The sequence below is a fragment of the Spirosoma profusum genome (genome assembly GCF_014699005.1).
GTDB lineage: Bacteria > Bacteroidota > Bacteroidia > Cytophagales > Spirosomataceae > Spirosoma > Spirosoma profusum.
The window spans coordinates 1-57,671 of the sequence record NZ_JACWZY010000036.1 but is presented as its reverse complement, the minus strand read 5'-3'; the positions used below and the strand labels follow the sequence as shown (position 1 = coordinate 57,671).

At 47.1% G+C, this 57,671-nt stretch carries 46 protein-coding genes and 1 tRNA gene (1 of these 47 running past the window's edge); 24 read left to right on the top strand and 23 right to left on the bottom strand.

The annotated features are described in order from the left end of the window. On the top strand, positions 1–290 hold the final stretch of the coding sequence (hslU, locus tag IC229_RS29320) for an ATP-dependent protease ATPase subunit HslU (RefSeq protein ID WP_190891618.1). The gene continues 1,099 nt to the left of window position 1, outside the view; 290 of the gene's 1,389 nt are visible here — the last part of the coding sequence; its start codon lies off the left edge, out of view; it ends in the stop codon at positions 288–290. A 44-nt stretch (positions 291–334) separates the two neighbouring features. On the opposite strand, the gene IC229_RS29315 is transcribed toward hslU, so the two are convergent. Further along, a complete protein-coding gene (locus tag IC229_RS29315) occupies positions 335–736 on the bottom strand; it encodes a hypothetical protein (RefSeq protein WP_190891616.1) in 402 nt (133 codons plus the stop codon). Beyond that, entirely contained in the window at positions 736–1,992 is a 1,257-nt protein-coding gene (locus tag IC229_RS29310; protein WP_190891614.1) for an MFS transporter, read from the bottom strand. The genes IC229_RS29315 and IC229_RS29310 overlap by 1 nt, the downstream gene beginning before the upstream one ends. A gap of 255 nt (positions 1,993–2,247) precedes the next feature. Here IC229_RS29310 and mltG point away from each other — a divergent pair, with 255 nt between their 5' ends. From mltG to IC229_RS29280, 6 genes are all read left to right on the top strand, one after another. Continuing rightward, positions 2,248–3,285, top strand: a complete 1,038-nt coding sequence (gene mltG, locus IC229_RS29305; RefSeq protein ID WP_190891612.1) for an endolytic transglycosylase MltG — start codon at positions 2,248–2,250, stop codon at positions 3,283–3,285. A 105-nt stretch (positions 3,286–3,390) separates the two neighbouring features. Continuing rightward, positions 3,391–3,798, top strand: a complete 408-nt coding sequence (locus tag IC229_RS29300) for an acyl-CoA thioesterase (protein ID WP_190891611.1) — start codon at positions 3,391–3,393, stop codon at positions 3,796–3,798. Between the two features lie 93 nt (positions 3,799–3,891). Next, positions 3,892–4,845: a YihY/virulence factor BrkB family protein gene (locus IC229_RS29295; RefSeq protein WP_190891637.1), complete on the top strand. Its 954-nt coding sequence runs from the start codon at positions 3,892–3,894 to the stop codon at positions 4,843–4,845. A 261-nt stretch (positions 4,846–5,106) separates the two neighbouring features. Beyond that, positions 5,107–6,126, top strand: coding sequence for a glycosyltransferase (locus IC229_RS29290; RefSeq protein WP_190891609.1), 1,020 nt, complete (start codon positions 5,107–5,109; stop codon positions 6,124–6,126). 76 nt (positions 6,127–6,202) lie between these two features. Further along, the gene (locus IC229_RS29285) at positions 6,203–6,823 is read left to right on the top strand and encodes an L-threonylcarbamoyladenylate synthase (protein ID WP_190891607.1); all 621 of its coding nucleotides are present in this window, start codon (positions 6,203–6,205) and stop codon (positions 6,821–6,823) included. A 117-nt stretch (positions 6,824–6,940) separates the two neighbouring features. Continuing rightward, entirely contained in the window at positions 6,941–7,957 is a 1,017-nt protein-coding gene (locus tag IC229_RS29280; protein ID WP_190891605.1) for a hypothetical protein, read from the top strand. 79 nt (positions 7,958–8,036) lie between these two features. On the opposite strand, the gene tig is transcribed toward IC229_RS29280, so the two are convergent. Both tig and IC229_RS29270 read right to left on the bottom strand, forming a co-directional pair. After that, positions 8,037–9,398 carry a trigger factor gene (gene tig, locus IC229_RS29275; RefSeq protein ID WP_190891603.1) on the bottom strand — a complete coding sequence of 454 codons (1,362 nt, stop codon included), beginning with the start codon at positions 9,396–9,398 and terminating at the stop codon, positions 8,037–8,039. Positions 9,399–9,506: 108 nt separating this feature from the next. After that, positions 9,507–9,588 (bottom strand) — tRNA-Leu (locus IC229_RS29270). Positions 9,589–9,834: 246 nt separating this feature from the next. On the opposite strand from IC229_RS29270, the gene IC229_RS29265 reads away from it, so the two are divergent. The 5 genes from IC229_RS29265 to IC229_RS29245 all read left to right on the top strand — a co-directional run bounded on the left by IC229_RS29265 (position 9,835) and on the right by IC229_RS29245 (position 17,211). Beyond that, on the top strand, positions 9,835–12,105 hold the full coding sequence (locus IC229_RS29265; RefSeq protein WP_190891601.1) for a RelA/SpoT family protein: 2,271 nt from the start codon (positions 9,835–9,837) through the stop codon (positions 12,103–12,105). 120 nt (positions 12,106–12,225) lie between these two features. Next, positions 12,226–12,732, top strand: coding sequence for a Fur family transcriptional regulator (locus IC229_RS29260; RefSeq protein WP_190891599.1), 507 nt, complete (start codon positions 12,226–12,228; stop codon positions 12,730–12,732). Positions 12,733–12,986: 254 nt separating this feature from the next. Continuing rightward, positions 12,987–14,273 carry an adenylosuccinate synthase gene (locus IC229_RS29255; protein ID WP_190891597.1) on the top strand — a complete coding sequence of 429 codons (1,287 nt, stop codon included), beginning with the start codon at positions 12,987–12,989 and terminating at the stop codon, positions 14,271–14,273. A 183-nt stretch (positions 14,274–14,456) separates the two neighbouring features. Further along, positions 14,457–16,214, top strand: a complete 1,758-nt coding sequence (locus tag IC229_RS29250) for a GMC oxidoreductase (RefSeq protein ID WP_190891595.1) — start codon at positions 14,457–14,459, stop codon at positions 16,212–16,214. Between the two features lie 79 nt (positions 16,215–16,293). Then, positions 16,294–17,211 carry a PhzF family phenazine biosynthesis protein gene (locus IC229_RS29245; RefSeq protein ID WP_190891593.1) on the top strand — a complete coding sequence of 306 codons (918 nt, stop codon included), beginning with the start codon at positions 16,294–16,296 and terminating at the stop codon, positions 17,209–17,211. Positions 17,212–17,286: 75 nt separating this feature from the next. Here the strand turns inward: IC229_RS29245 and IC229_RS29240 are convergent, their stop codons facing one another. Continuing rightward, the gene (locus IC229_RS29240; RefSeq protein ID WP_190891591.1) at positions 17,287–17,979 is read right to left on the bottom strand and encodes a LytR/AlgR family response regulator transcription factor; all 693 of its coding nucleotides are present in this window, start codon (positions 17,977–17,979) and stop codon (positions 17,287–17,289) included. Beyond that, positions 17,972–18,877 (bottom strand): sensor histidine kinase, encoded by a 906-nt coding sequence (locus IC229_RS35480; RefSeq protein ID WP_317171659.1) that lies wholly within the window; start codon positions 18,875–18,877, stop codon positions 17,972–17,974. Before IC229_RS35480 ends, IC229_RS29240 begins: the two co-directional genes overlap by 8 nt. A 408-nt stretch (positions 18,878–19,285) precedes the next feature. On the opposite strand from IC229_RS35480, the gene IC229_RS29230 reads away from it, so the two are divergent. Then, positions 19,286–20,638: a phosphatase PAP2 family protein gene (locus IC229_RS29230; RefSeq protein WP_190891587.1), complete on the top strand. Its 1,353-nt coding sequence runs from the start codon at positions 19,286–19,288 to the stop codon at positions 20,636–20,638. Between the two features lie 75 nt (positions 20,639–20,713). Here IC229_RS29230 and IC229_RS29225 read toward each other — a convergent pair whose 3' ends face one another. Further along, a complete protein-coding gene (locus IC229_RS29225) occupies positions 20,714–23,242 on the bottom strand; it encodes an ATP-dependent Clp protease ATP-binding subunit (protein ID WP_190891585.1) in 2,529 nt (842 codons plus the stop codon). Between the two features lie 63 nt (positions 23,243–23,305). Next, positions 23,306–23,968, bottom strand: coding sequence for a WbqC family protein (locus tag IC229_RS29220; protein WP_190891583.1), 663 nt, complete (start codon positions 23,966–23,968; stop codon positions 23,306–23,308). A 125-nt stretch (positions 23,969–24,093) separates the two neighbouring features. On the opposite strand from IC229_RS29220, the gene IC229_RS29215 reads away from it, so the two are divergent. Then, a complete protein-coding gene (locus IC229_RS29215) occupies positions 24,094–24,966 on the top strand; it encodes a lysophospholipid acyltransferase family protein (protein WP_190891581.1) in 873 nt (290 codons plus the stop codon). Between the two features lie 72 nt (positions 24,967–25,038). Here the strand turns inward: IC229_RS29215 and IC229_RS29210 are convergent, their stop codons facing one another. Further along, positions 25,039–25,422: a hypothetical protein gene (locus IC229_RS29210; RefSeq protein ID WP_190891580.1), complete on the bottom strand. Its 384-nt coding sequence runs from the start codon at positions 25,420–25,422 to the stop codon at positions 25,039–25,041. Positions 25,423–25,693: 271 nt separating this feature from the next. Between IC229_RS29210 and ispG the strand changes: the two genes are divergently transcribed. The 4 genes from ispG to IC229_RS29190 all read left to right on the top strand — a co-directional run bounded on the left by ispG (position 25,694) and on the right by IC229_RS29190 (position 29,002). Further along, complete coding sequence (gene ispG, locus IC229_RS29205) at positions 25,694–27,715, top strand: (E)-4-hydroxy-3-methylbut-2-enyl-diphosphate synthase (RefSeq protein ID WP_190891636.1); 2,022 nt, start codon at positions 25,694–25,696, stop codon at positions 27,713–27,715. Positions 27,716–27,839: 124 nt separating this feature from the next. Continuing rightward, complete coding sequence (locus tag IC229_RS29200) at positions 27,840–28,028, top strand: DUF6728 family protein (protein ID WP_190891578.1); 189 nt, start codon at positions 27,840–27,842, stop codon at positions 28,026–28,028. Further along, positions 28,025–28,375 (top strand): MmcQ/YjbR family DNA-binding protein, encoded by a 351-nt coding sequence (locus IC229_RS29195; RefSeq protein ID WP_190891577.1) that lies wholly within the window; start codon positions 28,025–28,027, stop codon positions 28,373–28,375. The genes IC229_RS29200 and IC229_RS29195 overlap by 4 nt, the downstream gene beginning before the upstream one ends. A gap of 69 nt (positions 28,376–28,444) precedes the next feature. Then, positions 28,445–29,002, top strand: coding sequence for a tetratricopeptide repeat protein (locus IC229_RS29190; protein ID WP_190891575.1), 558 nt, complete (start codon positions 28,445–28,447; stop codon positions 29,000–29,002). Between the two features lie 6 nt (positions 29,003–29,008). Here the strand turns inward: IC229_RS29190 and IC229_RS29185 are convergent, their stop codons facing one another. The 5 genes from IC229_RS29185 to IC229_RS29165 all read right to left on the bottom strand — a co-directional run bounded on the left by IC229_RS29185 (position 29,009) and on the right by IC229_RS29165 (position 34,318). Beyond that, positions 29,009–29,260, bottom strand: coding sequence for a Uma2 family endonuclease (locus tag IC229_RS29185; protein ID WP_317171661.1), 252 nt, complete (start codon positions 29,258–29,260; stop codon positions 29,009–29,011). A gap of 87 nt (positions 29,261–29,347) precedes the next feature. After that, a complete protein-coding gene (locus IC229_RS29180; protein ID WP_190891572.1) occupies positions 29,348–31,477 on the bottom strand; it encodes a ComEC/Rec2 family competence protein in 2,130 nt (709 codons plus the stop codon). Then, entirely contained in the window at positions 31,474–31,926 is a 453-nt protein-coding gene (locus IC229_RS29175; protein WP_190891570.1) for a GNAT family N-acetyltransferase, read from the bottom strand. The genes IC229_RS29180 and IC229_RS29175 overlap by 4 nt, the downstream gene beginning before the upstream one ends. Before the next feature lie 90 nt (positions 31,927–32,016). Further along, positions 32,017–33,381 carry a M43 family zinc metalloprotease gene (locus tag IC229_RS29170; protein ID WP_223834255.1) on the bottom strand — a complete coding sequence of 455 codons (1,365 nt, stop codon included), beginning with the start codon at positions 33,379–33,381 and terminating at the stop codon, positions 32,017–32,019. Next, a complete protein-coding gene (locus tag IC229_RS29165) occupies positions 33,356–34,318 on the bottom strand; it encodes a PhoH family protein (protein ID WP_190891634.1) in 963 nt (320 codons plus the stop codon). The genes IC229_RS29170 and IC229_RS29165 overlap by 26 nt, the downstream gene beginning before the upstream one ends. A gap of 361 nt (positions 34,319–34,679) precedes the next feature. Here IC229_RS29165 and dnaB point away from each other — a divergent pair, with 361 nt between their 5' ends. Next, entirely contained in the window at positions 34,680–36,278 is a 1,599-nt protein-coding gene (dnaB, locus tag IC229_RS29160) for a replicative DNA helicase (RefSeq protein ID WP_190891568.1), read from the top strand. Between the two features lie 93 nt (positions 36,279–36,371). Then, positions 36,372–36,947: a DUF2911 domain-containing protein gene (locus IC229_RS29155; RefSeq protein ID WP_190891567.1), complete on the top strand. Its 576-nt coding sequence runs from the start codon at positions 36,372–36,374 to the stop codon at positions 36,945–36,947. Between the two features lie 72 nt (positions 36,948–37,019). On the opposite strand, the gene IC229_RS29150 is transcribed toward IC229_RS29155, so the two are convergent. From IC229_RS29150 to IC229_RS29110, 9 genes are all read right to left on the bottom strand, one after another. Further along, positions 37,020–37,820, bottom strand: coding sequence for an LOG family protein (locus tag IC229_RS29150; protein ID WP_190891565.1), 801 nt, complete (start codon positions 37,818–37,820; stop codon positions 37,020–37,022). A gap of 231 nt (positions 37,821–38,051) precedes the next feature. Then, positions 38,052–39,263 carry a pyridoxal phosphate-dependent aminotransferase gene (locus IC229_RS29145; protein ID WP_190891633.1) on the bottom strand — a complete coding sequence of 404 codons (1,212 nt, stop codon included), beginning with the start codon at positions 39,261–39,263 and terminating at the stop codon, positions 38,052–38,054. Between the two features lie 89 nt (positions 39,264–39,352). Beyond that, positions 39,353–42,754 (bottom strand): VCBS repeat-containing protein, encoded by a 3,402-nt coding sequence (locus tag IC229_RS29140; protein ID WP_190891564.1) that lies wholly within the window; start codon positions 42,752–42,754, stop codon positions 39,353–39,355. Positions 42,755–42,776: 22 nt separating this feature from the next. After that, the gene (locus IC229_RS29135; protein WP_190891562.1) at positions 42,777–43,487 is read right to left on the bottom strand and encodes a hypothetical protein; all 711 of its coding nucleotides are present in this window, start codon (positions 43,485–43,487) and stop codon (positions 42,777–42,779) included. A 78-nt stretch (positions 43,488–43,565) separates the two neighbouring features. After that, positions 43,566–45,425 carry a RagB/SusD family nutrient uptake outer membrane protein gene (locus IC229_RS29130; protein WP_190891560.1) on the bottom strand — a complete coding sequence of 620 codons (1,860 nt, stop codon included), beginning with the start codon at positions 45,423–45,425 and terminating at the stop codon, positions 43,566–43,568. 13 nt (positions 45,426–45,438) lie between these two features. Further along, complete coding sequence (locus IC229_RS29125; RefSeq protein ID WP_190891558.1) at positions 45,439–48,666, bottom strand: SusC/RagA family TonB-linked outer membrane protein; 3,228 nt, start codon at positions 48,664–48,666, stop codon at positions 45,439–45,441. Positions 48,667–49,104: 438 nt separating this feature from the next. Next, the gene (gene recG / locus IC229_RS29120; protein ID WP_190891557.1) at positions 49,105–51,213 is read right to left on the bottom strand and encodes an ATP-dependent DNA helicase RecG; all 2,109 of its coding nucleotides are present in this window, start codon (positions 51,211–51,213) and stop codon (positions 49,105–49,107) included. Between the two features lie 87 nt (positions 51,214–51,300). Then, the gene (locus tag IC229_RS29115; RefSeq protein ID WP_190891555.1) at positions 51,301–52,725 is read right to left on the bottom strand and encodes a DUF5723 family protein; all 1,425 of its coding nucleotides are present in this window, start codon (positions 52,723–52,725) and stop codon (positions 51,301–51,303) included. A gap of 324 nt (positions 52,726–53,049) precedes the next feature. Continuing rightward, positions 53,050–56,220, bottom strand: coding sequence for an efflux RND transporter permease subunit (locus IC229_RS29110; RefSeq protein ID WP_223834254.1), 3,171 nt, complete (start codon positions 56,218–56,220; stop codon positions 53,050–53,052). 124 nt (positions 56,221–56,344) lie between these two features. On the opposite strand from IC229_RS29110, the gene IC229_RS36195 reads away from it, so the two are divergent. The 4 genes from IC229_RS36195 to IC229_RS29090 form a co-directional block, all read left to right on the top strand. Beyond that, the gene (locus tag IC229_RS36195) at positions 56,345–56,587 is read left to right on the top strand and encodes a helix-turn-helix transcriptional regulator (protein ID WP_190891553.1); all 243 of its coding nucleotides are present in this window, start codon (positions 56,345–56,347) and stop codon (positions 56,585–56,587) included. A 71-nt stretch (positions 56,588–56,658) separates the two neighbouring features. Further along, entirely contained in the window at positions 56,659–56,985 is a 327-nt protein-coding gene (locus tag IC229_RS36190) for a DUF4221 family protein (RefSeq protein ID WP_190891552.1), read from the top strand. Positions 56,986–57,058: 73 nt separating this feature from the next. Continuing rightward, positions 57,059–57,469, top strand: coding sequence for a hypothetical protein (locus IC229_RS29095; protein ID WP_190891550.1), 411 nt, complete (start codon positions 57,059–57,061; stop codon positions 57,467–57,469). A 32-nt stretch (positions 57,470–57,501) separates the two neighbouring features. Beyond that, a partial coding sequence (locus IC229_RS29090) for a helix-turn-helix domain-containing protein (protein ID WP_223834257.1) occupies positions 57,502–57,671 on the top strand: 170 nt, incomplete at its 3' end.

Sequence of the window (57,671 nt, the reverse complement as noted above, 5' to 3'; positions counted from 1 at the left end):
CTTTAACCAAACAATACGTTGCCATGCTTGCCGCCGAGAGCGTAGAGCTAACTTTTCAGGATGAAGCGCTACGTGAACTGGCCCGTATTGCGTTCGAGGTCAACAGCGAAGTTGAAAACATTGGCGCCCGTCGGCTGCAAACGGTGTTAAGTCACCTCCTGAATGACTTCATGTTCGACATCCCCGACGTAATAGGGGCTAACGCAAAAGTCGTTGTAACGCGCGAAATGGTCAGCGAAAAGCTAAACGGGCTGGTGAAAAACCGCGATTTGAGCCAATACATTTTATGAAGTATGAGATATGATGTATTTGGTGGTATTAAATACATCATATCTCATACTTCATACGTCAGTTTCACCGTTTGCTCAATTGCCCGATCTACGTCGCTACGTTTGCGATCGGGAGGGTCGAAGCGGTTGAAGGGACGTAGTTCAAGGACGAACGTTTCTTCAACCGTTTTTTCGTCTATAGGTGTCAGAAGTTTATACCCGGTGAGTTTGACCGGAATCAGGCCATGTTTCGATTTGAAACGTAGCAGTATGGAAGCCAGCAACTTTTCTACAGCAATAATAGACGTATCGGGGGCCGGAACGAACCGCACTTCGGCGTGGTTACGGTCAACTATCGTTTGTTCTTCCAGTGCGAAATGGCCTTCACAACTCGAGAATGTTCGCACCAGTCCTGTTTGGTTCAGGGCATCAACCAGCGGGCGAATTTTTGGTTCTACGTTCTCCATTAAGGTTCACCGTCAACCAACGCCATCTCATCCGCATCGTTCACTTTATGACGTATCAGTTCTGGCTTTTTCCGCCAGAACCACACCAGATAGCCCACTGCCAATAGTGCCAGTACGCCCCCTACACCAAACGAAGCCTCGATGCCAGCCTCGCCAACGTGATTCAGCAGCCACCCCGCTCCTACTGCACCCAACCCAATGCCGGCTTCGAGTGCAATGTACATGGTTGCCATAGCTCGTCCACGCGTATGCTCATCGCTCAAATCGGCAGTCCAGGCCTGCACCGTCGGCGAGTTCATTCCCCACGACATACCGTAGAAAATAGCGGCTGTCCAGAACAGGACCAACGTATCGGCAACAACCAGCAAGGCCATCGACAAAGCCAGCACTGCCGTCGAAATCGCCAATACAGGTACTCGTCCGTATCGGTCCGATGACTTACTGAAAATCAGTCGAACGACCAGTGAAGCAATCGTGTAGACCGTAAAAAACAAGCCTTTGTTCGTAATGCCTAACGTAGCACTCAGGTCCGAAATAACTGTCAACACCACACCCGACGAGAACGATTGCAGCAGCAGAACAATAAAGGGAGGTATCGCCTGCTTATCGAAGATTTCTTGTTTTTTCAGACGTAGCAACCCAAAGCGAAAAGGTTGAGTATTCACCAATGTTTCCGGCATACGTAGCAGAATACCTATAGAGAGCAGTGCAAAAGCCGATGATACCCAGAACATTACGTTCATCGAAAAGTCAGTAGCTAACCAACTTCCGATGGCCGGTCCCAACGACATACCCATCGCTGTAAACAAACCCAGCATACCCATCGCTTCGCCCCGGCGGTTGGCTGGTACTACGTCCGCTACATAGGCAGCCGTAGCCGTGGGTTTGGTCCCCGTTGAAAAACCGTGAATGAGACGTAGCGTCAAAAATCCCCAGACAGTTATCAGGTATGGATACAGAAATCCGCAGACAAAGCACACTAATGAACCAAAAGCCATGACTGGAACCCGGCCTACGGTATCCGTAATTTTGCCGCTGAATGGCCGCGAAACACCCGCTGTGAACGTAAAGAGCGCAATAATCAACCCGACATATTCCCGCCCACCCAACCTGGTCAGGTAATTTGGCAGTTCAGGAATCATCATCGAAAAACTGGCCGAGAACAGGAAGTTACTAACAGACAACAGCCAGAACGAGAGCGTATACAGGGAAGGACCGGGAGAAACCGAGCGCGAAAAAGGCGAGCGAACTATCAAAACGAGTTGATTTGGTTCACCCAAATTTACAACTCTTTCCGCAAATACCAGCCGATAACGTAACAGTTCTTCGTTTCACGTTTTTGCAGCAGCCAATGAAGCACCGCCCGGTAATGTGGATGAAACTTGAAACCAAAAACTAGCACCTACTTCAACGCATATGCGTAAATTTGCGAACTGAATTACGAATCAGCTTTCAGTCATTCCTAATTCATCATTCATAATCGCACCGGCGACCCGGTCACTATTTAAAGCATGTCTCGTAACGTCAAAATCGGCCTGTTCCTGACCGTTTCCATTCTGCTCAGTACGTTCTCCTTTTATTTCTGGCAGGTTTTCAAAAGTCCGAATCTTCTTGTACAAGATAACGACAAAACGTTTGCCCTCCTGATTCCGCGCGGTGCTACGTTCGAATCGGTGATGGATACGCTCAAACTGCATAAAGTCATCAACGATGAAACCTCGTTCCGGTTTCTGGCTAAGATGATGAAATACAGCGAGAAAGTTAAAGAAGGACGTTACGAAATTAAACCAAAAATGGGCAACCGCGAAGCCCTGGTGAAACTACGTAGCGGTAATCAGGATGCCATGCCCGTTACGTTCAATAACATCCGGATGAAAAGCGACCTGATTCAACGGCTCGGCAACAAGTTTGAATTTGGACCGGATGCCCTTGGCAAACTTCTTAACGACCCTGCTACGTGCGAGAAATTTGGTTTCGATACCACCACCATCGTCTGTCTGTTCCTTCCTAATACGTATCAAATTTTCTGGACCATCAAGCCCGAAGCGTTTCTGGACCGAATGGGTACGGAATACAAAAAATTCTGGACGCCTGAGCGACAGGCTAAAGCGAAAGAAAAAGGACTGACGCAAACCCAAACGCAGGTACTGGCTTCGATTGTAGCGTCAGAAACCAACAAACGTGACGAGCAGCCCCGTGTGGCCGGCGTTTATCTGAACCGGCTGAAACGAGGTATCAAGCTGGAAGCCGACCCGACTGTTATTTTCGCCCTACGTGATTTTGGGATACGTCGGCTGCTGAATCGTCAACTCACCATCGATTCGCCTTACAACACGTATCGTTACACCGGATTGCCTCCCGGTCCCATAAACCTGCCTGCGCCAGCCACGATTGACAACGTTCTGAATGCCGAACAGCATGATTATCTGTACTTTGTGGTCGATGCTCGTTTTAACGGCTATCATACGTTTTCGAAAACCCTAGCCGAACATCTGGCAAACGCCCGCTTGTATCAACAGGCACTCACTCGTATGAAGATTATGAAATAGAAGGCCCCGACAGGCTCTGGCTGTCGGTCGTAACTACAAAGTTAGTCGCTGGCGCGACTCTAACAGCCGGAGCCTGTCAGAGCCAAATGCCGACTACCCATTCCTATGATTAATCACGACGTTACCAACATTCGCGTACGCTATTACGATACTGACCAGATGGGCATTGTGTATTACGGCAACTACGCCCGTTACTATGAAATTGGCCGGGTCGAAACGCTACGTTTTCTGGGACTTACCTATAAAGAAGTTGAAGAAGGTGGTATTTCGATGCCGGTTTATGATCTTAATTCACGATTCATACGGGCTGCTAAATACGACGATCTCCTGACCATTCGGGTAACGATTCCGCAAATGCCTAAAACCCGGTTGATGTTTAGTTACGAGATTTTCAACCAGAATGGTCAGTTACTCAATACCGGCCAGACAACACTCGTCTTTGTACGTTCCGATACGGGCCGCCCCTGCTCGGCACCTGCTGAATTAGTGGAAGCAACCAAACCTTTCTTTTGAGTGGTAAGTTACTACGTAGTCAAGAGTAGATAGTCATTAGTCGTCAGAACGTAGTTACTCTTAATGACTGTTGCCTATCGACTAATCACCACTATGTTCGACAAGCTATTGGGTTTTAAGTCGTTGCGAAATCTACGCATCTGGCTACACGACCACCATCCGTTTAATTCGAAAACAACCTGGTATGCCTTTCTGAAGCGAATGGGCAACCAGATTGTAGACAATAATACCAGCGAACGAGCTGCTTCGGTAGCGTATAGTCTGATTTTGGCGGTTTTCCCGACGGTGATCTTTTTCTTCACGCTTATCCCTTACATTCCAATTCAAAACCTCGAAGATCAGATTATGGTCTTTCTGAAGGAATTGCTCCCCGGTGATACGTTCAGTTCAGCCGATACAACCATCCGGGATATCATCAGCCGACCACGTAGCGGAGTGCTGTCGCTGGGTTTTTTTCTGGCTTTGTATTCGGCTACCAGTGGCGTAGTTGCTTTGATGCAGGCGTTCAACTCGTCATACCATTCAGCCGAACGGCGCGGTTTTTTCAAGATTCGCGCGATTGCCATCGGGTTGACGTTTACGCTGGCATTTGCATTGATCCTGGCCGTTGTCGTGCTCATTATTGGCGGCATTGTCAGCGACTACCTGCTTCACTTCGGCATTCTAAACAATGTTGTTTTTGTCAACCTGTTAGCGATAGGCCGCTATCTGGTTGTTTTTGCAGTTTTTCTGGCGACAGTTTCCATGATTTACCGGTTTGGTCCAAACGTAAACATGAAGTGGAGTCACATCTTACCTGGTTCGGTTGCGGCCTCCATTTTAATCGTGCTGACGACGTTCGGCTTTTCGTATTACGTCTCTAATTTTGGTTCATACAACAAATTGTATGGATCAATTGGTACGTTGATTGCCCTAATGATCTGGATAAATCTGATCTCAATACTGCTGATTTTAGGGTTCGAAATGAACGTAGCGCTTTATGATTTAGAAGCTGACAAGCCTACTAATAAATCCTCCAAAACAACAAACGCCACCCTCAAAGCGTGAGATGGCGTTTGCAAACCTAACCCATAAATGTAATAGCACACATCAGCGACGTGTCAGTTTGGCACAGTCGAAATGCGTTCTTCCAATCGTTCGCCAAAAACGTGCCAATTTTTTCATACCTCCTCTCAATTGCGGTTCTACTACCCTAATTGTAGACAAAAGCAGAAATAAAGTTTGAACCTTAGTTGCCTTAGGTGTCAAAGAAACACCAATAAAACTAACCTATTGGTATAAAATGATTTGGCATCGAACTTGCTTGCTATGCCTCTGGTCACCGATTCTATTTCTTCTTTGGTATCCCATCCAACTGACGCTGTTACCTGGGTAACAGTCATTTGCACATGTTTCAACCATGAAGCCTATGTTGAAAAGGCGCTGCAATCAGTCGTTGATCAAACTTATCCCTACGTTGAGTTAATCATCATCGACAATGACAGCAGCGATCATTCTGTTGACCAGATTATTAATTTCATAACTCGTCATCCGACCGCACGATTTATTCAGAATCCTCAAAATTTGGGTTTAAACCGCGCCTTTAACTTGGGGCTGTCATTGGCTAAGGGTCGTTACGTTGTTGACTTATCGGCGGATGACGTACTACTTCCGACGCGTCTGGAAAAACAGGTGGCCCAATTTGAAATGCTTTCTGATACGTATGCTGTTGTCTTTTCCAACGCTACGTATATTGATTCGTTAGGCAGTGCTATTGGTTTACACTATCCTATTAATGCACATGGGCAGGCGCGAGCCCGGATACCTTCGGGGAATGTTTTCAAAAATATCCTGGAGACGTATTTCATCTGCACACCTACTATGCTCATGCGTCGGGACGTACTGAATCAGTTGGGCGGTTACGATGAATCACTCGCTTATGAAGACTTCGATTTCTGGGTACGTTCCGCCCGGACGTATCAATATGCCTACCTCGATGAGGTGTTGACGCTCAAGCGACGCTTACCGACCTCTTTATCGGCGCAGGTAAGTTATACCGATAACAAATTGCTGGAATCGACGTTGGTAGTTTGCCAGAAAGCTTACGGGCTTTGCCAAACGCCCGATGAATTTGCCGCCCTGACCAGTCGCCTAAGCCAGTTTATTCGAAAAGCATTTTATACAGAACAGTTCGAGTTAGTTGAGCGATTTGGAGAACTCCTTCAACGTATCGAACGGCCTGATCTGTTAACTTATCTCGTTCTGTTGTTAGGTCAGTTACGTGTTCCTGTCAATTCACTTTACCGGTTTTTTCTAAGGCAAAGGAGAAGCCCTGCCTCAACCTTTTGAAAATAAATCGGGTTTAGTTGATAGTAAATTAATAGCGGGTTTCTTCACCACAACGGACCGTCTGCGTTTCAATTCTATGGGAGCCGAATTCATAAAATTATATCCGAAAAATCCTGATCTACGCCGGATTGAGTACGTAGTAAGTGCCCTACGCGATGGCGCGGTAGTCATTTATCCTACCGATACCATTTACGGGATGGGTTGCGATATCCATAATGCCCGATCTGTTGAACGAGTGGCACGTATTAAAGGCATTAAACCGACGAAAAACGATTTCTCGTTTATCTGCTACGACCTGAGTCACATTGCCGACTATGCACGGGTTAGTAATCAGGCGTTTAAGCTCATGAAAAGTTTGCTTCCAGGGCCTTATACGTTTATCCTTCAGGCTACTAACAGCGTACCGAAACTCCTGAATACCAATAAAAAAACGGTTGGTATCCGGGTACCCGACAACGATATTCCCCGGCAACTGGTGCACGAGCTTGGCCACCCGATTATCACTACGTCGATTCGCGATGAAGATGAAATCATCGAATACTCAACTGATCCGGAATTAATTTTCGAAAAGTTTCAACACCAGGTCGACATTGTAATTGATGGAGGCTACGGTGGCAACGTTCCTTCGACCATTATCGACGCTACGGACGATACGTTCACCGTTGTTCGGCAGGGTTTAGGGGAATTTGTACTTTGAAATGTTATGATAACCATTTATACTTGCATTGTTGGGTTAACACTCCTGGCGGAGGTTGGCCCTTTTTTTGTAGTCTTTTATTTGTAGTCTTTTTAGTCAAATCTATTCTATCATAGTATGCGCTTTACCCTGGCCGCATTATCTCTGCTGGCTCTTTGTCACGTAACAAGTTGCTCCTCTCAGTCGAAAGACGATTCTTCTAAGACCAGCAAGCCCACCACCGAAGCTTCTGCTAAATCCAGTTCAGCTACCGACTCCACCGAAACAGCCTCAGCTACACCCGTTGGCTCGACACGTAGTGTCAGCACCGGCGATTCAACGCTTGATTCTCTGACCTATGCACCTGAAGGGGCTATCCTTCCAGGCAAGCGAATTTTTGCTTATTACGGCAATCCTCATTCGAAAAAAATGGGCGCTTTGGGCGAATATCCGAAAGAAGAAATGCTTCAGCGACTGGATAAGGAAATCAGCAACTGGCAGAAAGCAGACCCAGCTACACCTATTCAGCCCGCGCTTCACCTGGTTGCTATTTCGGCACAAGGGGCACCGGGTAAAGATGGTGGTTATCGACTTCGGATGTCGGACAAAACCATCAAGAAAGTCATCAAATGGGGTAATGAACACAAAGCTATTGTGTTTCTCGACATTCAGCGGGGCCACGCCGACCTTGGCGGAGAGATGAAATACCTGGAAAAATACCTGAAATTACCGTTCGTTCATCTGGGAATTGACCCCGAATTTTCGATGGTAACGGGTCACAAACCGGGTACTAAAATTGGCTCTTACGATGCCGCCGATGTGAACCAGGCTGTTCAGTTCCTAAGCAAAGTTGTGAAAGAGAATAATGTACCGCCTAAAGTGCTGGTCGTACACCGATTCACGCAGGGCATGATTAAAAATTATAAAAATATTAAGCTCAACCCGAACGTACAGATCGTGATGGACATGGACGGATGGGGCCCTCCGGTACTCAAAAAAGATTCGTACCACGATTATATCCAGAAAGAACCGGTTCAGTATACGGGCTTTAAGCTGTTCTACAAAAACGATTTCCGCAAACCCGGATCACGTATTATGACACCTGAAGAAGTACTCGCGCTGACGCCAAAGCCGATGTATATTCAGTATCAGTAATTCGATACGTTTATAAAGCAGAAGGGCAGCTAACGTAATGTTAACTGCCCTTCTGCTTTATAAACGTATCGGTCAATTCTTACCGGTTCTCAACCAGCGCTTTAAACTCATCGACCGTTACGTCCTGCGAAACTGTTGTCAGCTGCGTTTTAGCGTATTCGATGATTTTATCGTCATAAACCTGGTTGAACGTACTAGTGTAGTTCTGACCGTTATTTTTCTCATCCATCAGGTAGTTACGAGCAATCCGGTCGATGGTTTTGTTCATTTCCTCATCGTCGGTATTGGCAAAACCAAACTGATCGCGTACCATCGCCCGCGTTACGTTCAAGACTTCCTCAAACTCAACCTTTATGTCTGCTTTATCGGCAATCTTGTTTTTGATGAGTTGCAGTTTCACCGACTTCGCGAAGTCATCATACTGTTCATCAACCTGCTCAGGAGTGAATTTACCTTCGTTTACTTCCAGCAACCAGTTTTTCAAAAACTCGTCTGGAAGCAGAATAGGTGTATTTTCGAGCAGCGTTTTCTCAATATCTAAACGTAGCAGTTGAGCCGACTCACGAGCGTAGTTACTCTGAATAACTTCGACCACTTTCGCCCGGAACTGTTCTTCATCTTCAACCGCACCAACACCCAGCACTTTGTCGAAAAACTCCTGATTCAGTTCAGCGGGTTCATGGCGGGTAATATCGTCGATGGAAAAGGTGAATTCACCAGTCAGGTCAGCGGCTTCTTCGGCTTTAACGCCAGTAGCATTGGCGCGTGCTTTCTCATCAGGGAAAGCTTGCTCCAGTACGAACGTAACGGCATCTCCTTTTTTCTTACCAACAAACTGACCTTTGGACTCTTCCGCCATTTTGTTCATCGGCAGGGCAGTTTTGGCTGAGAAACCCGTTTCTCCTTCCGCTACGTTCACTTGGTTCAGTTCCCCATAAATGGTATCGCCTTCGCCAACTTCTTCGCCGTGCGCATGCGTATGGAAACGCTGCTGTAGATCAGCAATTGTCGAATTCACTTCGGCATCACCCGCCTGAATAGCATATTGCGTAACGCTCGGCAGATCGCTGAAATCAATATCGAATTCCGACGCCAGTCCTAAGGTATAACTGAAGGCAAAATCAGTCTGATTATCCCAGTCAATAGCTTCGGCCTGTTCGCGATCTGGAATCGGGTCGCCTACTACCTGAAGTTTATTGTCACGGATATACTGGCTAACCGTTTTGCTGAGCATCGAGTTGATTTCGTCAACCAGAATGCTTTTGCCGTACATTTTCTGAACCAGCGAAGCAGGAACGTGGCCCGGCCGGAAACCTTTCAGCTGAACTTTCTTACCATAATCTTTCAGCTTTTTATCAACTTCCGGCTTATAGTCGGCAGGGGTCAGTGTAATTTTCAGCGAAGCATTGGTATCGCTGGCTTTTTCTAAGGTAATATCCACGTGTATGTCGGTTTAAAACGAAAGAGCGAAAGAGTGAAAGAATAAAAGAGTGAGTCATTTACAGACAAACGCTCTTTCGCTCTTTCACTCTTTCGCTTTTAACTTTAGTACGGGCGGAGGGACTCGAACCCCCATGCCTTGCGGCACCAGATCCTAAGTCTGGCACGTCTACCAATTTCGCCACGCCCGCATGGCCTTTTGGAGTTGTAAAGTTTAGAGTTCTAGTGTTGTAAAGTTGTTCCTGTAAAGAAACCCTATAACTCCGTACTTCAGTAACTCCGTGTTTGGGAGTGCAAAAGTATGAAAAAAATTTAACTCATCAAGTGATTCGCACGAAGGTTTTATTTTTAGATAATATCCGGTCATTTTTCGGCGAATATTTTGTTATCTTGGTAGAACGCGTACTACCGATGCCAATCCCTGCAACGAAGCCATCATGATGAATACAATCGACCGTCGCCCCCACCCGGAGCCCGTTATTGACCTGGAGCTGGAACGACAGGAAATTCTCAAACGTTATCGACGCCTGCTACGTGCCGCGAAGCCCATGCTGAAAGGCGACGACGCGAAGCTGATCAAGAAAGCGTTTAATATGTCGGCCGAAGCGCATAAGAATATGCGTCGTCGGTCTGGTGAACCTTATATATACCACCCACTGGCTGTGGCGCAGATTGCCGTTGAAGAAATCGGCCTGGGCACTACCAGCATCGTAGCCGCGCTCCTCCACGACGTAGTGGAAGATACAGAAACGACCATTGCTGACATTGATCGCGCTTTTGGCCCAAAAATAGCCCGCATTATCGATGGTTTAACCAAAATTTCGGGCTATTTTGAGTACGGCTCTTCGCAGCAGGCCGAGAATTTCCGAAAAATGCTGCTGACCCTCTCCGACGATGTACGGGTCATTCTCATTAAACTGGCCGACCGGCTTCACAACATGCGGACGTTGGACTCCATGCCCCGCGACAAGCAGTTGAAGATTGCCTCCGAAACGATTTATATCTACGCTCCGCTGGCTCACCGGCTGGGTTTATACACCATTAAGTCGGAACTGGAAGACATGTACCTGAAACATGTTGAACCAGAAGCTTATAAGGATATCGCCAAAAAACTTCGCGAAACTCGGCTGGCCCGCGATCGATTCATCGGTCGGTTTATTGAACCGATTGAAAAAGATATGGCCGAAACCAAAATCAAATACGTGATTAGAGGCCGGCCAAAATCGATTTATTCCATCTGGAACAAGCTGAGCAAATCGAAAAAACCGTTCGAAGAAATTTATGATTTGTTCGCGGTACGTATCATTCTCAACGTAGCGCAGGAAGAAGAGAAAGCTGCCTGCTGGCGAGCCTATTCCATCGTTACAGACCATTATAAACCCAACCCCGACCGTCTGAAGGACTGGATTAGTACGCCACGCGCTAATGGTTACGAATCGCTCCATACGACGGTCATGAGCAAGCAGGGGCAGTGGGTGGAGGTACAGATACGTACCGAGCGCATGAATGAAATTGCCGAAAAAGGCTATGCGGCTCACTGGAAATACAAAGGCAACGACACGCAGGCGGGTGCCGGCATTGAGGCCTGGATCAGTCAGGTACGCGATATGATTGAGTCGGCGGGGCATGGTGATAAGAAGGCCGCCATTGAATTTGTCGATGATTTTCGGAGCAATCTCTACAGCGAAGAAGTATTTGTTTTTACGCCCAAAGGTGAACTAAAGGTGTTGCAACGAGGTGCCACAGCACTTGATTTTGCGTTCGACATTCACACGCAGGTGGGTGCCCGCTGTATGGCTGCCAAGGTCAACAATACGTTGGTGCCCTTGAGTTACGTACTGCAAAATGGCGATCAGGTCGAAGTCATTACGTCGAATCGGCAGAAACCCAGTGAAGACTGGCTGCGGTTTGTGGTAACCTCGAAGGCAAAAACCAAGATTAAGGATCTAATCAAGGAAGATAACAAACGCTACGTTACCGACGGTCGCGAAGCAGTTGCCAAGAAGTTGCGGTTGCTACGTATGGAAATGACCAACGAAGTCCTGAACCAGTTACGGGCGTATTTCGGGTCGAAAACCACCGACGATTTCTTTTACCGCGTAGGCAAAGGTCATATTGACGTAGGCGAACTGAAGAAATTCAAGTCGGATAAAGAAGCGAAGGAAAACCGCGCTAATAAACTCAATACCGATACAATACCCGACGCCAAGGCGTTTGTTAAAGAGCTTAAAAAGATTCACGGTGAGCGAGCCGATGCCGACATGTTGCTCATTGGCGAAGACATGGACCGCATCGACTATACGCTGTCCAAGTGTTGCAATCCGATTTCGGGTGATGACGTATTTGGTTTTGTGACGATTAATGAAGGCATTAAAATTCACCGTGTTACGTGTCCGAATGCCGTTGAGTTGATGTCGAACCATGGCAACCGAATCATCAAAGCGAAATGGACGTCGCAAAAAGAACTGGCCTTCCTGGCGGGGCTACGTATCACTGGTACCGACCGAGTTGGCCTGATCAACGACGTAACACGGGTGATTAGCAACGAATTACACATCAACATGCGGTCGGTGGCAATCGATTCGAAAGACGGTATTTTTGAGGGAAATATTAAGCTATACGTCCACGATACGGTTCACCTCGATACGCTGATGAACAAACTCGAACAAGTAAAAGGCGTTTTTGAGGTAGTTCGATTCGACTCCTAGAAAATGACAATGGTTTCTTTTATTTATACTGTATATATATTACACGGTATGGAAGAGCCTGTACTTGAAACCTGCAACTGCAAAACTTACCTTTGCATTGTCAACTAATCGGAAACGGATATGCCTGCGCCGACACAAACGAATTTAGAGGCTGCCCAGATGATTTTTCGAGCGTACCTCGAACGGAAAGGTCTTCGAAAAACACCCGAACGCTTTGCTATTCTCGAAGAGATTTATAATCGTCAGGACCATTTTGACGTCGACGAGTTGTACATCTCTATGAAAAATAAAAAATACCGGGTGAGCCGGGCCACAGTCTATAATACGTTAGACGTATTGGTCGATTGTGACTTGGTGACGAAACATCAGTTTGGGCGAAATCTGGCTCAATACGAAAAATCATACGGATACCGCCAACATGACCACCTGATTTGCACTGACTGCCACAAAGTGATGGAATTCTGCGATCCGCGCGTGCAGAATATCCAGAATATGGTTGGTGATATGCTGAAATTCAACGTATTGCACCACTCACTGATTTTCTACGGCTCCTGCGCCCGCGATTTCTGCGAAAATCGCGAATTAGCTGCAACAAAAGTAGAAGTGACAGAACCTGTTGAAGATTAACGTAGTGTGCTACGTTACGTATTAGTCATACTGAAGCATAGTAAAAAAGGTAGTAGATTACCTGATTAACAGGAATCTGCTACCTTTTTTTAATTTTATTGACCAGCGAACCCAAAAACTCGCTTGATTTGTACTTAAAACGCATCATCAGCCAACGACCTTAAGCATAACGATACGTACCGACGACAGTCGGAGTCATTCTACTTTTTTTGTATGGGACTGCTTAATAAGGCCGTTCCAAATTCTTTTTTCTAATGATTGATGTTTTATTAGGGCTCCAGTGGGGCGACGAAGGAAAAGGTAAAATTGTGGACGTATTAGCGCCACAGTATCAGGTTGTTGCCCGATTTCAGGGTGGACCCAACGCCGGGCACACGCTCGAATTCAACGGCTTAAAACACGTGCTACATCAGATTCCGTCCGGCATTTTCCGCGACGACATTCAGAATATTATTGGTAACGGCGTCGTGCTGGACCCCATCGTGTTCAAAAAGGAAATCGACGGTCTGGCAAAGTTCAACCTGCCTCTCACAAAGAATTTACAGATTTCACGCAAGGCATCGATTATCATTCCAACGCACCGACTGCTGGATGCTGCTTACGAGCAGGCCAAAGGCGCATCGAAAATCGGATCGACGCTACGTGGTATTGGTCCAGCGTATCAGGACAAAGTAGCCCGGCAGGGATTGCGGGTTGGTGACGTATTGTCGCCCAACTTCCGCGAGAAATACGGCCAGCTTTTAAAAACGCACAAGACGATTCTTGAGCACAATCAGTTCGATTTTGCGTCGGTATTGCCACAGTTGGAGACTGAGTTCTTCGACGCAATTGAATTCATGAAGCAATTCGAACTGACTGACACTGAATATGTCATAAACGGCGCACTGACTGACAACAAAAAGATTTTGGCCGAGGGTGCTCAGGGTTCTCTACTCGACATTGATTTCGGTTCGTATCCCTTCGTTACGTCCTCCAACACCATGACAGCAGGTGCCTGCACGGGTTTAGGCGTAGCACCCAAGCAGATTGGGGAAGTGTTTGGCATTTTCAAAGCGTATTGTACTCGGGTGGGTAGCGGCCCCTTCCCTACCGAACTCAATGATGAGACCGGTGAACGTATGCGTCAGGAAGGCCGTGAATTTGGGGCTACTACCGGGCGTCCACGTCGGTGCGGTTGGCTTGATTTGCCCGCACTGAAATACGCTATCATGATTAACGGTGTAACGCAATTGGTCATGATGAAAGTAGACGTACTGAATATATTCGACGAAATCAACATTTGTACCCATTACCAACTGCCCGACGGTACGATCACTGAGCAATTGCCGTATGATCTTTGCGACACCGACGTAACGCCCATTTATAAGTCGTTCAAAGGCTGGAAATCCGACTTGACCAACATCCGGTCGTTTACCGACGTACCAAGTGAACTGGCTGACTACGTCTATTTTCTGGAAGATACACTCGGCCTCCCTATTAACTTTATTTCGACCAGTCCGGACCGTGAAGCCATCATCCATCGGCAAGCGGTTATTGCCTGATAGTCAGTTAATGAATAATGCACAATGATTAATGAATAATGGATTACTAACGGCCCATTACTCGTTAATCATTGTGCATTATTCATTAGAGGAAGGTTGTACGAAAACAGTAAACCCGGCCCACAACTGCCTTTTACTACGTGTTATTGCTACTACTAACATTTACTAAGCCCTGATTGCCGAATGGATACCCCACAAATCAAAAAAGCGCCCACTGTTTACGACGTGGCAATTGTTGGCTCCGGTGCCGGGGGCGGCATGGCTGCTTATACGCTCGCAAAAGCGGGTGCTAAAGTTGTACTGCTCGAAGCCGGCGGCTATTATGACCCTGCCGACCCGAAATACATTACGCAATTAAAATGGCCCTGGGAATCGCCCCGACGCGGAGCCTCAACGGAAGCCCGTTCGGGTGGGGATTTTGACGCGGCCTGGGGAGGTTGGGAAATCGAAGGGGAGCCATACTCGACAGTAGCCGGTACCGAATTCGGATGGTTTCGCTCACGGATGCTCGGCGGGCGCACGAATCACTGGGGACGTATTTCACTACGTTTCGGCCCCGATGATTTCCGCCGGAGGTCGATCACAGGCGTGGGTGATGACTGGCCTATTGCTTACGAAGACATGAAGCCGTTTTACGACAAAACGGATAAACTCATTGGGGTATTCGGGACAAACTTACCCGATTTTCCGAACGAGCCAGACGGTTTTTTCCTGCCCCCACCCAAGCCCCGGCTTCATGAATTGATGCTTCGGAAGGCGGGTAAAAGCATAGGAATTCCCGTTGTTCCCTCACGGCTGAGCATTCTGACTAAGCCCATCAATAATGAGCGCGGACAATGTTTTTATTGTCACCAATGTAATCGTGGCTGCCAGGCTTATGCCGACTTTTCGGCTTCATCAGTGCTTTGTATTCCTGCGGTTAAAACGGGCAACGTAACACTCGTAAACGGTGCAATGGCCCGCGAAGTCCTGACCGACCCACAAACAGGGTTGGCCACAGGCGTTAGCTACGTAGATAAAGCCACGTTACAGGAGATCACGGTACGTGCCAAAGCCGTTATGGTAGCAGCCAGCACCTGCGAATCAGCCCGGCTTCTGTTGAATTCTAAATCATCCCGTTTCCCAACTGGTTTAGCCAATAGTAGTGGTGTTATCGGTAAATACCTGAACGACTCGACCGGCGCTAGCCGCTCTGGATTCGTTCCGGCACTAATGGACCGTAAACGCTATAATGAAGATGGCGTAGGCGGCATGCACGTATTTACACCCTGGTGGCTTGATAACAAGAAATTAGACTTCCCACGGGGGTATCACATTGAGTACGGAGGGGGTATGGGTATGCCGGGTTACGGTTTCGGTGGTGGCATCGAATCGTTGAACGGAAAAATTCCCGGTCGTGACGGCCAAATGAAGCAAGCTGGCGGCTATGGTAAAGGCTTAAAAGACGATTATCGCCGGTTCTATGGCGCTTACATCAGCATGGCGGGTCGCGGTGAGCCGGTTCCTCTAGAAAGCAATTACTGCGAAATCGACCCTACCAGAGTTGATAAATACGGTATTCCAACGCTACGTTTCCACTACAAATGGTCGGATTACGAAGTCAAACAGGCGAAACACATGCAGGACACATTCGAGGAAATCATCCATGCGATGGGCGGTATTGCGCTTGGTTCCAAGCCTGGTCCTGATTCGGGTCATGGGTATGGTTTAGCCGCCCCCGGACGTATCATTCACGAAGTAGGTACTGTTCGGATGGGCAACGACCCCCAAAAGTCGGCTCTGAACAAGTTTCAGCAGGCACATGATGTGAAAAACCTGTTTGTGGTTGATGCAGCTCCGTTCCCTACGCAGGGCGATAAGAACGTAACGTGGACTATTCTGGCCGCTTCTATGCGTGCAAGCGAGTATTTCATTGATCAGGTGAAGCAGAAAAACATTTAGTGATTATTCATTGACGTACCCAAAAGTGCGGGCTGTAAAGATGTTATCTTCGCAGCCCGCACTTTTATTATTTCCATTCATGAACACCATTACGTATTACATCGTCGATGTTTTCGCCAACGCCAGGTATGAGGGAAATCAACTGGCTGTCTTTCTGGATTTAGACAATCAGCTCGCCGACGAGCATATGCAACGTATCGCCCGGGAAATTAACTTCGCCGAAACGACTTTTATCAAAGAAAATAAAAACAATCAGCGATTTGTCGTGCGGATTTTCACGCCTGAGCACGAGGTGCCATTTGCGGGACATCCTTCACTCGGCACCAGCTATGTTATCGCAAAATTTCTTACTCCAAAAGCGCCTGAGAATTTGACGCTTGAACTAATTTACAGTGATATAGAGATTTCGATCCGGGAACCTCAGAATCTTAACAACAGCTTATTTTACATGCGGCAAACCCAGCCCGAATTCCGCGAAACGTTCGACGCCAGTGACGTAGCAAAAGGTCTGGAAATCAACGTCGATGACATTGATCCTAGGCTTCCCATTCAGGAAATCAGTACGGGGCTGCCTTACATCATTATCCCGCTCAAAAATTTAGTGGCTATGGAAAACCTTGAGCTTACATATCAGTCGTTCAAAAATTTCCTTCTGTCGAAAAAAAAATACCGCACGAATAGCTCGACTGGTCATTCAACATCGCTTTTTTTCTTCACGAAGGAAACGTATGGTAATCAGAATAATTACAATGCCAGAATGCTGTTGATTGAAAATAATAAAGTATCGGAAGATTCAGCTACAGGTAGTGCTAACGGGTGTCTGTTGGCTTATCTGCTAACCTATGAGCAACGTAGCATTAAGGCTGTAGTTGAGCAGGGTTTTCAGATAAATAGAAATTCGTATATCTATTTGGATGGCGAACTAAATAATGGTCACTACGTATTAAACATTGGTGGCAGAAGCAGATTAATTGCTAAAGGAATCTGGTACGTATAAATAATGCAGAACATTCGATTAGCAGGTGTAGCGGGAGCATAAATAAACCTATTGCTAATTTATTAACATCAGTACTTACAGGTTTTCCAGAATTTCCCGGTAGCCTCTGCCAACAGGAATAGAGACTCCATTTACTTCAACAATTTCAGCCGTGTAAGTATCAATTTTATCAATTGAAATGATAAAAGATCGATGAATGCGTTTGAAAATTGTAACCGGTAATAGAGCCTCAATTTCATGTGTACTCATTTTAGAAAGGTACGTTTTTTTTGTCGTGACTATTTTAATGTATTCACGCTGACTTTCAATGTAAAGAACTTCCGAGTATAATACTTTAACTTTCTTTTTTTGAATAGTTAGAAACAAATAATCTTTTATATCTGGATTTATCGCTGATTTCTGCGTGTCCATCGCTGAGATTTTTATTTTATTCACAGCTACTAAAAAACGTTCAAAGTCAAAAGGTTTTAAAAGATAATCCGTCACGTTAAGATCAAAACCCTGCACCGCATATTGATGGTAAGCAGTAGTAATAATAATTGCGGGTTGAATGGCAAGTGTTTTTAGAAAAGCTAAGCCTTTTAATTTCGGCAGATGAATATCTAAAAAAATAAGATCGACGGTAGAAGATCTTAAATAGTCGGTGGCAAGAATCGCATCTTTAAACGTGCCTAGTAATTTCAGAAAAGGGACCTGCAAAATATAATCCGATAAAACTTTTGCAGCTAATGGCTCGTCTTCAACGATAATACATTTTATGTTAGACATGGCTTGCCAGATTAATTTGTAACGTAGCGGAAAAGTCTGATTCGCTTTGTTTCGCCGATAGTTGATAATCCGTGTAAAGCAACTCCAATTGCCGTCTTAAATTAGAAAGGCCAATATTTTCTTTTACACGCTGTTCGCCAGAAAATTCCTCCGTCGAATTTTTGACAATAAAGGCTAGTTGCCGCTCTTTTACCGATAGATGAATATCGACAAAGGGCTGATGTCGGGTTTCCGAAACGCCGTGTTTGAATGCATTTTCAACCAAGGGAATCAGCAGCAGGGGTGGTATAGCCTGTTTCATATCATCAATATTGTGATTGACATTAACCCGCAACGTCTCATCATAACGCAGTTTTTCAAGAGCAATGTAATCGCTCATAATTTTGAGTTCCTGCTCAATGGCAATAAACTCTCCACTGGTTTCATACAGCATAAAACGTAGCAGTTGAGATAAGCGTAAAATCGATTCAGGCGCTAGTTCTGATTTATCTCTGGCCAATGAATAAATATTATTTAACGTATTAAATAAAAAATGCGGATTAGTTTGCGATTTAAGATAATTGAGTTCGGCTTCTTGTTTTTCAATACGTAGTTGCTGAGCGGCTTGTTTCAATTTTTGATACGCATAAATATGCCTTGTAAAGCCAAAAAATAGCAGTGACATTATACCTCCCTGCATTTGAAATGCAACGGCGTCAGACAGGGACGTATCAGTTCGTAAAGCGGTATAAATATGTAACTGTATACCAACTTGTCGCCAAGCATATAAACCATACGAAAGTAAAAGCACAGTTCCCAACAAAAGAGGAATAGCAAGGATGATATTTACCAGGATATATTTTCTCTTTTTCGTAATACAAGGCAGCGCAAATTCGAAGAAAAGAAAATTGATAGCCACGAGATAAAAATTCCGCCAGATTTCGTTAGCAAAACGCAGAAAAAATATCTCCGTATCATTAACCAGATACGTAAACAACCATAATAATGTCCAGCCCAGAGCTGCCCGACTATAAAATACACGCTGATCCTTATCAATAGGTATCTTCATCCTACTGCCAATATGGGATTAATTTCTGCTTTTACGTTTTGACGTCTACAGAATCGGGTTTCTCTTCAACAAATAACCGATAAAAGTCAATCAGAAGAAGTAAATCCTGTTCAGCACTAAGACGCTCGTTTATTCACCAGTGTTTATGGGTTGATCAGCGTAATTATACCGTCTGTTTACTATGAACTGCTATTGGTTGACACTCGCTTTCGCAGTTGATTCCGATTCGATAATCTTGCCTAAAAAAACATGCAGTTTATGAAAAAGAATTTGCTCTTCCTCATAGCCTTATACTACGTAACGGCTCCTCCCCTACTGGCTCAGTTGGAACCTGACGCTGGTGCCTGGAAAACCTGGTTTATTCCATCAGGCAAGACGTATCGTTTGCCTTCGCCGTCTTCCTACAAAGCTGAAATTACACAAGTGCTTTCTCAGCAAAAAGACATGAATGCATCGGTTATTCAACAGATAACGTACTGGAACGCTGGAGCGCCCGGTTACCGATGGCTGGAAATGATGAACAAATTGTGGATAACTGATACGAGCTACAATGGCGCTTTAGCAAACATGTTACTTAGTGCTGCCATTTACGATGCCACTATTGCAGCCTGGGACACTAAATACGCCTGGAATCGGCCCCGTCCATTTGCAATTGACAGTCGGATAAAGGCTTGGGGAACGAAGCCAGAAAGCCCTTCGTATCCCTGCGAACATTCAGTAGCGGCTGGCGTAGCAACTACGCTTATTGCTCATTTCTATCCTTCTCTGGCAGATTCGGTCAATCGGATGGCCCAACGACTCATGGTTTCACGTATTGACGCCGGCGTTGCCTTTCCCAGTGACACTCGTGCGGGTTTTGAACTGGGCAAACGTATCGCCCAAAAAGAGATTGAGCAGACAAAAGATTTTGCGAATAAAACAGCCTGGAATGGTAAAATACCAACTAAACCTGGGCTCTGGAACGGGAAAAAGCCGATGTTTCCCCTTGCCGGACGTAACAAAACAGTAGTGCTGGACAGTAGCAGTCAGTTTCGGCCTGTCCCACCACCTGACTTTTCTAAAGAGATGACAGAATTAAAAAACTTTAAACAAACCTTTCGATCAAAAGCTAATGCGTTATATTGGGCCAGTCAGGATTTCTGGAGCGATGTGCTTACAAAAAAAATATTTGAAAGTAACCTGCATTTGAATCCACCACGGGCAGCCCAGCTTTACGCCATTACGAATATCGCAGCGTATGATTGTTTTATAGCCTGTTTCGAGGCTAAGTACGCTTACTGGGGCATCCGCCCTGATCAGTACGACACAACGTATCAACCATTAGTACCGACCCCGCCTTTTCCTGGTTATCCATCAGGACACGCTATGATGAGTGGCATGTATAGTGCGCTATTTTCTTACTTTTTTCCTGAAGACAAAGCTTATTTCCAGAAGAAAGCAAAAGATGCGGCAGAGTCCCGTTTTCAGGCGGGAATTCATTTCCGCACGGATAATGAGGTAGGGCTCGAAACAGGTAAAAAAGTTGGAGCTGCCATCATCAAGAAAGTACAAGCAGATGGTGTCGAATTATCGTTAACGCTGGCAAAACCCACAAAGACTGTTCGGCAATAGATGTTTTTACAAGTCAATAAAAAAAGACCGAACGTTTCTGATCGGTCTTTTTTATTAGTAAGCTACTGTTGTCACTTATTCTACAACAGCTTCAGGTTTCTTCACCGAAATAGTCAACGTTTCACCTTCACCATTATAGTCGGCTAGTATTACGTCGCCGTCTTTGAGTTCGCCTTTCAGGATTTCTTCAGCAACGGGATCTTCAAGATAACGCTGGATAGCGCGGCTTAGCGGACGGGCACCGTATTGAGGATCGTAACCTTTTTCTGACAGGAAGTCTTTCGCTTTTTCAGTCAGTTCAACGGCATAGCCCAAGTTCGTTACACGGCCCAGCAGTTTGCCAAGCATCAGGTCGATGATTTTGTGAATATCCTCACGTTGCAGCGAGTTGAACACAATCACGTCGTCCAGACGGTTGAGGAATTCCGGCGAGAACGCTTTCCGGAGCGCACTTTGAATCGTGCTCTTCATCAGCTCATCCTGCGACTCAGCCGAACGCTTGGTAGCAAAACCGATACCTGCACCGAAATCTTTCAGGTCACGTACCCCGATGTTCGAGGTCATGATGATGATCGTATTCCGGAAGTCAACCCGGCGACCTAAGCCATCCGTCAGAATACCATCGTCAAGCACTTGTAGCAGAATGTTGAACACATCTGGGTGCGCTTTTTCGATTTCGTCAAGCAGTACTACGCTGTAAGGCTTCCGGCGGATTTTCTCGGTCAGCTGACCACCTTCTTCATAACCAACGTAGCCCGGAGGAGCGCCGACCAGACGGCTAACGCTGAATTTCTCCATGTATTCCGACATATCGATACGAACCAGCGCATCGTCTTTGTCGAAGAGGTACGTAGCGAGTACTTTAGCCAACTCCGTTTTACCGACGCCCGTTGGACCTAGGAAGATAAACGAACCGATTGGTTTCTTCGGATCTTTCAGACCAACGCGTGTCCGTTGAATCGCTTTGACTAACTTATCAATAGCCGACTGCTGACCGATAACGCGGCCTTTCAACTCCTCGCCCATGTTGACGAGTTTCTTACCTTCGTCGTTCGAAACGCTGGTAACAGGTATTCCCGTCATCATTGCGACTACTTCCGCTACGTTGTCTTCCGTAACTGTATAACGACGCTTCTTCGTGTCTTCCTCCCACGCCTGTTTGGCACGGTCGAGTTGGTCGATTAAGCGTTTTTCCTTGTCGCGCAGTTGAGCAGCTTCTTCGTATTTCTGACTCTTAACAACCTGATTTTTCTCTTTCTTGATATTCTCGATCTGCTCTTCCAGTTTCAGAATATCTTCGGGAACCGTGATGTTGGAGATGTGAACGCGAGCGCCAACTTCATCCATTACATCGATGGCTTTATCCGGCAGGAATCGATCCGAAATATACCGCTCCGACAACTTCACCGCAGCCTCGATGGCTTCTTTGGTGTAGTTAACGTGGTGGTGATCTTCGTATTTATCCTTGATGTTGTTCAGAATTTCAATGGTTTCGTCAATTGACGTAGCATCGACCATAACCATCTGGAAACGACGGGCTAATGCGCCATCTTTCTCAATGTACTGACGGTATTCGTCCAACGTAGTAGCACCGATACATTGAATGTCACCCCGTGCTAAAGCTGGTTTGAACATGTTCGACGCATCAAGCGAACCCGACGCGCCACCGGCACCAACGATGGTGTGTAACTCATCGATGAAGAGAATAACTTCAGGCGATTTTTCCAGTTCGTTCATAACGGCTTTCATCCGCTCTTCGAACTGCCCACGGTATTTCGTACCTGCTACCAGCGACGCCAGGTCGAGGGTAACGACGCGCTTGCCGAACAATACGCGCGATACTTTTTTCTGAACGATACGTAGCGCAAGACCTTCCGCAATGGCGGTTTTACCAACACCGGGCTCACCAATCAGAATTGGGTTATTTTTCTTACGGCGGCTCAAAATCTGAGCGACACGTTCGATTTCTTTTTCACGACCAACGATAGGGTCCAGTTTACCAACTTCGGCAAGCTTGGTCAAATCGCGACCAAAATTGTCGAGTACAGGCGTCCGGGATTTCTCCGAACCTTTGGGGTCTTTCCCCGAACTGGAGCTGCTACCGCCAAACATCCCCCGATCGTTGTCGTCATCGTCGGTTTCGGGACCCATCACCGGACGGCTTCCCGAGGATTGATATTCCAGCATCTCCTTAATGACTTCGTAATTAACATTAAACTTATTGAGAATCTGCGTGGCGACATTGTCTTCATCGCGCAGAATCGATAGTAAAAGGTGCTCCGTTCCGATTAGCGGGCTTTTGAAAATTTTGGCTTCCAGATACGTGATTTTCAGCGTCTTTTCCGACTGACGGGTCAGCGGAATATTCGCCAGGTTTTTCACGTTGTTGGTAGCGGTTCCTTTCGTGGCCTGCTCAATAGTAACCCGGAGTTCGTCGAGTGAGATGCCGAGTTTCTTCAGCAACCCAACTGCCACACCCTCACCCTCACGTATCATACCCAGCAGCAGGTGTTCCGTGCCGATGTAGTCGTGGCCTAAGCGTAAGGCTTCTTCCCGGCTCAGCGAGATAACTTCCTTAACGCGGTTTGAGAATTTTGCTTCCATTCGATTTAGGGTCTCCTTAGGTAAGCTTGCTTACTGGCCTAACGAAGAGTTTTACAGATTTGTTCATTCCCGAAATCCTGCCTTAAGCACATCCAGTGCGGCTGGCCCCTGGCAAAATATCAGGTCTACAATACTAAGATTCGGTACAAATTCAACGCCAAAATTCTGCTGATAGGGTGCGGGTCGATGGAATATATACGAATCGACCCGTTGCCGTGGATTTAGCCTCGATCGAGCGTCAAAAAAACCGATTGAGGTCGCTTTTTCATAGCAATTTGTCAGGTTCAGGGTAGGCGTATACCGTAGAAATTTCAGACAAATTGTCAGCAGTTCGTAATTCAAATCAAATAGGAACGTCCATCTTTTCTGATAAACAAGTTCCAGGTCGGGCGCGTAGTAGTCGAAAAAGGGCGCTTTACCGTATGCGGCCTGTAAACATCGCCAGTGTTGCAATTGCCAGGGCTGGTCATTGTCAATCCGAAGACTGCGAACCGGCAGGTGATGGGTGCCCTGTTGCACGGGTACGGCGAGGGCCTCCACTTTATTTGCTGTCAGAACATAGCATCGATTTCGGTAACTTTGCTTCTGGTAGTGCTCCTGAGCCTCAATCCACACTTGCTCGAACTGCATCAGCCCCGTTATGTAATCCAGACAGGGTAAATAATGTAATTCGATTACTAAATTAGTCGGTTGCGACGGTAACTGGTACTTTTCCAATAAAAGCATGCGTATCCGTTCACAATTAAAGCAAAAAATCAATACCACCAACTGAAATTACAAATTTTTAATTTTTTAGTCGTGTTGCAATAAAACGGCGATTCCCGTTTGTTAGCCCGCTATCAACCTATTGCATGTTCTTTTTTCGCCTGCTCTCCCGCCTGCCACTTTGGTTCCTGTACGGGATATCCGATTTTTTGTACTTTTTACTGCTTTACGTAATACGTTACCGTCGTAGTGTAGTGCTTGACAATCTGCGCCAGTCATTCCCCGACAAAACATCGGGCGATATTCGCCAAATTGCCAGAGACTTCTATCGGAATCTGACCGATTTATTAGTTGAAACGATTAAGATGCCCGACATGTCACCCGACGAATTGCGGATGCGGGTACAATTTACAAATGCCCACCTCGTCAAAGAAGAGTTAGCTAAAGGCCAGGCCGTAATTGGTATGGCGTCTCACCAGAGTAACTGGGAGTGGATTCCATCGGCTTCGGTGTTACACGGTATGCCCGTCGATAGTATCTATAAGCCACTGAGCAATCCGTTTTTCGAGGAAATGATGCGAACGGTTCGCTCAAGTTTTGGTGCAGTCCCCGTACCAATGAATATGCTGCCACGCCGACTGGCTACGCAAAAAAACGTAGCACGTATCATTGCCCTCGTAGCCGACCAGGTTCCCGACGTACCGGAGCAAGCCTACTGGACCGATTTTCTCCATCGCGATACGCCTTTTTACCCTGGCACTGAGCGACTAGCCCGAAGCCGGAACCTACCCGTCTTTTACACTGAGTTAGTGCGGGTTCGGCGGGGGCATTATCGTGTTACGTTCACATGCATTGGCGAACCACCTTATGAAAATTTACCAGAAGGTACTATTCTGGAACGCTACCGCGACCTTTTAGAAGAAACCATTCAAAAACACCCTTCAGACTGGCTGTGGTCGCATAAGCGCTGGAAACACTGGCGGGCTAAATATCCCAAAATAGGCGCAAAACTTTCCTGATCCAAAAAAACAACGCCCCGAACGTAGTGAGATTCGCTACGTTCGGGACGGTACGTGGTTCATTAGTGTTGTCTACAACGTATCGCGTTTCGCTTTTTCAGCACGTACCGAATCGCGTCTCGCTTTTAGTTTATCACCTTCGGTGACGATGGCGTTTTCAGCTTTATCTAAACCTTTGTTCACGGCTCGTCCAGTTTTTGTGGCTGCACTATCGACCGCTTCCCCGGCTACTTTGGCTTTATCTTTAGCACCCTGAGCTGCTTCATCGGCTGTTTCTCCAATGGCTCTGCCCGTGTTTTTCAGGTCTTCCTTCATACGGGCTTTGCGTTCTGCTTTCTCCTGGCGACGCATTTCTTTCCTTTCCTGTTTACTCAACGCGGTAGTAGACTCCTGCGCATAGGCTCCCAGGCTAATCATGAACGCGAGTGCAAATGCACTTAATAACTTGGTTTTCATAACGTAACGTATTAGTTGATTGGTCGTATTTGCTTAATTCAATCCAACACAATCTTCTTCATGGACTGAGCTGGCAACTACACTTATTCAACCATTTTATCCGCCTTTTGTTCGAATTATCTACTCAATCAACCTGAGTAGTAACGTATCAATTAATGATAAACAGGAGAACATTAAGCGATATCACTACGTTCTCCAAATAGCGGGTACGAAACCGAAACGCGTGTTTTTGCGTACCTTTGTCTGGTCAAACGGCAATGCCGATACCTGTATGTCCGATTCGATTCTTACCCCTTCGTTGTCTACCCAAACCGCTACGTTGGAACGCACTGATTCTCCTGTTCTTTATACGCCTTCGCTGACGGAATACATCCGTCGAAAAACCATTCCGGTCACCATTGGCGACGTACCGTTAGGCTCCGATTATCCGATACGTGTTCAGTCGATGACTACCATTGATACGATGGATACTGAGGGTTCAATTGAACAGTCGATCCGGATGATTGAAGCGGGTTGCGAGTACATTCGTATTACCGCGCCCAGTGTAAAAGAAGCGCAGAATCTGGAAAATATTCGGAAAGGATTGCGTGCACGTGGGTATACAACGCCACTAGTAGCCGACATCCATTTTACGCCCAATGCCGCTGAACTGGCCGCCCGAATTGTCGAGAAAGTACGTATCAATCCGGGCAACTACGCAGACCGCAAACGCTTTGAATTTATTGATTATACTGATACAGCATATGAGGCCGAACTGGAGCGGATTCGGGCCAAGTTTCTGCCGCTGGTACGTATCTGTAAAGAATACGGAACGGCTATGCGAATCGGCACCAATCACGGCTCCCTCTCCGACCGGATTCTGAGTCGCTATGGCGATACGCCCGTCGGCATGGTCGAATCGGCGTTAGAGTTCCTACGTATCTGCGAGGACGAAAACTATTTCAACATCGTCCTCTCGATGAAGTCGAGCAACCCGCAGGTGATGGTGCAAGCGTACCGACTGCTTGTGCAGCGATTGGATGAAGAAGGGTTAAAACCGTATCCGCTTCACCTCGGCGTTACGGAAGCGGGCGAGGCCGAAGACGGACGTATCAAGTCTGCACTGGGTATCGGTACGTTGCTGGAAGATGGTATTGGTGATACCGTCCGCGTGTCGCTGACCGAAGAGCCCGAACGCGAAGCTCCGGTGGCACAGGCACTTATTGAGCGCTATACAAACCGTTCCGCCGAAAGTCAGCCAATTCCTGCTGTTACGCATTACCCCATCAATCCATTTCAGTACGTTCGTCGGACAACGCATGAAGTAGCCAATTTCGGCGGTCAGAACGTACCGCGCGTTATTGCTGATTTTAGCCAGATTGCCGTCAGTGAGCACGAAGATTTAAAACCAATCGGTCATTTTTACCTGCCCGAACCCGACAAGTGGCGCATGAATGACCTCGGCGCCGATTATATCTACACTGGTTCGCATCCGGCTTCGTTTATGTTACCTAACGGCCTCAAACAGATTCTGGATTATAGCGCCTGGCAATCGGTTTCGGATAAGGCTAATACGTATCCCCTACTCTCTGCCGCTACGTATCTGGACGCTCAGACAGCGCAGACGCTGTTGCACCAACGCCTGAACGTAGTACATCTGTCACTGCCAGACCTGTCGGGCGAATTACTCCAAACGCTACGTACCGACCAGACCGTCGTGCTGCTGATAACCACCAGCAACGCGCATGCTATGGCTGAACTACGACGATTATTTGTCGAACTGATTAATCAGGGAATTACCACTCCCGTTGTTGTCCAACGTAGCTATACCGACGTACCAATGGAGGACGTACCGTTATATGCGGCAACGGATGTGGGTGGATTACTGATTGATGGTCTGGGTGATGGTATCATGCTATCGTCAGTGGGGGCCGATACGCTCAAACCACTGAATAATCTGGCTTTTGGCATCTTACAGGCCGCCCGCACCCGAATCACCAAAACCGAATACATTTCGTGCCCATCCTGCGGTCGGACGCTGTTCGATTTACAGGAAACAACGGCGCATATTCGTCAACGTACCGACCATCTGAAAGGTGTTAAAATCGGTATTATGGGTTGTATCGTAAACGGGCCCGGCGAAATGGCTGATGCTGATTATGGCTACGTTGGTATTGGTCGCGACAAGATTTCGCTTTACCGCGGTCAGCAGGTCATTAAAAAATCGGTACCTGCTGATCGAGCTGTGGATGAACTCATCGAGCTCATCCGTGAAGATGATCGCTGGATTGAACCAACTTTAATTAATGAATAATGGATAATTTATAATGAATAATGATCATTCTGCGTAATGTTTTGATACGTATGATTGTTATCTAAATGAGCCGTTTTTTTTATCCATTATCCATTTTTCATTACTCATTTTTCATTAGCCTCGCGTGAACAAATTCATCGATTACCTTAAAATCGGGCCTGTTTTTACCTATTTCATCCGGGTTTTCAGAAAACCTGACCCCAATCAGCCGACCAGCGTAAACCTGCGTATGATGCACGGTATCAACCGGATATCAATTATCATGTTTTTGATTGCAGTGATTGTGTACACAGTTCGTCATTGTGGCCGATGAATGTAGAAACCTTGCGCGAGTATTGCTTATCCAAACCGAACGCAACAGAATCGTTTCCGTTCGGGGGTGATGCGCTGGTGTTTAAAGTAGGCGGAAAAATGTTCGCTTTACTATCAACCGAGAGCCGCCCAACAACCATTAACCTCAAATGTGACCCTGAACTAGCCGTTCAGCTACGTGACGAACATAGTGCAGTGGCGCCAGGTTATCACATGAATAAGAAGCATTGGAACACGGTTACAATTGACGGGCGGGTACGTAGCAGTGATGTTCAGGAATGGATTAACCTTTCGTATGAGCTCGTTCGAAAAAGTTTGCCCAAAGCGGTTCAGGCTACACTAAATTAAGGCCGTTACGTTGGCGGTATAGCCTAAAACGTTGTAAATTCGCAGAAATACAACCAACCTGACGGAGTTATGGAAGTTGTGCTGATAAGTCTGTTGTTCGGAATCTACATGACCATCCGGTATTTCTGGGTAGATCACGACACAATGGCCGATAAAGACCGGAAGCGGTTTCAAAAGGGTGTGGATTTAGTGAGACTTCGGAAATATGACGAGGCTTATCAATACTTTAACGACGCTGTTCGGCACCATCCTAAATCAGCCATTGCCTACGCTTATCGAGGAAAATGCCAGCTCATTCAGGAGAATTATTACTCAGCTATTTACGACCTCACAGAAGCCATCAGTCGTGACAATACGTTAGCAGACTGCTACCTGGATCGGGGTATCGCTTTCTATAATACAGCTGAATATCAGCAGGCGTTTCGCGAATTCGACAAAGCTGTCTGGCATTTTCGCGATGAAAAACCAGACGCTTATCGGTGGCGGGCCTTGGCCCGCGTCCAGCTCCGGCAACTTCCCCAGGCCGAAAACGACCTCCGCCGAGCCGTTATCCTTGGCGATGAAAATTCGTTTCATTTACTGTTGCAACCGCCCTTCACCCGGCCCAATCCGGTTATGAAGTCGTAGGTTTATTTAACGTAGCAGTAAGCGTAAATCGAATGCAAAGCCGGGTAATACGTTCTCTCCTGAAATAGGCTGACTAAAATCGGTATGTTTACTGATTGTTCCATCAGCTCGGTAAATTAGCACTTGCTGCTGCTTGGTGTCGATAAGCCAGCCCAGTTGAACACCATTCGCTACGTATTCCCGCATCTTTTCCTTAGCATTTTCATTCTGACGGCAGAAAGCATAAAAAGCATCATCATCATCTGATAATCGGTGAATTCTACAGTTGTTGTCCGCTGCTCTTCCGGTACGTTTGCAATACTAAATGTCATTGACGTATTGTTTTCCTTCGTAAATACACAAACCTTACTCCAGTTCAGTCACATACGCCCCCATTTGCCTGACTGAGTAGCAGGCAATGCTACGTTCCTTTGCTTCGGCCAAAAGCTTATCGGTCAAGGGTGTTTTGTTAGAATCATCGAAAATAATGTGCCGAGCTACGACTCGCCCATTCAACTGATTCCAGTTACGTAGCGCGTTACGTCGGATAATGAGGTAATCGACCACCGCAGGCAGGCGCCAATTGGACGTAGTTAGTTTATTGACCAATAACAGCGTTCTCCCTTTCCAAACCCACAAGGCGTATTCATTTGTGCGATAATACGCTGGAACGTTTGATAACGTAGCAGTTCTGACATCGGCTCTAGCCAAATCAGAAATCCCCCATTGCCCGAATGTATTCTTGAGGTAGAAATCGAATGAGCGAGTATCATTACTATCGAGGTCGGATACTAACGTGCTTTTGTGGCCGTCGGTCAGGCTGACAGCGGTTCGATGCGGCAGAAAATGGACTGCCAGCTTTTGCTGATTCAATTGCTGATGTTCATCCCAGAGGTTCACGCCAGCCAATAAAGCAGCGGTGATACAACTAGCCCAAACGTATAATTTGCTACGTGTCAGTACTAATGTTACTGCACTCATAATGAACGCGTATGTCAACAACATCGCCACTGGTGAAAGCCAAAGCCCATCCCACGTAGCACCGGGAAGTTCGCCCGTTTGCGTCACTACGTAGTTGAGCAGCCAGGCCACTTTTTGCAGAAGCAATCCCAGCCAATCATTTACATAAGGCACCCAACTTAACCCTAACGCAGCCATAGCCAACGGAAGTAGTACGCCCGAAAGCATCATGACCACTGGATTTGCCAGCAGAAAATAAGTTGGAAATTGATGGAAATAGAAAACACCTAATGGAAACGTGATCAGTTGAGCAACCAACGCCACTACTGTCAATTTCCAGAGTTTATCTACCCACTTATTCGGGAACGTAACGGATTGATAAAGCGACGATTCCCAGGACACAATACCACCCACGGCCAGGCACGATAACTGAAACCCTGCTGAAAATAGAGCGTATGGGTCGAAACAAAGAATGAAAAAAGTCGACGCGCCCAACGTATTCATCAACTGCTGTGGACGGCCCAACGCTCGGGCTAAAATGAGCAACGTAAACATGCCAGCCGAACGTAGTACCGGTGGCGAAAAGCCCGTAACAAGTGCGTAAAACCAAAGAATCGCCAGTTGAAGACCAGCCATTAGCAACTTACCACGTGGACGTTTGGCAAGAAAACCAAGCAGAAACGTCAATACGTTGAACAGAATACCAACATGCAGTCCTGAAACCGAAAGAATGTGCACAGCACCGGACGCCGAATACGCCCGGTATAGTTCTGTATCCAGATCGTCGCGAACGCCCAGAATCATGGCGTTTACGATGCCAAACTCAGGCCGGGAGCCAATCTGTTGAATGAACGTACTATCGGCCCAGCGATTTACAAACGTAGCAAGTTGGGTAATTCGGCTAGGCGGTTCAATTCCCAGAATATGCCGTTGAAACGGGCGCAGGTATTGCTGGTGATAAATGTTCCGATAGCTAAGGTATCGTTTGTAATTGAACTCGCCGGGATTCAGCGGTGGATCGATTGGACGAGGAGCGCCAGTTACCAGCCAGACTTCGCCGTATCGAGGCATCGGCTGGTTGGCCTTATTCAGATACACAATGACACGTCCACTAAGTGACTGCCAATGAGGAATTTCACTACGTCCAGGCTGATTTGAACGTCCAACTTTTCCCCGACGAAGCTCCAGTTCGACGCGAAAGGTTTTGGCGCGGGATTCAGGCTGAGCTGCCACTACGCCCTCGTAGGCACGTAGCGTATCAGTCAGGTGGATAATGTTATCGGGACAATTGCTGGCGGTACGTTGCCAGATAATTCCCCAACCCAGTGCAAGCAATATCAGCAGTGCACCAACGCCCGATTTAATTTGAACAGGTTTGACGACTTTTCCCCAATTGTGGAATAAGCCTGACAATAGCAATCCAGACCCAACTAGAAAGGCGATGAGCGGCAATTGGTAGAAATCAGGCAATTGATCATACAAAACAATGCCCGCCATAAATGCCACAACGTAGCGAATGAATGGCAATCCTTTCATTCTGTTGTGTAAGCCGAACCAGGCAACACCATTTTATAATGCTGAATAGTAGCCTCCTCGAACATTGGCCCAACCGGAACGAACCCGAAACCGGAATAAAGTGGCATCGCCGACACCTGAGCATGCAGGTAAATCCGTTCAATGGGTTCGGGTTGCTGACTGAACACATCATCAAGTACAGCACGAACCAGCGCCTTACCGACGCCTTTCCCCCGACAATCGGGCAGCACGGCAAAACGTTCTAGCTTAACACCTCCTGATGTACGACGCCAGCGAGCTGTGCCACAGGGCTTTCCGTCAGCGCGAGCCAGAAAATGGCGGCTACTTTCTTCAAACTCATCGTATTCCTCTCTGGCCGAAACGTGCTGCTCTTCAACAAACACCTGTCGGCGAATGGCAAAAGCATGTTCCAGATCAGCGGGATTTGAAATGGGGAAAACATCAATCATAAAATGATAAATTAATAGGCATAGGGTATGGGCATGGGGCAAAGGGATTAGTATTATTTTGGCCCTATGCCCTTACCCCTATGCCCGCAATTAGGGAACGAGCAGGCGTTTGCTGGCTACTTCATTATCTGTTTTCACCCGAACAATATACAAACCTTTGCTTAATCCATTAACAGCGAGTGCCACACGTGTGCTGGGGGAGTTAGTATAGGACGTTGACCGAAGCTGGCGTCCATTCAGATCAAATAAATCGACCATAAATGACTGAGAACCTTTCAGTTGCACATCAACGGTTGGATCAGCGCTGGATGGATTCGGGTAAACATTGATAGTCAGCGTTTCGGTTTCAGCCAACGGTGCCGACACTGACTTGATCAGTCTGGCCCTTGCCGGACTTAACGTCAGTACCCGACGCATACGAGCTACCTGGCCCGCCGTAAACATATTCATGCAGGCATCCGGCGAATACATCAGGTAATTTTCAATAGGAGTCCGTAATCGCTGGCCTGAACAGGTTGAAAATATATCGTTGCAGAAGCGAGTTTGATTCAGGTTATCCGTCGGCGTCGTGTCGGCTACATGGTCATCCCCGCAGCTACCGTCACCATTTACGTGGAATAACCCCAACCAATGCCCGATTTCGTGCGTAGCGGTACGTCCTAAAGCATACAACGAACTCGTTACAGTACCCGTTTGCTTACCAAAATACCGGTAGTCGATAATGGAACCATCGGTACGTTCATTTGCATACTGAGGATCAATCAGCCCTTGTAACGTATCAGCGGCTATCGGAAATTGTGTGTAACCCAAATAACTTTGTACTGAAGTTACCCAGATATTAAGATAACGGTCGCTAGGCCAATAGGCAATTTGGGATAAGAGTTCTGCGTCACTAAATACGTCAAATGAAGATTTTTGCTGATAATAATGACGTGTTATACCCGTAGCTGGTTGTCCATTTGGATCAGTAGTAGCCAGAAAAAATTCGATGCCGGCATCGGCGCCAATCGGGCTGGTATTGTAGCCATTTGTGCCAACTTTTCGTCGGTAATCTTCATTCAGCACCTGAATCTGCGAACGAATTTGCTCATCCGAAATATTCACATTATTCGATCCGCCTATCGTACCCGATGCATTGCTATGTACTACATGTACAACAACTGGAATCCGGAAAATGGTGTCGGTAGCCTGCTGCCGTAGCGAAGGCGCATCTTCCATTGCCTGAAGCTGCCGATTAAGCTTATTCAACAGTCGGAGCCGATTCGGATTCTGTTGCTGCAAAAACTGTTCACGCACCACCGTAGCACATCGGTTGGGTAATTCTTCTTCAGGCGAATTCGCCGAAATCGTTTGACCCCAGGTTATCGAGGAGAGTAAACACAGAAACGAACCGGCCAGCAAGCCAGTTCGTTTCCAGTTAGTTAGGCTATTATTGCCCCGCTTTATCATATGCATTGATAATTTCACGAACGAGCCGGTGACGGACCACATCGCGCCCATCGAGTTCAACAAATGCAATTCCTTTAATATTCTTTAAAATATCGACCGACTCAACCAGCCCCGATTTTTGTCGATTCGGCAAATCAATCTGCGAACGGTCGCCGGTAATGATCGCCTTCGACGTAGGGCCCATACGGGTCAGAAACATTTTCATCTGCATGGAAGTCGTATTTTGAGCCTCGTCGAGCAGAATAAATGCATTGTTGAGCGTACGTCCCCGCATGTAGGCCAGCGGAGCAATTTCAATAATCCGATTTTCAGTATAGAACTTCAATTTCTCTGCCGGAATCATGTCGTCGAGCGCGTCATAAATCGGCCGGAGATATGGGTCTATTTTCTCTTTTAAATCGCCTGGCAGAAAGCCTAAATTTTCACCAGCTTCCACAGCGGGACGCGTAATGATGATTTTCTTGACTTCCTTGTTTTTCAGCGCCCGCACCGCAATGGCGACGGCGGTGTAGGTTTTACCCGTACCAGCCGGACCAACAGCGAAAACGAGATCATGTTTCTCAGCTGCTTCAACCAGTCGTTTCTGATTGTCGGTTTTCGCCCGAACCACTACGCCCCGGTTACCATAAACCAGCACTTCATCATCGTCGGGCGGTGTCGGGGGAGCCATATTCCCCGCAACGGATTGCCCGCTGTGACTGATGTAGGTTTGAACATTTTCCTGGGTTATTTTCCCGTACTTCTGATAATGTTCAATCAGCGAATCCAGGATATCACTGATGCGGCTGATTTCAGGCGTTGTGCCTTTGATCCGGATTTCGTTGCCGCGCGAAATAATTTTACTCATCGGAAAGGCGGCTGCCACTTCCTTAATAGTAAGATTCTCTACACCCAGAAAGTCGATGAGCGAGACATTGTCAAGGGTGATTACTTTTTCGACCAAATGATAAATAGATTTAGTTGGAGATTCCGAAAAATAAGCGTTTTCCTTACTTCTACAACGCATTTTGCAAAAAAATTATTCCGTCGACAGATTTCACCCGAACCCAGTTTATTTTAGCATAAAACGAGTAAATTTTTGGAATAAGTACGTATCTTGCTGACAGACAGCCTCCTGCTACCTACCCATACTATGTTCATCTCTTCTTCGTTGCTTTTCAATAAAATTTATCAAAAAATTTTTCGGGCTTATAGCGCTAACATTACCAGAATGTTACGTAAAAATTGGTGGTTCGATGGCCTATACGTCAGGCTAACCGGGCTTGCCTTGTGGGGGTGCGATTGCGTAAACTTGCAGTAAGAACATGGAGAACAACGCACGCCCCAACCAGCACCTTCGGAAACAAACAGGATTCGCAGGTGGCCGCCCGCAGGCCGGCAATCACTGGCTCGATACAGGCCTCGGCAAATTACCTCCGCAGGCACTGGACTTGGAAGAAGCCGTGCTGGGTGCGTTGATGATTGAAAAAGACGCCCTGTCGATGGTCGTCGATATTTTAAAACCCGAAACGTTCTATAAGGAAGCCCATCAACGGATTTACAGCGCCATTCTCACGCTGTTCGGCAACTCCGATCCGATCGACTTACTGACAGTTACGCAGCAACTTCGCAAAACCGGCGAAATTGAGATCGTTGGGGGTGGCGGCTTTGTTTCTGAGCTGACATTTCGGGTCAATTCGGCGGCTAATATCGAATATCACGCCCGGGTTGTATCGGAGCAAGCGCTGAAACGGGCACTCATCGCCATGTCGTCGACCATTCTGCGCGACGCTTACGAAGATACAACAGACGTATTCGAACTCCTGGACCGTACCGAGCAGTCGCTCTTCAAGATTTCAGAATCGAACATCAAGAAGAATTATGCCGACATGAGTACCATCGTCCGGATGGCGCTTAACGAACTCGAAACCAAAAAGAATCAGGAAGGTCTAACAGGTGTACCGTCAGGCTTTACCAACCTCGACCGTGTTACGTCGGGCTGGCAACCTACTGAACTGATTATCCTGGCGGCCAGGCCAGCCATGGGAAAAACGGCGTTCGTAGTCAGCGCGTTACGTAACGCGGCTGTTGACCACGGAAAACCCGTTGCCATATTCTCACTGGAGATGTCGTCGGTGCAGTTGGTGAATCGTCTGATTTCGGCTGAAGCAGAAATTGATTCCGAAAAAATTCGGAAAGGTACGTTGGCCCCGCACGAGTGGACGCAGTTACACCACAAAATCCAGCGGCTGACCGAAGCGCCTATCTTTATTGACGACACCCCTGCCCTTTCCATTCTGGAGCTTCGAGCGAAATGCCGCCGACTGAAAGCTCAGCATGACATTCAGATGGTCGTAATTGATTATCTTCAATTGATGTCGGGCGATACGTCCGGAAGGGCCGGTGGTAACCGCGAACAGGAAATCGCATCGATTTCTCGGGCCCTTAAGAACCTGGCTAAGGAGTTGAACGTACCAGTTATTGCGCTTTCGCAGTTGAGCCGGGCTGTTGAAACCCGTGGTGGTGACAAGAAACCTCAACTTTCTGACCTTCGTGAATCGGGATCTATCGAGCAGGATGCCGACATGGTTTGCTTCCTGTATCGGCCTGAATATTACAACATTACAGCCGATGAAAACGGTAATTCAACGGCGGGGATTGGTGAAGTAATTATTGCGAAAAACAGAAGTGGTTCGCTCGATACCATACAACTCCGGTTCATCAATAAGTTTACAAAATTCTGCGACCTCGACTCGTATTTCGAGCCGGTTCAGACACAGGGATTTGCGCCTGATGTGAACGGCCTGAACAGTTTCGACGCGCCACCGGGCGGCAACGTATTCAAGAGCAAAGCCAACGATCGGTCGAATTTAGACAACACGAATTTTGGCAACGCTGACCCGAATCAGGAAACTCCTTTCTAATGAGTTTACGATTTCAAAAAAGATTTTGTAACGGCTGGCACGTATTGATGGCCGTGATTTTTAATGTTCATTTCAGGTAAAACCCACAGAAGCATGAAACTCTACTACGTTATAGTTTGCCTCTTTTTTGGTGCTACGTTATCGGCTGAAGCCCAGAAGCTAAGAGGGCTGGACAAAAGCCCAATGGACATGGCCTATTATCCCGATGACTTTGCCCACGACCGCAAGTTTGCTCCTGCCAAAGTTGGCGACAAAGCTTACGCTCGTGTTACCTATAGCCGTCCGGCCAAGAAAGAGCGTGAAATATTCGGAAAAATGATTCCGTTTGGTAAAGTATGGCGGGTCGGAGCTAACGAAGCCACCGAAATCAAATTCTTTACGGATGCCACCATTCAGGGCAAAAAGATAAAAGCGGGTGTCTATTCATTCTATGCCATCCCGAACGAAACCGACTGGACGCTCATTTTTAGCTCTGACTTAGATCAATGGGGTGCTTATAGTTACAAACAGGATCTGGACGTATTACGTGTGAACGTACCAGTCAAAAAAGCAGAAGAACCAGTTGAGAATCTGGCTATCCAGTTTAAAAAGGCTGGCGATAACGTCAACGAATCCATTATGCAGATCGCCTGGGATACTACGTTGGTGGAAGTGCCTGTTACGTTCTGACTTTAACGTAGTACTTCAGTAAAAAGGCCCAACAGAGAAACCTGTTGGGCCTTTTTACTGAAGTACTACGTATCAAAAATTCGGTTTTAGCAGATAACGCGAATAGAAATCGTCAATGACTTTTAGGGCTTCTGTCGGCGTATCAACAATGCTGATGAGTTTCATGTCTTCCGGATTGATGTTGTGCTGCTCTTCCAGCACTTCTTTGGTAATCCAGTCAACCAAGCCCTGCCAGAACGACCGGCCAACCAGCACAATCGGAAAACGGGCTATTTTCCGGGTTTGAATCAGGGTTAACGCTTCAAACAGTTCGTCGAGCGTTCCCATGCCACCGGGCATTACTACAAAACCCTGCGCATACTTTACAAACATTACTTTCCGAACAAAGAAAAAATCGAAGTTGATGCTTTTATCTGGGTCGATATAGATGTTACTATGTTGCTCAAACGGCAATTTAATATTCAATCCAACCGATTTTCCTCCTTGCTCGAAGGCACCTTTGTTACCGGCTTCCATAATTCCCGGCCCACCACCTGTAATGACGCCATAGCCATGTCGTACGAGCTTGGCCGCTATTTCCTCGGTCATTTTATAGTAAGGATGGTCGGGTTTGGTGCGTGCCGAGCCGAATACAGAAACGCAGGGGCCGATTTTCGCCAGTTTATCAAACCCTTCGACAAACTCCGCCATCACTTTAAAGATGACCCAGGAATCGGCTGTTTTGATTTCATTCCAGTCACGATCCTGAAACGCTTCTTTGATACGTTGTTCGTCAGGTGTTAAGAGTAACTCGTCGCGCTTGGGTAAATCGTGGGCAATACGTTCAGTGCTCTGCGCTTCAGAGCGATGAACATTTTCTTTAGTTTCTTCCATTTAGATATAAAAAAGGCAGTGGGCGCGAAACGTACTCACTTCGTCATACATAAAACAACCGCCCTAATTAACGAAAAAATGGCATTCTGAATAAATCAGAGCCGTTTTTCTGTAGGGCGGAACAGTATAACGTAATGTTTTCGAAAATCGTTTCAAGGTTCAAAGAGCGAAAGAATGAATGACCGCTTCGGCGGCCCGGTCATTCATTCTTTCGCTCTTTGAACCTGCTTTTTATTTCCGTCGGCTTTCCAGGAAGTTCTCGATACGGTCCATAGCTACCGTCATTTCATCAACCGAGGGCAGGCACACAATGCGGAAGTGGTCATCGTGGGTGTAGTTGAAGCCGTTACCTGATACGACCAGCACTTTTTGCTCAGTTAATAGATTCAGGACAAAGTCATCGTCGTCGGCCAGGTTAAACTGTGACAGATCAATTTTTGGAAAGATGTATAAAGCCCCTTTGGGTTTTACGCAGGTAACGCCCGGAATTGCAGTCATCCGTTCGTAAGCCAGCATAATCTGCCGGTGCAGTCGACCGGTTGGCATCACTAAGTCGTTGATACTCTGATAGCCACCGAGTGCCGTTTGAATGGCGTACTGCGTTGGTACGTTGGCGCAAAGCCGCATGCTTGCCAGCAACGTCAGTCCTTCAATATACGATTTGGCTCGGTGTCTCGCTCCACTCAAAATCATCCAGCCACCTCGAAAACCAGCTGCCCGGTAATTCTTTGATAGCCCGCCCATAGTGATACAGAGCGTGTCGTTAATCATTTTGGAAATCGGATAATGGATCGCTCCGTCATACAGAATCCGGTCGTAAATCTCATCCGAAAACACGATTAGTTTATGCCGCTCGGCGATTCGAGCAATACCTTCCAGTACACTTTTATTGTACACCGCACCGGTCGGATTATTGGGGTTGATAACTACGATGGCGCGCGTTCGAGGGGTGATTTTGCGTTCGATGTCGGCCAAATCAGGGTTCCAATCTGATGCTTCATCGCAGACGTAGTGCATGGGTTTGCCTCCGCAAAAGGCCACTGAAGCTGTCCATAGTGGGTAGTCGGGCGAGGGGACCAGCACTTCGTCGCCCTCATTCAACAACGCCTGCATCGACAGCATAATCAACTCGCTGACGCCGTTGCCGATGTAAATATCGTTGATGGTAATGCCCGGTAAACCAATATTCTGCGTGTGGTGCATCACCGCTTTTCGGGCCGCAAAAAGCCCGCGCGAGTCGGAATACCCCTGCGCGTTACGTATATTCAGGATGATGTCGTGAACAATTTCGTCGGGCGCGTCGAAGCCGAACGTAGCAGGATTACCAATATTCAGGCTGATAATTTTATAGCCCTGGCTCTCCAGTTCAAGCGATTTTTCGTAAATCGGGCCGCGAATATCGTATTTCAGGTGAACAAGCCGATCACTCTTAAGAATTTCCATTGCAGGCACTTCTACATCCACGTAGTCTACTTCCATGCCGCAAAAGTACGGAAAGTAAATAGCTTATTCGCAACAAGTGCTACGTTAGTCTATCTATATCCATAGGCCCGCACTGCTTGCTGGTTGATACCAAAAAACAGAGTTCGCCCAATCGGCATTACAGACCGCACATCGCCCGTGAGTTGAAAGCCCGACTGCGGCTGAGGAACCACAGAGAAGCCTCCCCGCCCATCACCACGTAGCAGCAGGCCATAATTGGCATCGGCCCGACCGAATCGCAGTCGGGTCTGGAGCGTATTACCACATAGGAGCAAATCTTTCCGCCCATCCTGATTGTAATCAAGCGCCGTAACTGTAAAAACCGGAGCCATCTGTGCGGCCAATGGCAGAGGTTTTTCCGCAAATTTTCCGTCGGACGTACTGAGGAAAAGTGTAGTCTTCAATTGATTGGCGGTCAATTTCTGCGCATCCTTCAATTCTTCTGCTTTAAATACGTCGGTTAACGTAGCGTTGGAATAACTATTATAATCCGTAAACCGGAAACGTAGCATACCAAGTTGATCGAGCAGTTCATCGCGGGTAGCGTGTGGGTAGCTTTTGCCCTGTACGTACAAACAAAGAACCGGGTCAATTTTTCCGTTGTTATCGAAGTCTTTATAAACCAGTTCAGCAGGTTCAGCATCGCTGACCCTGCACTGCGTGTTCAATCCCTGATTTCCAACCACTAAATCCGGCCGGCCATCGCCATTGACATCATCGACCAGCAACTTATTCCACCAGCCCCGATACTCTTTTGTGAAGTAATTCTTTGTCTGATCAGTCAATTGCTTACCCGACCAGCCCAATACCGTAACGGGCATCCACTCACCAACAACGATTAATTCAGGTTTTTTATCGGCATTCAGATCGACCCAGGCCGCGTCGGTCACCATACCCAGGGTCGATAACAGGGGGCCTAATCCGGTTGTCTGATCCGTAAATCGACCGGTACCGTCGTTCACGAGCAGGTAGCTTTTGGGTGTTTCGGGGTAACGGCCCGGTATTACGCGCCCCCCAACAAATAAATCAGGTTTGCCGTCACCATTTATATCTGACGCGCGCACACAACCTGTGCTGGTCTGATTCGGCGGGATAGCTGACAGATCACGGGTAAATTTTCCTTTTCCGTCGTTTATATAAAGCCGGTCCCGAAGGCGCAGATCGTTCGGTTGTAAATCTCCATAACCGCCACTACACACATATAAGTCGGGTTTGCCATCGGCGTTAACGTCCACAAATACGGCGTCGGCATTATTGCTGGTTTTATCGGCTTCAAAAGCGGGTTGTGGCTGTCGGCCAAACTGCCCCGACGCCTGCTGAATAAACAAAGCCGCAGCCTGACCACCACTTCCGCCCACAAATACGTCCTCGCGACCATCGCCGTTAACATCCGCTTTCGCCATACACGGCCCATTAAACGACTGTGCATTGACCAGCAGCGGCTGACGTTTGAAATCGTTTAACGTAGTAGTCGGATCAGTGAAGGCAATCGATGGCTTCATCTCCTGAAAAACGGCAGGCGTAGCCATCGTGGCGCGATACGTAGCAGTTGCATTCGACTCTTTTAGCGTCAGCTGTTGGTCGGCTTTTACGTTCGTTAACAATTGTTGTTTGCCATTGGGCCAAACGATACGTAGCGTATCGATAACTGCATCGGTTCCCAGCCCGAAATGCAATCGCTGTGATACGTTCGACTGATAGCCTTGGGTTGGCATTTGTTCAACGTACTGTTGCCTGCCTGAACGAGTGATTGTCACCTTAGCGCCCAAACCCTGTGTATTTGGTTTATTTCCTTCCAGTTTGAGATTCAGGTAATGATGTTTCAGTTCTTTGTTGGCTTCATTGCGAAAAATGAATGCGGGCTGATTGGTATTATTGACGATCAAATCTAAATCGCCGTCGTTATCCAGATCGGCGTAGGTGGCTCCGGTGCTGTTAGAGGTTTGCGTGAGCCCCCAAGCTGCTCCAATGTTCACAAACGTAACTTCGTTTCCTGATGCGGACGTATCACCCATTTGATTCCGAAAGGCGTAATTCGCTACGTTCGAAGCGGGCATTTTATGCACCAGCGACAGTACGTCTTCCCGAGTTGGATTGGTGGGGCGATTGTGCATGAAGTCGTTCATGAACTTCAGAAAATCCATGTTCGTATAGTCGCGCACATAGCCGTTTGTTATATAGAGGTCTTTCCATCCATCGTTGTCGTAGTCGGCCAGAAGTGGAGCCCAACTCCAGTCTGTATTCGAAATTCCCGCTAATTGACCTATTTCACGATACGTTGGCACACTCAGTCCGTCACTACGTTTGGAGCTAATTCCGTTGCTGATGTGCAGCATATTACGCATATTCTGGTGGTAAAACCCCGACTGCACGGCCAGTGCATATTTATCGTAGTTATCTGGTGCCAGTAGGAGTTTTTGCCGCCGATTATCCTCGGGCAGCATATCCAGTGTCAGAATGTCAGGTTGCGCATCGTTGTTTACGTCGGCTACTGCATTTCCCATCGAGAAATTGGACGTATGGCCCACGCTCATTTTAAGTACGTCCCGAAAATGCCCTTTCTGGTCATTAATATACAGGTAGTCGGGAACGCCGTAATCGTTGGAGACGTAGAGGTCAGGCCAGCCGTCGGCATTTACATCCGACACACCTGCTCCCAGTCCATAGGTGAGCGCCGAACTGCTGAGGCCGCTTTTTTCCGTTACGTCCTCAAAATAATTCTTCGTGTTTCTATACAGACGAACTCCAATTTCGGGATTCGGCTCTTTCATCACCGCTGCTGTAGCGCCAGGCTCCAGAATTGGTAACAGTCGCGGATTGTGATTCAGTTGGAATAGATCGAGGTCGCCATCGCGGTCATAGTCGAAGAAAACGCCCTGTGTAGTTTGTCGAGGTTGATTGAGGCCAAATTCCGCCGTTTTGTCCGTAAAGTGGGGAATCCCGTTGGCATCGGGACCGTCGTTGATGAATAACTCAGGAGTTCGGTTCTCGGGACGTATCGTTCCGGAATGGCAAACATATAAATCCAGCCGACCATCGCCATTGACATCGGCCATTGTCACACCCGTTTTCCAGGGTCCTTCGCGACCTGCTACGCCCGCTTTATCCGTTACGTCGACAAACTGCATGTTGCCTTTGTTGAGGTACAGGCGATTTGGGACCACATTACCACTAAAGTAAATATCCTCCAGTCCATCGTTGTTGAGGTCACCAACAGCTACGCCCCCACCGTTGTAAAAATATTCGTATGCCAGTACGTTGGTATTCAGCCCTTCGGTGAGATTGTTGGCGAACGTAACACCTGTATGATCGAGCGAGAGCATCGTAAACAGGGGTGACGACGTATCAGCCGTTGCGTTTTTCGTTGATGATTCATTGGACTGACAACCGGCGATAAGACCCAGACCAGTTAATAAAATGCCAGCAATCAGGGGCCGAGGAGGTAGCTCCATTCGTTGAAGAAACAGAAAAAGATTAGGGCAATTCACTGCAATAATTTAGAAGTTTTTTCAAATTTTCTTCCCGTCTGAAATCTACGTTTTCCTTGTCTAGATACGTAGTGACATCAGCCCGGTTTTTCCGAAAAATCGTTAACAAACCGGCTTTAATAGCTCGGTGAGGAAGATTATTCTGATCAATAAAATAATACACTTTTTCTTTAAAAAGCAGTACGTCTCCCTTCGTTTCCAGAGGTCGTACAGAGCCATTGCCTGTTGAGTAAAATTGATAATTGACGACGGAAGATACGCCCGTAGATTGGTTGTAACCCCCTAATTTATCACTCTTTACGGTTTTAATACCCTGTTTTTCAGCCAATTTATATTTACCGTGTTCCGACGTCACTTTCAGGTATCCGTATCGGCGGTGATATACGTATACATCTTCACCAATTCCAATAAGGCGGATCAACATTTCGTCGGCCAGAGCAAGCGTATCGTGGCTGGCATTTATAAACTGCATTTCGCCAACCAGTACGTTGTAATTACAAAGTGCCGTGGCAACTTGTCCACTGGTATACAGGATTTTTCCCTCTCGAAACTGGCTGTACTGATACTGATCGGCCAATGGAATGGCTTTGGCATTTGCAAGCCCGCCTTTTACCCGGATAACTTCCGGATTTTGGCTAGAAGCGAAAAACGGGATGACAGCCAGGCAAAAAGCAACGATCGACGTAGCAGTTTTCATGATACATAGTATATATCAGAAACGCATCGTGTCAACACTTGCGCGTTGACACGATGCATTCAGTAACGAAATTAAGGATTAATAACCTGGATTTTGCTGGAGTTTATTATTCCGGTTCATTTCGTCGCGATTAATTGGTCGGAAATACATTTTATCGTCCCAGGCCCGATTTTCTTTTCCGGGGTCGCCTTCAATCACCCGATACGTATAATCATAGCTGGTTGGATCGTATTTGTAGAGCGTCACCGTTTTGCCGGCTTTCAAAGTCCCTACAATCGATATCCAGCCCACCTTACGACCAAGGGTTGTGGGCGCAATCATCCAACGCCGGGCGTCGTGATAACGATGCTCTTCAAACACCAGCTCAATACGTCGCTCATTGCGATACCGTTGGCGAAGTGCATCACCAGTTTCAGTCAAAGCGGGCATACCTGCACGGAATCGAATTTTGTTCAACCAGAGTTTTGCTTCGGCATCTTCGCCTAACTCGATACAAGCCTCGGCGTAGTTGAAGACAGCTTCTGTATAGCGCAGGAACGGCCAGGGTACCTGCTGCCAAGTGTTCTGATCAACAATAGCTGGGCTAGGATCGATAAACTTGCGCATGTAGTAGCCCGTATAGCTACCATTCCAGTCTTCCACCGTACTCTTGCGGGTATCGAGCCCGGCAACTGATACTTTAGCACCACCGCTTATCACTTCGTACTGGCCAGTCTGAATCTGGTTAGCAGGGTCTTTCGCTGCTACGTCGGCCGTACGAGGTTTCCAGGGAGCTCCGTCATACAGAATTGACCCGTAAAAACGTGGATCACGATTAACGTAAGGCGCAGCAGCATGGGTCGGATTGGTCCAGCTAAATTTGGTGCCATCCATCATTTCATAATCATCGACCAGTTGCGTAATAGGCGTATTGCCAGCCCAGTTATGATAACCATTTGGTCCATTGTATAGTCCCTGACGACCACCATCTTCCTGTTTTGTATTGGTGAATGAACGGGAGAAAAGAATATCTTTTTCGCCACCGTTACGTGCCAACGCAATATTCATGTAATTGGTTGTACCGTCTTCTTTGGCTGCTGGAGCGCTTAGATTAAGCATATGCCCGTAGCTTGCCAAATCCAGCACAGCTTTGGCGGCAACTTTGGCTTTCTGCCAGCGTTCGGCCCGGTTGCTACTCGTATAGCCCAGCAACTCCGGCTTGGAAAAGGCAGCATGAGCCTTTGACTTTTGCTTGGCCGTTGCTACGTCATACAGATCACTGGCGGCATAGGTCAGAATACGTGCTTTCAACGCTAGCGCTGCTGCTTCATTAGCCCGTCCCAGTGCAAGCGATTTCCCCTTCAGAAGTGCAGCCGCTTCGTCGCAATCTTTCACGATGAAGTTAATGCATTCCTCCATCGTATTCCGTGCAACGGTATAGTCAGCCGCGCCCAGTCCGTAGGCTTTATCTACGATCGGGACACCGCCGTAAAACCGAACTAATTGCTGGTAATAGTAGGCCCGCATAAATTTGGCTTCACCAATTAACCGTTCTACGATGTTATTCGTGTTCGTAAAGCCAGGCTTGGCCAGATTTTCGAGCGCCAGATTACAGGCCCGGATACGCAGGTACATCGCATTCCACTCGTGTGGATTGTTGGACCAGCCCTGATCGGCGGGGTTAGCCCGGCCCTCGGTGATGGTCGTTATATTCCGACCTGGGTGCGTAAACTGCGTTTCGTCGGTGGTCGAAGCAAGTTGTTCTTCATTGAAGCCCCCATTTCCCAATCCGGCATAAATGCCGGTCACAAACGCTTCGGCCAGCGAAGCATCCGACCATACGGCAGCCCCAGACACCTGGTCGAGGGGTAGCGTATTCACAAAATTATCGTTACAGCCCGTCACAGCTATTGAGGCTATGAACAGCGCTAAACTTATGGTTTTAACGTTACGTATCATGTTGAAAAAAGAATTAGAATCGTAGCGACGCGCCAAAGTTGATTACACGAGCCTGCGGGTAATACTGCCCCGTAGAGTTAGATGATTCGGGGTCGAAGGAGCCAAGATTATTGAAGATATTGAACAGGTTCAGACCATTGGCATACACCCGTAGGTTGCTGAGTCCCACTTTTTTCCCAATATTCTCTGGTACTGTATAACCAACCTCAAAGTTTTTCAGGCGGATATAATCGGCATTACGTAGCCAGTACGTATTTCCATTGGAATAATATTGGTCACTTCGGTTGGCAATACGTGGGTGTACGCTGCTTGGATTATCTACCGTCCAGCGATTGGTATAAAACTCCTTGAGGTAGTTACCAATATTTCCCGACTCGCCTAGGCTGATATACTGACGCGCCCCTGCCGATCCCTGGAAGAGGATTGTCAGGTCGAAATTTTTGTAGGACGCCGTCATATTCAGGCCACCCTGGAATAAAGGCAAGTTCGTCCGTTCGAGCCGATACTGATCATCGGGGGTAATTTTGCCATCACCGTTATAATCCCGATACTTCATATCGCCCGGACGTAGCGTTTTCACGATCGACGTGTAGTCGATTTTGTTGGCATCAATTTCGGCCTGGTCTTTAAATACGCCGTCGTATTCATAAACCAGATACGAGTTGTAGGCCTTGCCGGTAGTACGTTGCCATTCAGGTGCGCCGGGAGCTTCGTCCCAGAACAGAATTCTGTTCTGTGCATAGCCGCCATTGACGCTAACCGAATATTTCAGCGCACCCGCCTGTCCATTGTAACCAATCAACGCATCGAAACCACTGTTACGCAGTTTACCAATGTTTTCCGGAGGTAACGTCAGCCCCGTTGACCGTGGCACCGACGCGTTACGCGGATACAGAATCGACGTCCGCAGGTTATTGAAATAATCGAATTCGAAGTTGATTTTACCATTGAATAACTGCCCTTCGAGACCAATATCCATGTTATTTGCCACTTCCCACGTAATGGTTGGGTTTGGAATCCGGGCTTCGGAAAGCGTTTTCTGGGGGTTGTTATTAATGATATACGTATCAAAGCCATACGTAGCGAGGTATTGATACGTAGCAAACTGTGGTGGATCGGTGTTGGGTATATAAATCTGGTCGTTACCCAGTTGTCCCCACGACCCCCGCAGTTTCAAGTAATTGACCGCCGGAACAGAGCTTTTCCAGAAATTCTCTTCGGAGATAACCCAGCCAGCCAGAAATCCGGGGAAGAATCCATAACGGGTTTCCTTTGGAAAGATATCGGAACCATCGTATCGCCAGAGAAATTCAGCCAGGTATTTATCTTTATAGTTATAGGCAACCCGGCCAAAATAGTTGATACGTGCTCGGGTGTAGGCTCCGCCTGTGCTGTTTTTTTCCAGATCACCACCGGCAAACAACTGGTCGATAGCCGTCGAGATGAAATACCGCCGATACGCTTCTACGTTATCTCCGTCAATCGTTTCGCGGTTTACCCCGGCAAGCACCGTCAGTCCATGATCACCAAACTTGCGCTCATACGTACCGATTCCGCCCAGCAGAATGTTTAACTGGGTTTCGCCATACACATTCAGACGTGGTTCGGCTGGGCCGCGTACGCTGGCAGTTAAGTTTGGATTGCCGTTGGCATCGGTTCCGGTTCCGCGCTCGTACAGCGTCCAGGGTGTTTGCCATAATTTGCGGTTACGTAGTCGTTTGTCGACAGAGGCCGTTCCCGAAAACTTTAAGCCTTCCACTCCAGGTATCTTAATATCAAGTTGTCCGTTCGACTGGAAATAATCCTGCTTATCACGGTCGTAACCCGTTGCATTCGTGGTAATTACCACCGGGTTTTCTCCGTTCTCAATGTCAGGCCCCGGGCGTCCATCTGGCCAGAAAGCAGGCTGGTTTGGCTTACCCCGCATCTGCATCCGGAAGATTGCACTAGCCGCCCGAGTGGGATAAAACCGGTATTCTTCGCGGCCCAGCAACCCTACCGCCAGGTGAACGTATTTATTGATGTTAGCGTCCAGATTCACCCGCAAATCATACTGCTTATAGCCCGTTGCCGAGTTTTTGTAATAAGCATCCTGATTCTGATAGCCCATGGAAGCCAGATACTTAAAATCTTCGGTACCACCTGTTACCTGCAGGTTGTGCTGCTGCTGAGGTGACCAAGTTTTCAGCGTCGATTTATACCAATCGGTATTCGGATGTCCCCATGGATCGGAGCCATCAGCATATTTCTTGATATCATCAGGCGTGTAAGGCGCTTTACGAACCGTTCCGTCAGGACGCGTATATGATCCATTGGCTTGATAAGCTTTTGTAGCAGCCGACCATTCGCCCACCGGAAGCTCATATACGTTCAGATCGTTGAGCATGGTTGCATACTCAGACGCATTAGCCAGACTTGGTACTACCGTAGGCTGAGAAAAACCCTGATTAAACGAATAAGACAGTTGTGGCTTGCCTGTTTTACCTCGCTTGGTTGTAATCAGGATAACCCCATTAGCCGCCCGCGATCCGTAGATAGCTGCCGATGCATCTTTCAGAATAGAGATGTTTTCGATGTCGTTCGGGTTAATACGTTCCAGACCACCCGAGCGGGCTGGAATGCCATCAATAACAACAAGCGCGTTATTGTTGCCGATCGTGTTTGTACCCCGAATCCGGATAGACGATCCGTCAGCACCGGGTTCACCGCTGCGGTTAACGGCAACAACACCCGGTAGCCGACCGGCAATCGAGTTCGACAGGTTCGTTGTGGGCGATTTAACCAGGTCGGTACCTTTCACGGTAGCTACTGAACCCGTTACCGTTTCTTTCCGCTGTGTGCCATATCCAACCACCACCACTTCGTTCAGTGACTTTGTGTCAGTAGCCAGGGTCAGATTGATGGATGTTCTCCCGTTGATGGGAACCTCTTGTGTTACGTAGCCAATGTACGAAAACACCAACGCAGTTGCAACTGATGCTACGTTTAACGCATAGCGTCCATCTGCATCAGTTACAGAACCAGTTGTAGTTGCCTTAACAACTACACTTACACCAGGGAGTGCCTGTCCCTGTTCATCAATGATTCGGCCCGTAATTCTTGATTGGGCAAAAGCGCTGGTTGAGCAGGCAAAGACAAACAATAATAAATAGCATGCAAATCGCCTTTGGGGATTTGCATCTGAGAGCAAGGCCCTACTTAATGAGAACGTAGGTCTTAGTTTGGTAGATTGTTTATACATACGCATTGCTAGTATGTTTTAGTACTACAGTCTAAAGACTACTACTCAGAGAGATTTACCTAGCTTATTTTAACTTACTTTAACACTATCTTAATATATTCTTTTATTAAACGGAGTTTTAGTATGATTAAATAGCTGAAATTAGGCTATTCAGGATTAAAAGATTACATAAGGGGAATTAATATCTATAAGGTGTAAACTGCTTGTTGGTAGTAAATTAACGTCAATTACCAGCAGCTTACAACGCAACTGCACTAACAGTTCGGTAACAATCTAGACGGCTATTTTTCTGGATAATTTAGCTTTTTACAAGCTATTTGATTTTACCCTTTCGTATAGATAGACTTAAGAAATCTATAGGGAAAAGGGGAATGCCCAGGAATGTTTTCAAAGTGCCGTTTCCGTATAATTGAAAAATTTCGACTGGATACTGACTAGTTAACTAATACGGCCCCAGTTACTTTCAGTCTTTTTCAGACTATCGACGTGATTACGGATTGGCGCGTGTTGGGGCAACAGCAATTCTGGATCTTCTGTCAGAATGGCCTGTGCCGATTCGCGGGCAGCTGTCAGAATGGGGCCATCTTTGGCTAAGTCGGCAATCATCAGGTCCATAACGCCACTTTGCTGCGTACCGGTAAGGTCGCCGGGGCCACGTAGCTGAAGGTCTACGTCGGCAATTTCGAAACCGTTGTTGGTACGTACCATTGTTTCCAGGCGCGTACGCGTATCACTACTCAATTTATAATCCGTCATCATGACGCAGTATGACTGGTCGGCCCCTCGCCCGACGCGTCCTCGCAACTGATGCAACTGCGACAGCCCAAACCGTTCGGCACTTTCAATCACCATAACGCTGGCATTCGGTACGTTCACGCCAACCTCAATAACCGTCGTCGCCACCATAATCTGCGTTTCGTTTTTCAGAAACCGCTTCATCTCGTCGTCTTTTTCGTAAGGCAGCATTTTGCCGTGCAGAATGCCAATCTCGTATTTGGGACGTGGAAACGCGCGTTGCATGCTCTCGAAACCGTCCATTAAGTCTTTGTAATCCAGCTTTTCGGATTCTTCAATCAACGGATACACCACGTACACCTGCCGCCCCAACTCAATCTGCTGACGCATGAAGCCAATCACTTCAGACCGGTGCTTATCGTACTTATGCACCGTTTTGATAGGTTTTCGTCCCTTCGGCAATTCATCAATAACCGATACGTCCAGGTTGCCGTACAGCGTCATGGCCAGCGTCCGGGGAATTGGCGTAGCGGTCATCACCAGAATGTGCGGGGGAACTACCTCGTTTTTACGCCACAATTTGGCCCGTTGCGCCACGCCAAATCGGTGTTGTTCGTCGATGATGCACAGTCCCAGATTTTTATATTGTACTACGTCTTCGAGCAGGGCGTGCGTGCCCACCAGAACGTGCATCTTACCTGATTGAAGCTCTTCGTGCAGTACGATACGTCGCTTTTTATTGGTCGAGCCAGTCAGAATGCCGAGGTTCAGCCCCATGGCATCAGCAAAAGGTTTTAGACCATTGTAGTGCTGGTCGGCCAGGATTTCGGTGGGCGCCATCAGGCAGGCCTGTGCTCCGTTGCCGATGGCCAGCAAACAGGCAATAAATGCCACGATGGTTTTACCGCTCCCTACGTCGCCCTGAAGCAGCCGGTTCATCTGTTTTCCTGTCAGAAAGTCGGCGTAAACCTCCCGGATAACACGCTGCTGGGCACCCGTCAGTTCAAATGGCAGCAATTCGTTGTAGAAATGCTTCATAAGCGACGTATCACGGAAAATCTGACCCGGAAATTCCTCTTTCTGAATGAGTTTGTTTTTAATCAGCCGCAGTTGATTATAAAACAACTCTTCAAATTTCAGCCGACGCTGAGCCTGTTTCAGCCAGGCCTGATTTTGCGGCAGATGGATATTCCAGATGGCTTCCCGCTTACCAATCAGCCGAAATTGCTCTATCAACGTAGCGGGCAATGTTTCATGAATTTGTGTCCACGACTGCTCAAGCAATATCCGCATCACTTTCGCAATGGCTTTACTGTCGAGATGGCGTTTGCGGAGCTTTTCGGTTAAGTTATAAACTGGAAAGAAACCCGCTTCGTGTTCCGTGCCCGTAGCCATGTTTTCCAGCTCCGGATGAACAATGCTGAATTGCCCATTGAACGACTGCGGTTTGCCATAAGCAATGTATTCGCCATCGCGCCGAAGTATTTTCTCAAGATACGTAATGCTCTGAAACCAGACCAGACTCATGGAGCCGGTACCGTCCTGGAACGTAGCAATCAGGCGTTTTTTAGGTCCTTCCCCTTCCAGATACCAGTCGCGAATCCGACCCCGAATCTGTGCTGACGGCATCGAATCCATCAATTCGCTAATGGTGTAATACCGACTTCGGTCGTCGTAGCGAAAGGGATAGTACTGGATTAGGTCGCCGTAGGTGAACAGGTTTAGCTCTTTGTTGAGCAGTTCCGTTCGCTGAGGGCCTAAACCTTTCAAATAAAGAAGCGGTGTATCAAAAAAAGTAGCTCGTTCGGTCATGACGGGCCGGGTCTGTAGTGACCATCAAATCCGATTTAAAGGGGGATTTGACCAAAATTACGCATTTTTTTGGGAAAGACCGTTACGTTATTCTTCTACTTCGCCGATGCCAAAAGAGAGTCCAGCGTAGACATCTAATCCACGTGGAGAGATACCGTTCGAACGATTCCCAAGTAACCCCAGCAGATTATCCGTTCCCAACCAGGCCGGACCAACACGTAGTGAAGCGCCCGCCGTAAATCCTTTGTTCAGATACGCAATCGGCACAGCAAGCCCCAACCAGCGCTTATCGAATCGGGGCGTTACTGCAAGTATGCTCGGCTGGTGAATCGCCATTGCCGCGTTCGACCGGACATCCTGTACGTACATTACGTTCAGCCCTAAACCTGTTGGCAGCTGGTAGTCGAGTGTTACGTTCAGGGATGTGGGCAATCCCGCCTGAAAACTGTTTTTGTCAGGACTACGGCCTGTGTTCAGCTTATTCTGGATGACACGCACAATGTCGAGCGTGCCATTAAGGTTATTGAAATCGTTGCTCCGGAAACGTATCGGATTCTGTCCAATATTTGCGTAACTGTATGATTCGCCTTTGTAAGTCAATCCACCGATATCATTCAAAGCCACTCCCAGACGTAGCGCTGGGCTGTCCAGGTCATACTGCTTCAGGTACGTAAAACCCAGATCGAAACCAAAGCCACGCCCCGGCGAAGCCGTACTCAATAAGTTTGGGATGGAAAGACTACGATTTTGCAGGAACGTAGTATAATTCAACGTAGCATCGAGCTGGTTAACTTCCAGAAACGCACTGTTTGGGTTGTTAGGGTCTGTAGCGATGCGGTACTGCATACCCCGGTTTATAAGTTGTTGAGCATTATAGCCGAGAAGTAATTTAGCCGTTGCCCCCAGCAGCAGCTTTTGGCCTTCACCATCGTCCCAAACGGTACCTGCATACGTAAAGCCCAGTTCAGCATAGGTATTGGTGTTGGCGCTAAACTGATTGTTACTAGCCGGAATGCCATACAGAGCGCCAGCTCCCAGCCCCGCACGTACCACCGATAACAGCGACTCTGATGCGCCCGTAATCTGACCAACAGCCCTGAATCGGGTAGTAATCGCAACAGCCCCGCGTTCGCCCATTCGAGCCAGAAAAGCCGGTCCACGTATTTCGCCGGCCAACGTACCGTTTTTGGGGTTACCATCCAGAATTTCACGCGTGTAACTCGTCTCGAAATGCACGGAACCATCCGAGTTACGATATTGATTCGGTACGTTTCCGCTGATTAGCGTCAAAAATGAAAACGGTGCCTGGTAACGAACGTAGTTGTTATTGGCGTGCAAATTGACCGTCCCAATATTCAAATGAAATTTGCTCGGCGAGTCGGCGGCTAATGATGGATTGATATAAAGTCGGTTGGTTCCTCCGTAACGACTTGTTGAAATTCCCAGCAGATTCTGGGCAAAAAGGGAAGTTGTTCCTAAAAGAAACAGCACTATAAATACCGAATACTTCATGTAGTAAATAAGTCAATTAGCGGGCTATTGTTCAGATTTGCTGTTTTGCCAGGCTAAAGCATACGTCAACCGCGCTGCGAACCTAATTAAACTTTCAAGAACAAGTCGAAATGGGTGCTTTTGTCATTCTGAGGAACGAAGAATCTTAAAGTATCTTTACTTGAGAGTTATAAACGTTAAGATTCTTCGTTCCTCAGAATGACAAAAACGTTCCTTAATAAGTAGTTAAACAAGTTCTTCTGCAAAAGAAACGCCACCTTCTCTGTGACATTGGCTAGAAATGGATTTCTTTTTTAAACGGTAGGAAAGCAAAGTCGTCAGTCGTTAGTCGCCGAGGGTGGCAGAAAGTCGTTTTTGCGGCAAAAGAAATAGCGGTAAATACACACCGACAACGAGTAAAGACATAATCAACCCACCAATTGTGCCAATACCGAGGGCATACCAGAAGGGTTCCTGTTCATACAAGAGAAATGGAAACATACCGACGATGGTCGAGACTACCGTGAGCAGAATAGGGCCAATTTTATGCCTGAACGCTTTCTGATACGTAGTGAAAGCACAAAGATTAGGGTAACGTTTTCTAATCCGATTCATTTCGGCCACTATAAAAATTCCCGCACAAACTACGTTGCCAGCCAGCAGAATGAAGGAAGCATAACCGCCCTGGTCGAAGTTACTATCGGTCCAGTAAAATGCTAAAAATACGCCCGTGTATGACAGCGGAATCATACCAATTAGCGCCAGGGGTTGCCATAAGTTCTCAAAAATGACGGCACAGATGATATAGGTTAGCAGAATAACCAGCCCAATTAATTCATAGGGCGTTCGTTGGTCGGTACCGAACCAGAAACGGTCGGCGGCTTTTGTTATGTAACCTAAAGGCAGTCGTTCTTTAAACTCGGCCAGCGTTTTGGTCAGAAATTTTTCCCCAAACCCATAGCTGCCGAAATACTCAAAACTAACTAACCGTTTATATTGCTGGTCTTCCTTATAAATCTCCGGTATTACCCGTTGCCGCACAACGGAGCCTACATCGGCAATATGCGTAGTGGCCGACCCAACAACCATCGGCTGGTTTTGAAGCTGCCAGATGTCGATTGTTCGGCTTTGCGTCGGAATTAGTTTAATAGCTTCATAATTGCCATTCATAAACGCATATAAATCGGGTTGCGGGCGAACGTTTAAGTTGGCCAAACGGTCGTAGAGTCGAGGGGCACTTAACTTATATAGAGCCAGCAACTGCGGATCGGTCTGTAAAACGAATTCATCAAGCCGTTTTTGCTGAAACAGGTCCGGACTACGATTGGTATTGACTTCCTGAATACGCGGGTGTTTTTCCAGCATTTGCTTCAACACATCGGCTTGCTGCTCCAGTTGCCGATAATTATAGCCAAACATTTCTACGGTGAACGTCGGGGTTTGCTCATCATTCACCGATTGGCTAAAGCCCTGCCCTACGCCAAAAATATCCCAGTCGATACCACTCATTTCAGTCGAGAGCAAAATAAGACGGTTTTTTAGCTGATACGGAAAAATGCTCTGCCGGGCCGACATTCGACCATGGGATTCTTTAAAATAGATAACCAGACTGCCCTGCTGGCCACTATTCACCTGCGTAATAAACTTATCAACTTCTGCGTACTGATTCAGGTCTTTCTCAAATCGCTTAAATACATCGTTCATCTGCTCAGACGTACTCTGATTAGGCAATTCAGCGATGACGTATATGGCTGTACGTTCGGGATCACGCTGGTACGATCCTTCATACACGTAATTGACAAAAAGACGTAGCGTACCGCCCAGCCACTTCGTTACGTAGTGCTGCAGATTCTCCGCATACCACTCACTCCCGAACGTAGCGTTGTAATACGGAGCAAGCGGGTTTTTGCTTTCTAATGTAGTGGGTAGCCAGAACACCGGCAGGCCGAATCCAAGTATCGCAGCCACTATCGTCACACGTCGATAACGTAGCAAAAACGCCAGTATACGCCGATAAGAGCGCTCTATTCGTAAATTAAAATTTATCGTTTTATGTCGGCTTACCTTATTTTTCGATGCAGTTGCAGGGTTTGTGGACCAGAACTGTTCAATGACGGCAGGCGTAAACAACAAGGCCACCAGCAGGGAAATAAACAACGTAACGGCCATCACAGCGGCAAAATCGCTTAAGGCCTGTCGGTTTTCTTCCGGCAAAAACCAGACGACAACCAGTCCTGAGCAGGTGGTTAACGTAGCACCTAGCAAGGCCGTGAAAACACGTAAATCGCGGTAACGTCGGTAATGGTCGATCATCACAATAACGTTATCCATGATGATACCCAGCGAGGTAGTCAAAGCGGCCAGCGAGTAGAGGTGAATCTCGATGCCCAACATGGCAAAAACCAGGACCGACAGCAATAGCGTCACCAGCGTACTCACGACAATCAACGTAACGTAACGCACATTACGAGTCGTCAGCGCAACAAACAGTAACAAAACGACGATAGCGACACCCGTTTGAATACCAATTTTTTGCAGATTTTCGCGAATGTAAATCGTTACGTCATAGTCAACAGCCAGGTGGTAACCGGCTGGCAGGCGGAAATTGGCTATCTGCCGACGAATCTGCTGTACTACGTTGAGTTGGTTGGCGCCAGCCACTGCCGTCAGTACTACGTTGACGGCGGTTTTGCCATTTATCCGATAAAACTGATCGGCGGGTGGTTCCTGACGGGCTAAGCTGACAAGGTCAGTCAGATAAACAAGACGCCCACCCCGGTTCGCTACCGGAATTCGTGCCCAATCGTCGGTCGCATTTGCCAGGCTGTTGTCCAATCGAACCCGCAATGTTTGCCCATCTGCCCCAACAAGCTGCCCCAGCGATTCACGCTGAAAATAATGCTCAATTGAATTACGAAGGTCATTTTCACCAAGCTGCAACGTAGCAAGAGCTTCTGAATCATAGGTTAGTAACCACTCCGACCGGCTGCCACCGTAAACGGTAATACTGCCAATTCCATCCGTTGCGGCCAGTCGCGGCTTTAGCTGTTCATCGGCATAGCGCTGGAGATCAGCCGTTGAACCCGGGCCACTCAGTTGAAGCGTGAGCAGAGGCTTCTGCTGGCTCTGCTCATCGGGCGAAAACAGGCTGATTTGCGGATATGCTACGTCGGGCGGCAGTTTGGGATAAAGCTGCCGAACCAGGGCTGCCAGTTCAAAACGTAGCGCATCGGCATCAGCCCCACGATCCAGCTCAACGGTAACGTAGCCTCGATTATACCCCGATACAGAGCTAATTTTTTTGACATTGTCCAACGTACTGAATACCCCCTCCAAGCGACTCGATACCTGCCGCTCAACGGCTTCAGGCGAAGCGCCGGGCCAGTTATAACTCACCGTAATGGAGCGTCCACCCGACGAAGGCGCCAGTTGAACCGACAAGCGGGGCAACAAACCCAAGCCGATTACTGAAAGGACAGCAAATAACAATAAGAACTGATAAGAGCGCGGCAGCATCAGTTAGTAATAGGTAAAGTAATGAAACTACACTTCATACAACTTAATAAAATTTAATTCCAATTTTTATTGATACTTTCTGACGGTTATTCCGTCCTATGGATCGTCATAATTTATATTCATTATGTGCTTTCCCGACCGAGTGCCAGTTTCTGGACAGTATATGACTGATAGTGAGGCTAAGGTTATATGGCTCTGCTCAGAGGGGCTAACCAACAGTCAAATTGCTGAACAACTCAACAGGAGCATTAAAACCATTAACCGTCACTGCGAGAACATTCGTATGCGCTTTGACTTAAATGGCTACCATACGTTACGCCAATTTGCCATAAAAATTAGACCGGAGTTGGAAAAATGGGTAAAGTAACCCATCAAAATGGGTAATGTTACCCACGAACTTATACTAATTTTCTTTCACCTTTTAGTTCAATCACTACAGTGAGTTTCTTCTCTAATACGCTATTCTGTATTTTTGTTTCTTGCTATATTTTATGTTGCTCAAGCGATAATCGTGATGAATTGAAAGTTAAATTAGTTCAATATAAGAACATAAATATTCAATTAGATACAAGCACAGCTCCATATACAACTTGTGCTCAGCTGCTACCCAATCCGGGACAAAAGAGCGAAAAATTATACACGCTGAATGAAAACACTAATTCAATTCAAGTATATGACTTATTAACAAACAATAAAGTAGAAGATATTCAGCTATCTATAGACGGACCATATGGTATAGGGGAAATATGCAGTTTTTTTTATTAATGAAGACTATAGTATTTATGCCGTTAATCGGGAAGCACGTATTATTTATCAAGTATCGCATCAAGGAAAGCCTTTGAAAAAATACCCTCTTTATAACTCAAGTGGAAGTTTATCAATGTGCCCGATTCCAATGCTAGGTAATGGCTTAGAAGCTAAGATTCTAAATAATGAAATATATTTACCTGCAAATCCAGGGCTTGACCACGACAAAGATCCGAAATTTTTCTTCAATAAATCATTATTAAACATTAGATTTAATACAAAAGCTAGAGCAGCTAATTATCAAATTAATTATCCTAATCAGGAATATTTAATAAGTAATAACTTTCCACCCCAATCTATCACGCCGTATTGCATTGTAAGTGGCGAAAATTTTATTTACTCTTTTGGTTGTGATTCAAAGATTTATCTATTTAATAATTCCGGGCAGTATATAAATAAATATGATTTGAGTAGTAAATACGCTCCTAATATTGATGTGTGATTAGGTTTGTAAAGATTGACACTTTGCTAATCATGACAACTTACAAACCATCTGACTACGAGCTATTGCGTAGACGGTGCGCAGAACTAAAAGAGTCGGGTTGGAAACAAACCAAAATTGCGCAGGCCTTGGGATTAACCGAAGGTTGGGTGAGTCGAACGCTGAAAAAATATCAGCAAGATGGCCAAGCTGGTTTAGCCTG

Coding starts and splice junctions, on each gene's coding strand:
- IC229_RS29315 (WP_190891616.1), bottom strand. CDS start 736: ATGGAGAACGTAGAACCAAAAATTCGCCCGCTGGTTGATGCCCTGAAC.
- mltG (WP_190891612.1), top strand. CDS start 2,248: ATGTCTCGTAACGTCAAAATCGGCCTGTTCCTGACCGTTTCCATTCTG.
- IC229_RS29300 (WP_190891611.1), top strand. CDS start 3,391: ATGATTAATCACGACGTTACCAACATTCGCGTACGCTATTACGATACT.
- IC229_RS29295 (WP_190891637.1), top strand. CDS start 3,892: ATGTTCGACAAGCTATTGGGTTTTAAGTCGTTGCGAAATCTACGCATC.
- IC229_RS29290 (WP_190891609.1), top strand. CDS start 5,107: ATGCCTCTGGTCACCGATTCTATTTCTTCTTTGGTATCCCATCCAACT.
- IC229_RS29285 (WP_190891607.1), top strand. CDS start 6,203: ATGGGAGCCGAATTCATAAAATTATATCCGAAAAATCCTGATCTACGC.
- IC229_RS29280 (WP_190891605.1), top strand. CDS start 6,941: ATGCGCTTTACCCTGGCCGCATTATCTCTGCTGGCTCTTTGTCACGTA.
- IC229_RS29265 (WP_190891601.1), top strand. CDS start 9,835: ATGATGAATACAATCGACCGTCGCCCCCACCCGGAGCCCGTTATTGAC.
- IC229_RS29260 (WP_190891599.1), top strand. CDS start 12,226: ATGCCTGCGCCGACACAAACGAATTTAGAGGCTGCCCAGATGATTTTT.
- IC229_RS29255 (WP_190891597.1), top strand. CDS start 12,987: ATGATTGATGTTTTATTAGGGCTCCAGTGGGGCGACGAAGGAAAAGGT.
- IC229_RS29250 (WP_190891595.1), top strand. CDS start 14,457: ATGGATACCCCACAAATCAAAAAAGCGCCCACTGTTTACGACGTGGCA.
- IC229_RS29245 (WP_190891593.1), top strand. CDS start 16,294: ATGAACACCATTACGTATTACATCGTCGATGTTTTCGCCAACGCCAGG.
- IC229_RS29240 (WP_190891591.1), bottom strand. CDS start 17,979: ATGTCTAACATAAAATGTATTATCGTTGAAGACGAGCCATTAGCTGCA.
- IC229_RS29230 (WP_190891587.1), top strand. CDS start 19,286: ATGAAAAAGAATTTGCTCTTCCTCATAGCCTTATACTACGTAACGGCT.
- IC229_RS29225 (WP_190891585.1), bottom strand. CDS start 23,242: ATGGAAGCAAAATTCTCAAACCGCGTTAAGGAAGTTATCTCGCTGAGC.
- IC229_RS29220 (WP_190891583.1), bottom strand. CDS start 23,968: ATGCTTTTATTGGAAAAGTACCAGTTACCGTCGCAACCGACTAATTTA.
- IC229_RS29215 (WP_190891581.1), top strand. CDS start 24,094: ATGTTCTTTTTTCGCCTGCTCTCCCGCCTGCCACTTTGGTTCCTGTAC.
- IC229_RS29210 (WP_190891580.1), bottom strand. CDS start 25,422: ATGAAAACCAAGTTATTAAGTGCATTTGCACTCGCGTTCATGATTAGC.
- ispG (WP_190891636.1), top strand. CDS start 25,694: ATGTCCGATTCGATTCTTACCCCTTCGTTGTCTACCCAAACCGCTACG.
- IC229_RS29195 (WP_190891577.1), top strand. CDS start 28,025: ATGAATGTAGAAACCTTGCGCGAGTATTGCTTATCCAAACCGAACGCA.
- IC229_RS29190 (WP_190891575.1), top strand. CDS start 28,445: ATGGAAGTTGTGCTGATAAGTCTGTTGTTCGGAATCTACATGACCATC.
- IC229_RS29180 (WP_190891572.1), bottom strand. CDS start 31,477: ATGAAAGGATTGCCATTCATTCGCTACGTTGTGGCATTTATGGCGGGC.
- IC229_RS29175 (WP_190891570.1), bottom strand. CDS start 31,926: ATGATTGATGTTTTCCCCATTTCAAATCCCGCTGATCTGGAACATGCT.
- IC229_RS29170 (WP_223834255.1), bottom strand. CDS start 33,381: ATGCATATGATAAAGCGGGGCAATAATAGCCTAACTAACTGGAAACGA.
- dnaB (WP_190891568.1), top strand. CDS start 34,680: ATGGAGAACAACGCACGCCCCAACCAGCACCTTCGGAAACAAACAGGA.
- IC229_RS29155 (WP_190891567.1), top strand. CDS start 36,372: ATGAAACTCTACTACGTTATAGTTTGCCTCTTTTTTGGTGCTACGTTA.
- IC229_RS29150 (WP_190891565.1), bottom strand. CDS start 37,820: ATGGAAGAAACTAAAGAAAATGTTCATCGCTCTGAAGCGCAGAGCACT.
- IC229_RS29145 (WP_190891633.1), bottom strand. CDS start 39,263: ATGGAAATTCTTAAGAGTGATCGGCTTGTTCACCTGAAATACGATATT.
- IC229_RS29140 (WP_190891564.1), bottom strand. CDS start 42,754: ATGGAGCTACCTCCTCGGCCCCTGATTGCTGGCATTTTATTAACTGGT.
- IC229_RS29135 (WP_190891562.1), bottom strand. CDS start 43,487: ATGAAAACTGCTACGTCGATCGTTGCTTTTTGCCTGGCTGTCATCCCG.
- IC229_RS29130 (WP_190891560.1), bottom strand. CDS start 45,425: ATGATACGTAACGTTAAAACCATAAGTTTAGCGCTGTTCATAGCCTCA.
- IC229_RS29125 (WP_190891558.1), bottom strand. CDS start 48,666: ATGTATAAACAATCTACCAAACTAAGACCTACGTTCTCATTAAGTAGG.
- recG (WP_190891557.1), bottom strand. CDS start 51,213: ATGACCGAACGAGCTACTTTTTTTGATACACCGCTTCTTTATTTGAAA.
- IC229_RS29115 (WP_190891555.1), bottom strand. CDS start 52,725: ATGAAGTATTCGGTATTTATAGTGCTGTTTCTTTTAGGAACAACTTCC.
- IC229_RS29110 (WP_223834254.1), bottom strand. CDS start 56,220: ATGCTGCCGCGCTCTTATCAGTTCTTATTGTTATTTGCTGTCCTTTCA.
- IC229_RS36195 (WP_190891553.1), top strand. CDS start 56,345: ATGTGCTTTCCCGACCGAGTGCCAGTTTCTGGACAGTATATGACTGAT.